51 protein-coding genes are annotated in these 50,877 nt (G+C 37.0%); 37 read left to right on the forward strand and 14 right to left on the reverse strand.

All coding sequences use genetic code 11. The annotated features are described in order from the left end of the window. Positions 1–742: 742 nt before the first annotated feature. Complete coding sequence (locus tag EKM63_RS10040; RefSeq protein ID WP_125706253.1) at positions 743–3,454, reverse strand: glycoside hydrolase family 65 protein; 2,712 nt, start codon at positions 3,452–3,454, stop codon at positions 743–745. Positions 3,455–3,687: 233 nt separating this feature from the next. Between EKM63_RS10040 and EKM63_RS10045 the strand changes: the two genes are divergently transcribed. Then, positions 3,688–5,670, forward strand: a complete 1,983-nt coding sequence (locus EKM63_RS10045) for a glucose PTS transporter subunit IIA (protein WP_125706255.1) — start codon at positions 3,688–3,690, stop codon at positions 5,668–5,670. Between the two features lie 452 nt (positions 5,671–6,122). Here the strand turns inward: EKM63_RS10045 and EKM63_RS10050 are convergent, their stop codons facing one another. Next, the gene (locus EKM63_RS10050; RefSeq protein ID WP_125706257.1) at positions 6,123–6,566 is read right to left on the reverse strand and encodes a flavodoxin; all 444 of its coding nucleotides are present in this window, start codon (positions 6,564–6,566) and stop codon (positions 6,123–6,125) included. Positions 6,567–6,725: 159 nt separating this feature from the next. Here EKM63_RS10050 and EKM63_RS10055 point away from each other — a divergent pair, with 159 nt between their 5' ends. Both EKM63_RS10055 and EKM63_RS10060 read left to right on the forward strand, forming a co-directional pair. Beyond that, entirely contained in the window at positions 6,726–7,433 is a 708-nt protein-coding gene (locus EKM63_RS10055) for a hypothetical protein (RefSeq protein WP_125706259.1), read from the forward strand. A gap of 381 nt (positions 7,434–7,814) precedes the next feature. Continuing rightward, positions 7,815–8,414 carry a DPBB and LysM peptidoglycan-binding domain-containing protein gene (locus EKM63_RS10060; protein WP_125706261.1) on the forward strand — a complete coding sequence of 200 codons (600 nt, stop codon included), beginning with the start codon at positions 7,815–7,817 and terminating at the stop codon, positions 8,412–8,414. 52 nt (positions 8,415–8,466) lie between these two features. Here the strand turns inward: EKM63_RS10060 and EKM63_RS10065 are convergent, their stop codons facing one another. Further along, positions 8,467–9,633, reverse strand: coding sequence for a cation:proton antiporter (locus EKM63_RS10065; RefSeq protein WP_125706262.1), 1,167 nt, complete (start codon positions 9,631–9,633; stop codon positions 8,467–8,469). A gap of 161 nt (positions 9,634–9,794) precedes the next feature. On the opposite strand from EKM63_RS10065, the gene EKM63_RS11370 reads away from it, so the two are divergent. Then, entirely contained in the window at positions 9,795–9,947 is a 153-nt protein-coding gene (locus EKM63_RS11370) for a hypothetical protein (protein WP_153494413.1), read from the forward strand. Between the two features lie 643 nt (positions 9,948–10,590). Here the strand turns inward: EKM63_RS11370 and EKM63_RS10070 are convergent. From EKM63_RS10070 to thrC, 3 genes are read right to left on the reverse strand one after another with little or no spacing between them, the layout of a single operon-like run. Then, on the reverse strand, positions 10,591–11,025 hold the full coding sequence (locus EKM63_RS10070) for an ACT domain-containing protein (protein ID WP_125706264.1): 435 nt from the start codon (positions 11,023–11,025) through the stop codon (positions 10,591–10,593). Position 11,026: 1 nt separating this feature from the next. After that, complete coding sequence (gene thrB, locus EKM63_RS10075) at positions 11,027–11,908, reverse strand: homoserine kinase (protein ID WP_125706266.1); 882 nt, start codon at positions 11,906–11,908, stop codon at positions 11,027–11,029. After that, positions 11,895–13,385, reverse strand: a complete 1,491-nt coding sequence (gene thrC / locus EKM63_RS10080) for a threonine synthase (protein WP_125706268.1) — start codon at positions 13,383–13,385, stop codon at positions 11,895–11,897. Before thrC ends, thrB begins: the two co-directional genes overlap by 14 nt. Positions 13,386–13,485: 100 nt before the next feature. On the opposite strand from thrC, the gene EKM63_RS10085 reads away from it, so the two are divergent. The 16 genes from EKM63_RS10085 (at position 13,486) to EKM63_RS10160 (ending at position 26,082) form a co-directional block, all read left to right on the forward strand. Beyond that, positions 13,486–14,661 carry a homoserine dehydrogenase gene (locus EKM63_RS10085; RefSeq protein WP_125706270.1) on the forward strand — a complete coding sequence of 392 codons (1,176 nt, stop codon included), beginning with the start codon at positions 13,486–13,488 and terminating at the stop codon, positions 14,659–14,661. Continuing rightward, a complete protein-coding gene (locus tag EKM63_RS10090) occupies positions 14,661–15,989 on the forward strand; it encodes an aspartate kinase (protein ID WP_125706272.1) in 1,329 nt (442 codons plus the stop codon). The genes EKM63_RS10085 and EKM63_RS10090 overlap by 1 nt, the downstream gene beginning before the upstream one ends. Positions 15,990–16,116: 127 nt before the next feature. Further along, positions 16,117–16,830, forward strand: coding sequence for an NAD(P)H-dependent oxidoreductase (locus tag EKM63_RS10095; protein WP_225418299.1), 714 nt, complete (start codon positions 16,117–16,119; stop codon positions 16,828–16,830). After that, positions 16,814–17,002, forward strand: a complete 189-nt coding sequence (locus EKM63_RS10100) for a hypothetical protein (RefSeq protein ID WP_125706274.1) — start codon at positions 16,814–16,816, stop codon at positions 17,000–17,002. Before EKM63_RS10095 ends, EKM63_RS10100 begins: the two co-directional genes overlap by 17 nt. A 302-nt stretch (positions 17,003–17,304) precedes the next feature. Then, complete coding sequence (locus EKM63_RS10105) at positions 17,305–17,760, forward strand: hypothetical protein (RefSeq protein WP_125706276.1); 456 nt, start codon at positions 17,305–17,307, stop codon at positions 17,758–17,760. Further along, on the forward strand, positions 17,744–18,037 hold the full coding sequence (locus EKM63_RS10110) for a hypothetical protein (RefSeq protein WP_125706278.1): 294 nt from the start codon (positions 17,744–17,746) through the stop codon (positions 18,035–18,037). The genes EKM63_RS10105 and EKM63_RS10110 overlap by 17 nt, the downstream gene beginning before the upstream one ends. Next, complete coding sequence (locus tag EKM63_RS10115) at positions 18,003–18,341, forward strand: WxL domain-containing protein (protein ID WP_164504954.1); 339 nt, start codon at positions 18,003–18,005, stop codon at positions 18,339–18,341. Before EKM63_RS10110 ends, EKM63_RS10115 begins: the two co-directional genes overlap by 35 nt. A gap of 55 nt (positions 18,342–18,396) precedes the next feature. Continuing rightward, positions 18,397–19,086, forward strand: coding sequence for a WxL domain-containing protein (locus tag EKM63_RS10120; protein WP_125706281.1), 690 nt, complete (start codon positions 18,397–18,399; stop codon positions 19,084–19,086). Positions 19,087–19,140: 54 nt separating this feature from the next. Then, positions 19,141–20,169: a DUF916 and DUF3324 domain-containing protein gene (locus tag EKM63_RS10125; RefSeq protein ID WP_125706283.1), complete on the forward strand. Its 1,029-nt coding sequence runs from the start codon at positions 19,141–19,143 to the stop codon at positions 20,167–20,169. 140 nt (positions 20,170–20,309) lie between these two features. Beyond that, positions 20,310–21,188: a hypothetical protein gene (locus EKM63_RS10130; protein WP_125706285.1), complete on the forward strand. Its 879-nt coding sequence runs from the start codon at positions 20,310–20,312 to the stop codon at positions 21,186–21,188. A 102-nt stretch (positions 21,189–21,290) separates the two neighbouring features. Then, complete coding sequence (locus EKM63_RS10135; RefSeq protein WP_125706287.1) at positions 21,291–21,839, forward strand: O-acetyl-ADP-ribose deacetylase; 549 nt, start codon at positions 21,291–21,293, stop codon at positions 21,837–21,839. A gap of 30 nt (positions 21,840–21,869) precedes the next feature. After that, positions 21,870–22,733 (forward strand): NAD(P)H-binding protein, encoded by an 864-nt coding sequence (locus EKM63_RS10140; protein ID WP_125706289.1) that lies wholly within the window; start codon positions 21,870–21,872, stop codon positions 22,731–22,733. A gap of 28 nt (positions 22,734–22,761) precedes the next feature. Then, positions 22,762–23,718: a zinc-binding alcohol dehydrogenase family protein gene (locus EKM63_RS10145; protein WP_125706291.1), complete on the forward strand. Its 957-nt coding sequence runs from the start codon at positions 22,762–22,764 to the stop codon at positions 23,716–23,718. An 82-nt stretch (positions 23,719–23,800) separates the two neighbouring features. Then, complete coding sequence (locus EKM63_RS10150) at positions 23,801–24,397, forward strand: TMEM175 family protein (RefSeq protein ID WP_125706293.1); 597 nt, start codon at positions 23,801–23,803, stop codon at positions 24,395–24,397. Positions 24,398–24,507: 110 nt separating this feature from the next. Then, on the forward strand, positions 24,508–25,140 hold the full coding sequence (locus tag EKM63_RS10155; RefSeq protein WP_125706348.1) for a hypothetical protein: 633 nt from the start codon (positions 24,508–24,510) through the stop codon (positions 25,138–25,140). A gap of 12 nt (positions 25,141–25,152) precedes the next feature. Next, positions 25,153–26,082, forward strand: a complete 930-nt coding sequence (locus EKM63_RS10160) for an alpha/beta hydrolase (protein WP_125706295.1) — start codon at positions 25,153–25,155, stop codon at positions 26,080–26,082. A gap of 79 nt (positions 26,083–26,161) precedes the next feature. Here the strand turns inward: EKM63_RS10160 and EKM63_RS10165 are convergent, their stop codons facing one another. Then, complete coding sequence (locus tag EKM63_RS10165) at positions 26,162–26,443, reverse strand: hypothetical protein (RefSeq protein WP_125706297.1); 282 nt, start codon at positions 26,441–26,443, stop codon at positions 26,162–26,164. Between the two features lie 235 nt (positions 26,444–26,678). Here EKM63_RS10165 and EKM63_RS10170 point away from each other — a divergent pair, with 235 nt between their 5' ends. The 5 genes from EKM63_RS10170 to EKM63_RS10190 all read left to right on the forward strand — a co-directional run bounded on the left by EKM63_RS10170 (position 26,679) and on the right by EKM63_RS10190 (position 30,664). Then, positions 26,679–27,050, forward strand: coding sequence for an iron chaperone (locus EKM63_RS10170; RefSeq protein WP_125706299.1), 372 nt, complete (start codon positions 26,679–26,681; stop codon positions 27,048–27,050). A gap of 404 nt (positions 27,051–27,454) precedes the next feature. Further along, a complete protein-coding gene (locus tag EKM63_RS10175) occupies positions 27,455–28,078 on the forward strand; it encodes a WxL domain-containing protein (RefSeq protein ID WP_125706301.1) in 624 nt (207 codons plus the stop codon). A gap of 100 nt (positions 28,079–28,178) precedes the next feature. Beyond that, positions 28,179–29,201 (forward strand): DUF916 and DUF3324 domain-containing protein, encoded by a 1,023-nt coding sequence (locus EKM63_RS10180; protein WP_125706303.1) that lies wholly within the window; start codon positions 28,179–28,181, stop codon positions 29,199–29,201. 88 nt (positions 29,202–29,289) lie between these two features. After that, complete coding sequence (locus EKM63_RS10185) at positions 29,290–30,186, forward strand: CAP domain-containing protein (RefSeq protein WP_125706305.1); 897 nt, start codon at positions 29,290–29,292, stop codon at positions 30,184–30,186. 76 nt (positions 30,187–30,262) lie between these two features. Then, on the forward strand, positions 30,263–30,664 hold the full coding sequence (locus EKM63_RS10190; protein ID WP_125706307.1) for a hypothetical protein: 402 nt from the start codon (positions 30,263–30,265) through the stop codon (positions 30,662–30,664). A gap of 23 nt (positions 30,665–30,687) precedes the next feature. Here EKM63_RS10190 and EKM63_RS10195 read toward each other — a convergent pair whose 3' ends face one another. The 3 genes from EKM63_RS10195 to EKM63_RS10205 form a co-directional block, all read right to left on the reverse strand. Beyond that, on the reverse strand, positions 30,688–31,410 hold the full coding sequence (locus EKM63_RS10195; protein WP_125706309.1) for a VIT1/CCC1 transporter family protein: 723 nt from the start codon (positions 31,408–31,410) through the stop codon (positions 30,688–30,690). A 76-nt stretch (positions 31,411–31,486) separates the two neighbouring features. Further along, a complete protein-coding gene (locus tag EKM63_RS10200) occupies positions 31,487–31,708 on the reverse strand; it encodes a hypothetical protein (RefSeq protein ID WP_125706311.1) in 222 nt (73 codons plus the stop codon). Positions 31,709–31,796: 88 nt separating this feature from the next. Then, positions 31,797–32,171: a VOC family protein gene (locus tag EKM63_RS10205; protein ID WP_125706313.1), complete on the reverse strand. Its 375-nt coding sequence runs from the start codon at positions 32,169–32,171 to the stop codon at positions 31,797–31,799. A 168-nt stretch (positions 32,172–32,339) separates the two neighbouring features. Here EKM63_RS10205 and EKM63_RS10210 point away from each other — a divergent pair, with 168 nt between their 5' ends. Together EKM63_RS10210 and EKM63_RS10215 are read left to right on the forward strand one after the other, a co-directional pair. After that, positions 32,340–32,810 carry a PTS sugar transporter subunit IIA gene (locus tag EKM63_RS10210; protein WP_164504955.1) on the forward strand — a complete coding sequence of 157 codons (471 nt, stop codon included), beginning with the start codon at positions 32,340–32,342 and terminating at the stop codon, positions 32,808–32,810. A gap of 52 nt (positions 32,811–32,862) precedes the next feature. Further along, the gene (locus EKM63_RS10215) at positions 32,863–33,813 is read left to right on the forward strand and encodes a LacI family DNA-binding transcriptional regulator (RefSeq protein ID WP_125706317.1); all 951 of its coding nucleotides are present in this window, start codon (positions 32,863–32,865) and stop codon (positions 33,811–33,813) included. Between the two features lie 140 nt (positions 33,814–33,953). On the opposite strand, the gene EKM63_RS11615 is transcribed toward EKM63_RS10215, so the two are convergent. Then, positions 33,954–34,058: a type I toxin-antitoxin system Fst family toxin gene (locus EKM63_RS11615; RefSeq protein ID WP_125706350.1), complete on the reverse strand. Its 105-nt coding sequence runs from the start codon at positions 34,056–34,058 to the stop codon at positions 33,954–33,956. Between the two features lie 240 nt (positions 34,059–34,298). On the opposite strand from EKM63_RS11615, the gene EKM63_RS10225 reads away from it, so the two are divergent. From EKM63_RS10225 to araA, 6 genes are all read left to right on the forward strand, one after another. After that, a complete protein-coding gene (locus EKM63_RS10225; RefSeq protein ID WP_125706319.1) occupies positions 34,299–35,618 on the forward strand; it encodes a DUF4041 domain-containing protein in 1,320 nt (439 codons plus the stop codon). Between the two features lie 219 nt (positions 35,619–35,837). After that, positions 35,838–36,917, forward strand: coding sequence for a GntR family transcriptional regulator (locus EKM63_RS10230; RefSeq protein ID WP_125706321.1), 1,080 nt, complete (start codon positions 35,838–35,840; stop codon positions 36,915–36,917). A 211-nt stretch (positions 36,918–37,128) separates the two neighbouring features. Beyond that, the gene (locus EKM63_RS10235) at positions 37,129–38,547 is read left to right on the forward strand and encodes a sugar porter family MFS transporter (RefSeq protein ID WP_125706323.1); all 1,419 of its coding nucleotides are present in this window, start codon (positions 37,129–37,131) and stop codon (positions 38,545–38,547) included. A gap of 19 nt (positions 38,548–38,566) precedes the next feature. Next, complete coding sequence (locus EKM63_RS10240) at positions 38,567–40,168, forward strand: xylulokinase (RefSeq protein ID WP_125706325.1); 1,602 nt, start codon at positions 38,567–38,569, stop codon at positions 40,166–40,168. 16 nt (positions 40,169–40,184) lie between these two features. Then, positions 40,185–40,919, forward strand: coding sequence for an L-ribulose-5-phosphate 4-epimerase (locus EKM63_RS10245; RefSeq protein WP_125706327.1), 735 nt, complete (start codon positions 40,185–40,187; stop codon positions 40,917–40,919). A gap of 26 nt (positions 40,920–40,945) precedes the next feature. Continuing rightward, positions 40,946–42,370 (forward strand): L-arabinose isomerase, encoded by a 1,425-nt coding sequence (gene araA, locus EKM63_RS10250; protein WP_125706329.1) that lies wholly within the window; start codon positions 40,946–40,948, stop codon positions 42,368–42,370. Positions 42,371–42,741: 371 nt separating this feature from the next. Here araA and EKM63_RS10255 read toward each other — a convergent pair whose 3' ends face one another. Both EKM63_RS10255 and EKM63_RS10260 read right to left on the reverse strand, forming a co-directional pair. Continuing rightward, positions 42,742–44,700, reverse strand: coding sequence for a hypothetical protein (locus EKM63_RS10255; RefSeq protein ID WP_125706331.1), 1,959 nt, complete (start codon positions 44,698–44,700; stop codon positions 42,742–42,744). Positions 44,701–44,905: 205 nt separating this feature from the next. Continuing rightward, positions 44,906–47,047 carry a hypothetical protein gene (locus EKM63_RS10260; protein WP_125706333.1) on the reverse strand — a complete coding sequence of 714 codons (2,142 nt, stop codon included), beginning with the start codon at positions 47,045–47,047 and terminating at the stop codon, positions 44,906–44,908. A 295-nt stretch (positions 47,048–47,342) separates the two neighbouring features. On the opposite strand from EKM63_RS10260, the gene EKM63_RS10265 reads away from it, so the two are divergent. Further along, positions 47,343–47,843 (forward strand): GyrI-like domain-containing protein, encoded by a 501-nt coding sequence (locus tag EKM63_RS10265; RefSeq protein ID WP_125706335.1) that lies wholly within the window; start codon positions 47,343–47,345, stop codon positions 47,841–47,843. After that, positions 47,844–48,644, forward strand: a complete 801-nt coding sequence (locus EKM63_RS10270; protein ID WP_125706337.1) for a hypothetical protein — start codon at positions 47,844–47,846, stop codon at positions 48,642–48,644. A gap of 40 nt (positions 48,645–48,684) precedes the next feature. Here EKM63_RS10270 and EKM63_RS10275 read toward each other — a convergent pair whose 3' ends face one another. Further along, positions 48,685–49,170, reverse strand: a complete 486-nt coding sequence (locus EKM63_RS10275; protein WP_125706339.1) for a GNAT family N-acetyltransferase — start codon at positions 49,168–49,170, stop codon at positions 48,685–48,687. Between the two features lie 90 nt (positions 49,171–49,260). Here EKM63_RS10275 and proC point away from each other — a divergent pair, with 90 nt between their 5' ends. Next, complete coding sequence (proC, locus tag EKM63_RS10280; RefSeq protein ID WP_125706341.1) at positions 49,261–50,064, forward strand: pyrroline-5-carboxylate reductase; 804 nt, start codon at positions 49,261–49,263, stop codon at positions 50,062–50,064. A gap of 3 nt (positions 50,065–50,067) precedes the next feature. Further along, entirely contained in the window at positions 50,068–50,736 is a 669-nt protein-coding gene (locus EKM63_RS10285; RefSeq protein ID WP_125706343.1) for a type 1 glutamine amidotransferase, read from the forward strand. The last annotated feature ends 141 nt before the right edge of the window (positions 50,737–50,877 follow it).

The following is a 50,877-nucleotide window of genomic DNA, read 5'->3' on the forward strand; positions in this document are numbered from 1 at the left end:
ACCTGGAACAAGCCTATACCAGTTGACCAAAGCCAATGACAATTAGAGGTTATCATGTAGTGCCCAGTTATGATTACAAATGTTAGGAATACTTAGGTTATTTTCAAACCTAATATACAGGCCTGGAACGTAGTGGAGCAACTTGGAGCTAATTGCACGAACCGCAATCATCTTCAAGCTTGCTCTTTTTCTAAATGTGCTTTGCACATTAAGAAAAATGTCACTACTGAGGCCAAATCGATTTAATTTCTCCATCTAGATTTAATCAAATCACTCATTCTGTCGGGGAGATTATATATAGAGCTTTGTTAGTTTGTTCGTATTAGACATATAACTTTGAATATATTTTTAGACTGAGAGTATTTGCTCTTGGTCTTTTTTTTGTGTTCCCAAATAAAAAATTCTTCCAGTCCCAACGGACTAAAAGAATCTTTAGAATATACTCAAACTGTATATTTCTGGTAGTCATAATATCCCAGAAAAATTAGTTATCTGGACTAACTTAGATGCAGAAAGAGAAATGATTTGGGCTCAGCACTTAAATTGTTGTTAGTGTGCGAAGCACAGTTACAACAAGGCTAAGTTTCAAGACAGACGTAGTCTGGCTCGAAATTATGCCAAGTGCGTTCCCTTCCTTGGTTGTTCGTTGGCGTAGCCAACATTTCAAAAGGTTGCGCACGCGCCACAGGCGACGTACGTTCCTTAAAGTTAAATCAATTTCATTTCGGAATCGGCAATAAAACTAATAACTAATAGTTTTCTCCTCGTCCCCTGTTAATGGGACTTGCTCGCCTTTAACTACAATCTGTGTGTCATGATCAGTAGCTACGGTAATTGAATCCTTCGAAACTGTGAAATAGTAGCGAATACCTTTAAACGTCAAATTAAACTTGATTGTTTGCCATTGATCAGGGAAGTGTGGGTCAACTGAAATTTCGTCGCCTCTAAAATCGACTCCGGCAAAATCAGAAGTTACAACGTTAACTGTGGCACCCATAACACCTAAGTGGATACCTTCTGCTGTCGTTCCACCTTGGATATCGTAGTAATCACTTGTTAATGCTTGATAGAATAATTTCCATGATAGGTCGTAGTCATTAACTTTCAAGGCTAACATTGAGTAAACAATTCTTGAAAGTGTTGAACCATGGGTGGTTCTTTGTAGATAGTAGTTTACGTTGTCTTTGATAAACTTCGTGCGGTCTTTGATTGGGTATCCCATGTCTTTGAGAATATCCATAAAGGTATCTTCTCTCAAATTATAGAGTGCCATCAATGAATCGGCTTGTTTTGCTAATTGATATTCATCTGGTGAATCGCCTTCTGATTTGAGGATACGATCCATTCTTGAAATATCACCATATTGGCGTCTGTAATAGTCGAAATCAATATCCTTTAGTTTGAAGTAGCCTTCGAATTGTCCCAGAATATCGTCTTTATTGAACTCAAGTTTGAGATTCTTACGAATGCTTTCCATATCATCTAGGTCGTCTTCATTGAAGTCGGCTCGTTTAAGATTTTCGGAAATAACCTCATCGGGTTCCTTTTGCATCAAGTACTCAAGGCGTCCAAACAACCAGCTGGTCATGATGTTGGTATAGGCATTGTTCTTCAGTCCGCCTTCATCTGCACCAGGGTATCCTTCATGGAACTCATCGGGGCCCATAACGTTTGCTATTGTATATCGCTTAGTTTCAGGGTCATATTCTGACATACTGATCCAGAGCTTGGCGATATTCAACAACATTTCAAGTCCATATTCTTTCATGAACTCATCGTCGTTAGTCATGTTGTAGTAATTCCAGATATTATAGGCGATTGCTAGAGAAACATGACGTTGTTTTCTGGAATTGTCAGGATCCCATTGATTTGTAATTGGGTTCAAGTGAGTAAGTTGTGACTGTTCATCACCATACATACCACTTTGCCAAGGGTACATTGCACCTTTGTAGCCGTTAGCTTTAGCGTATTTCTTAGCAGCACCCAAACGATTATATCTGTACATCAATAGATACTTGGCAAGGTTAGGGAAGTGCATTGTGTAATAAGGAAGGATAAATAATTCGTCCCAGAAAATGTGTCCACGATAGGCTTCACCATGAAGTCCACGGGCACCGATCGAAGCATCAAGGTCCTTGTTGACGTGCTGTTGTGCAGAAACAGTAGCGTGAAATTCATTCATCCGCAACAATTTTTGAGCCGTCACATCACCGACAACTTCAATATCTTCATTTCTCCAAATTTTTTGCCAGCATCTCATTGAGTTACTTACGGCATCAGCAAAATTCTTGTGATAGTCATGTCCGTAAACTGCATCTTCCAAGTCGCCATCAGTCTCTAGTGAAGTGTACATGCTGACTGATTTTTCGACTGTGTATGAACGTCCTTCGACGACGTGGAACTCAAGTGATTGGCTGATTCGTTCTTGGAATCTATTGGAGCTCAAAACAGCATCGTCAATGTCTGGGCATTGAATTTTGGATCCGACTGACATATTTACTTTTGAATTCTTCGTATGTGCCATTAGAATTGCTCGGTCGCCGTCAACTAATGTTTTGTCGACAATAATATGTTTTCCATTAAATGAACGATAACGTTCAACGTTCCAGTTTGTAACTGAACCGTCAATCTCGGAATAAATCTTCATTTGACCAGAGAAATTTAGTGGTTGAACGGTATATTGTAGTGAATAGTTGTGATAGTTTTTCATATCGGCAACTTTTTTAGTGGTGACTTTGATTCGTTTTCCATTATGTAGTGAAACTAGCATTGTAATGGTAAGAACACCGGTCCGCATATCAAGTGAACGATAGACATTAGTGATCTCATCGGGAGCAAGTTTAAATACGTCACCATCATCAATACTGAAACTCATATATTGTGCGTTTGGCATATTAACTAAATCTTCATTTACAATATCGTGATTATTTATATTAGTTGTTAATTGGTCGAAAACTCCAGCAACGTAGGTACCAGGGTAGTTGTCGTCGTTGGCTTTTGCCTCAAGATAGGCACCACGTAAGCCAAAGTATCCATTACCAATTGTTTGCATAGATTCTTGTCCGTACTGACGTTTTCCAGAATATGATCCATAGTATTCCAAATGCCAACCAGCATGTTCTTCTTCAAGTGATGCAGCTTGTTTCAAACCAAGTCTAGCAACATCATGCACGCCGACAGTAGGGATGTGTAACAAGTTTTCCATTGTCAATCCCATATCGATCGGTTGATTGACACAACTTACGATGGTATCTCGAAGCTCTACATCGATTGGATTAAGAATAACGACCACGTCAAAGTAGCTTGGTATCTTAGACTTAAAGTTGTCCAAGTTTTCACCAAGTGTTTTGGCTGAGTTAATATTATAAACCTTGTCGATCGTAGACTTATCGTCTGAATCTTCGTACGAATATCTTATGTGTTTATCTGTAACAGTAAGATATAGTGGTTTCATAATTTTCACCTCTCCCTTTAAGTCTAAAGTTTAAACTACTAATTATCAATTTTGTTACTAATGTTTCCAAAAATATTTTTATAAAAATGGTATTTTTTAATAATAAAAATATTAGTCTAATTTTTAAAAGAATTTATTGTTTATTTTGGAGCCAATATAATTTGAATTATTATAAAATTATAAATGTAAGCGATACAATATATTTGAGATGACATAGATTGTGGGGTGTTTTTATGAAGAATGAAGAGACATTGCTTTCACCTGCCAGTGGTAAAGTCATTAACATTACTGACGTCAATGATCCAATGTTTTCCGAAAAAGATATGGGTGACGGGTTTGGCGTTATTCCTGACGATACTGAGATACAAGCACCGATTTCAGGTAAAATAATGCTCGTAGCCCCAACTAAACATGCTATCGGTATTGCAGCAGATGATGGACTGGAAGTTTTGGTTCACTTAGGTGTCGATACTGTTGAGCTGAAAGGTGAACCTTTCGAAGTATTTGTTTCTGAAGGAGACGCTGTTAACGCTGGACAAAAGATTGCGACAATGAACATCGATAAAATCAAAGCAGCCGGTAAGAAGACAGATATTATCGTTGCAATCACTAACACAGCTAAAATGGTCAAAGAGGTTGTTCCAAAGGTCGGAGACATCAAAGTTGGTGAAGAAGCTGCAACAGTTGGCTTATTAGCTGAAGGAGAGACATCAGCTGCGCCTCAAAAAGCTGGAAAAGTCGACTTCGACGCTTTAGCAAAAGATATTGTTAAAAATATCGGTGGTGCGGAAAATGTTGACAGCGTGATCCACTGTATTACACGTGTTCGTTTCTATTTAAAAGATGAGAAGAAAGCGAACGACGACGTTATCAAGAATTTGAACGGAGTCTTAGATGTAGCTAAAGCAGGAGGCCAATATCAAGTTGTTATTGGACCAAAGGTTGAAGAAGTCTTTGATGCTGTCGTTAAAGTCTTAGGACCCGGATTTGGTGGCGAAGGAGATGCACCCGCAGCTCCTAAGCGTAAAGCACCAAAGGGATTTCTACCAAAGACAAAATTCTACTTTAGTTCATTGATCGGTGTTATTACCGCAAGTATGATGCCAGTTATCGGATTACTTGCTGCCGCAGGTATTTTGAAAGGTTTAGTTTCACTTTGTGTGTCATTCAAATGGTTATCAGCAACAAGCGATACTTATATGATCATTAATGCAATGGGTGACTCAGTCTTCTACTTCTTGCCGATCCTGGTAGGATTCACAGCGGCACGACGGCTGGGAGCAAACCAGATCATCGTTGCTGTTGTCGGTGGTGTTTTAGCATATCCTACACTAGTTCAATTAGCTACAAAAACAGCAAGTAGTGCCATGACAATCAACGCAAACTTCTTTGGAATTCCTATCCATGTAGCAAACTACACATATTCGATTTTCCCAATGATTGCCGCCGCATGGCTAGCATCAGAAATCGAACCTTGGTTAAAGAAACATATTTCAGCTTCAGTTAGAATGATCGTAAGTCCATTGATTGAAGTATTCGTAGTTAGTGCAGTTATTTTGATCATCGTTGGACCAGTTATCACATTCTTGAGTTCCATGTTAGCAAGTGGAATCGTAGCTTTGCTCAAATTCAGTCCCGCACTATCAGGATTGATAATCGGTGGCTTCTACCAATGTCTAGTAATCTTCGGATTACACTGGGCAGTTATCCCGGTCGTTGCCAACCAAATCGCTACAACCGGACACAGTGCATTGAACGCCATCGTTTCAGCAACAATGGTCGCACAAGGTGCCGCAGTTATGGCAGTATTCTTCAAAACAAAGAAAAACGTAGCAATCAAACAAATCGCTGGTGCTGCAACACTTTCAGCCTTCGCTGGAATTACAGAACCTGCAATGTATGGTATTAACTTGAAATACGGAAGAGTATTCTGGACAGCCAACATAGGTGGTGCCTTCGGAGGATTACTAACAGGATTGTTCCACGTAGATATGTGGGGATTCGCCGGATCATTGATCGGATTAGCATCATTCATCAATCCAAAAGGAATCGACTCCAGCTTCACAGGATACCTAATAGCAACAGCCGCAGCTTTAATTGTAGGATTCGTAGCAACATACTTCTTCGGATTCAAAGAATCTGACTTAGACGAAAAGATTCACACAGTAGAAAAAGTTAGATTAGGAAGCCGTGAACCAGCAGTTAAAGACGCATAAACTAAATTACGAAAAAACCGTGAAATTAATCACGGTTTTTTTTCGTCTAAAATTATTTTTATTTATAGCTGATATTTCAAATTATCGTCCTGAATAATCTTGGAATGATAAGCGTATGTTCTGCCAACAAACGCAGGTGAAAATACATATCCCCTATAAAATATGTTTCGGTTAAACACAAACCCATAAGAATATGACTATCTAGATGTAGAAAGCCAATTGATTCCGGCTCAGTGTTGAGATTTCAGTTAGCGTGCGAAGCACGCTTCGTGAAAGAGCAAGCTTTAAGATGATTGCGGTTCATGCAATTAGCTTAAAGTTGCTCCAACACGTTCCCTTCCTTGGTTGTTCGTTGGCGTAGCCAATATTTCAAACTGTTGCGCACGCGCCGAAGGCGACGTACGTTCCTCTGATGAATCAATTGGCTTTCGGAATCGGCATCCAACCACAATCTACTTCAGAAAATCATCAATATCAGAAAAACTATTAGCCGTAAATCCATCTCTTAAAACCTCAGAATCACACATTTTTTTCAAATAAGATGTGCTGTCGGCAATAGTACTTGATACACTAGTAACAAAAGGTACTAAATTTTTCCCAGTCAAATCGAATTGATCAAAGAAAGAATGCACAATCATAGGTGGCTGTTGATACCAAGTGGGGAAGCCAAGATAAACAGTGTCGTATTCAGATAGATCCAATGAAGTTGCAATCTCAGGATGTTCATCATCGCTGATCTGCTTTTCGGCTACTTTGACTAAAGTGTCGTAGTCCTCTGGATAATCCATCTTGGTTTTTAATTCAACTAAATCAGCACCAAGTTTTTTTGAAATGTATTCGGCAGCTTTTTTAGTGTTTCCTGAACGAGAAAAATATAAAACGATATTATTTGCCATTTTCAGTACCTCTTTTTAAATTGATATATTCATGATAACTTATCTCTTCTATAATAATAGATAGTATTTTTGAAATAATTGAAAAACAGCTTGCATTAAAGTCGACTGGAAGGCTTATATTAGTATCATAATTTTAAATCAATAAGTGAAGTGAACAAAATGGAAGAAACTACATATTATTCAGCAATGAAAAAAGATGAGTTAGCCATTCCCTGGACTAGTGATGAAGGACAAGTCTTGGATATAATCAAACAAGATGGAAATGCTCTGTTGATGAGCATGACCGGAAAAGAAAATGAATCATCTTCCAAATGGGTCGAGCATGGCATGATCCAGACATATACGCAGGAATCCTTGGATGAATACATCGATACACAGTCAGATAGTAATTTTTATCTGGACAATGCCTTTACATTGATGGATTCGCTAGATAAGAAGAGTAATAATGCCAAAGCACCTTACGTCAGTGCAATTTATCTGGCATCGGCCCTGGCACAAAAAATGAAGCTTCCATATAAGATGACCTGGGTGCTGTATATCGCTGCAGCTTATGGAGTCGGTTTTCTTCCAAAAATATCCGTCAATGAATTCGAGATCCAGAATTGGGACCAGATGGATTACGCCTTTATAGACAAGCTGGCCGAAGAAACACACGATGCACCCGTTTATGATAAAAATAAGGTTACGGTCATATTTAGACCAGATGGTAATCAATTTTATTTCAGAACATCTCAGGCGTTCCAAGATATTATGGAATTGTTGAAATTGAATTCTAGCGGTTTTGAGTTCGGTACCTTACAGATCAAACACTCTTATGAGTTGATTCATATGGCATTTGAACTTTCCAAATTCTATCCCAAAGAATAATTGCATATTAATATAGAAGAAACGTGTCAAAATAAGACTCGTTTCTTATTTTTTTGCAAAAAATTGGTCAAGATTATGATTTTTTGTAAAACTTCTGTAAAAAAAGTCGCTCAAATTTCGTTATTTTAGTATTATTTCCTAATTTCAGGATAAAACAGAAAAAATCCAAAAAAGATTCAATTTTTTTAGAATTTTCGAACACACCATAAAACATACTCGCAGTAGTAATTAATTTTTCAATATTTCAATCATGTTACCAAGGTTACATAAAATTCGTTGATTGTAACTTTCGCGCGGTGGTTATGTAACATAAACCTGTTAGTATACTTCTCGTAGCTTAAAGAGCTAAACAATTCTAAAGAGTAAGGATGTATATATTTCATGAAAAAAGTATTATCAATCGCTTTCGTAAGTGCCATCGCATTAACAGCTTTCGGAGTAAACACAAGTAACTCAGAGGCCGCTACTACAAAAGATAGCAATCACGTATCAGTTGTAGCCGGTGATACTTATAAGAGTATCGCTGCCAAAAATAACGTTTCAATTTCAGACCTAGAACAAGCAAACGGTCGTGAAGTTGGCGGATTCGACATTATCTACCCAGGTGAAACTATCACATTACCTACAAATAATGCCGTACAACAAAATGTACAAACAACATCAACTGCTACCACACAAAGTGCCGCAACTCCAGCATCTACTGGTACAACAACATCAAAAGGAACATTCAAAGTAAGTTTCTATGATCCAGCCGTTTTAGGTTCAGGCATGGGTTATAGCGGTGTTGCCGCAAACCTATCAGTTTTCCCTAAGGGAACACAATTGAAGATTACATTGTCAAATGGACAAGTAATGTACAGAACAGTTAACGATACAGGAACATTCGCATACAGCAACTCACAACAATTAGACGTTGCTATGCCAAGTAGCAGTATCCCTTCATACGGTGTTACATCAGCATCCGTTGAAGTAATGGGATAATAAAATTTGAAAAAAAACACGACAGAAATGTCGTGTTTTTTGTTGTGGTGAATTATGAAGCTCGACCACTATTGATGATTTTATTGAAAATCGTTGGGCCAAGTAGACAAGTTATAATTGCCGCTAAAGTTATGGCTCCAGCTTGCGTTTCACTGATGATCTTCAAACTTTTACCAACTTCCAAAATAGGAAGAACCAAAGTAATAGTTGTCGTTGTTAAAACAGCTGCAGCAAGTGATAATCTGTGACCGAATCTAGGTTTGAAGACAAAGTAGACGATGGCTTTTGATAAGACAAAGGCAATCAAGAATACCGGAATCAAGGCGAGAGCTTTAGGATTAGTGAACAGAGTCCGTAGATTCAAGTTAACACCAGTCACAATGAAGAAAATAGGGATGAAGAATCCATAACCCATCGAACTCAATTTGTCTTGAGTTTCTTCACTAGGTTGCAGCAGTTTCATGACCGCACCAGCCAAGAAGGCGCCCAAGATACTTTCAGCACCGATCTGTTCCGCAAAAGTAACTAGAGCAAAAATCAGGAAGAATGCCAAACGGATATCGAGTTGAGTCGTGGACTTATTAATATTATCGAAGAATTTGTAAACCGGTTTGAATCTTCGAAGCAGTAAAATAGCAATCAAGAAAATTACCGGTAGCCCAAAGGCAGAAATATAATTTTTTTGTTGAATAGCCGAATAAATAGTCAATGCAAGTAGGGGAATGAACTCACCCAAGGCAGCAGTCAATAGAATCGTCTGCCCGTATTCTTTTTCCAATAACCCAGTCTCTTTGAGGAGGGAAATCAGCACACCCATCGCAATAGTACAAAATAAAATAGTAGCTAAAATGAAGTTGTCGAACATTTTAGTTTCGTACATAATTCCGCTAAGAATCAACGACATTAAGAGGATACTGAAGAAACCACCAAAGGCGATACCCAAAGGTGAGCCTTTAGCTTCAGCTTTAGATTTCTTTTTTTCGATCAAGTCAAAATTGATCTCCATACCACCCAAGAAAATGAGCATGATGACACCCAAGTTGGAGAGGTACTTCAAAGTCATATCAGGCTGAACCAAATTAAGACCAGTTTTCCCGATCAAAATTCCCATAATGATTTCCGAAATAGAACCCGGCATTTTGGTGATTTTAAATCGAGCAAGAATCAAAGGAGCAGCTAACGCTGCAAATAATGTGATAAGTAATGAAAACTCTGGCATAAAAATATCCCCTAAGTAATAAAAGTTTCTTTATTCTATAACAACTATTAGTATAAACCAAATCCTTAATACAAAAACCACATCAAGTTCATTCTTTATTCATACTTTTTCGTTAAAGTAATTCAAATAAGATACAGTTCGATTACAAAATGGAGGCAGATATGAATTTTCTGTTCATGGCAGTGGCATTCGTACTTGGCCTAGTATTATTATTTACCGGCAGTCATTTTAAAAATGGGAAGGCATCAAGACTTTGTTACGGAGTCGGCACAATCGGAGTGATACTAGCGATGTATATAGCGTGGCCAAAATAAAAGATACGAAAACTTATTTGTTTTCGTATCTTTTTTAGTTGTCTTTAATATGCCGTCTGCAGAGCTGAGAAATACTCTTCGGCTGCCGTCTCCAGAGCTGTGAAATACTCTTCGGCTGTGTGCGGTACGGTTCGAGCCTAAGGTCGGTCTCGAACCTCGGTTTTAAGCCTTACCATGGTTCGGTAAGGCTTAAAACTCGTCCGGTGGTGTAAGGGCTAAAGCCCTAACGCCACTTTCACTGCCTTCGAATATTTCTCAGCTCTTCCGACTAGTTTTGATCGATAATTGATTATACAGCTGACTCAATATAATTTGTGGATTATAAAATTCGAGTTTCAGATAATCCCAGAATTTAGGGTTCAATTCCCATACTGGTGATAAATTACAGTGAACTGAATACTATTAAAGAATGGTGCACTACATCCGCACCCAGACCCAAAGAATGCATAAGATTGAATAGTGCTGTTTAGATGCAGGAATCAAATCGGTTTCGGCTCAGTAGCTAAATTTCACTTAGTCGAGGGACTCGGCTTAGTGAAAGGGGCAGCTTGAAAACTTTTCGAATTTTGAAAAGGTTCCAAGTGTCCCAGCTACGTTCCAGCCGAAGAAACCGATTTGATTCCGGAATCGGCACCAACCACCTCTACTCAATCGAAATCAGTTGAACATTACTGATTCCTTGATAACCACTTAGTTTATCCAATATATCATCAATAGTCCCGCTCAAATGACTAATATCAAACGATAAAACAACACTCGCAAGATCATGAATAGGAATATTTTGGTTGATAGTCAAAACACTTGCATTGGAATCTGACAACAACAGCAAAACTTTCGAAAGTAAACCTTGTTCATGCTCCAACATCAATGATATCAGTGCTTTCCTTGTTGTCCTATTTTCTTCAGGCAGAAAGACTAAACCTTTATATTTGTAGTAAGTTCCACGACTGATGCCAACAACTTTAACAGCATCGCTGACTTGATGGACTTTACCACTTTCCAAAAGTTGTCGTGCTCTGATGACTTTATCATAGGTCTCTGGCAAAATTGATCCATCAACAATATAATATTTTTCCACTTTAATCTACCTCGCTAGTTGCTCCCTTTTTGTCGACACTTAAATGATGTATTTCCCAATCTGGAAATGCTTTTGTAGCATCTGAAATGATTTTGTCGGCGGCCATTCCGTCGGCTGTGATTGCCATCATCGTTGATCCGCTACCGCTGATATACATTGTACCATTTGAATTTTTGCAGATTTCTTTAGCTTGTTTGTAGTCGGGGATAAGTGTGGCGCGATAGGGTTCGTGCATCTTATCCTTGATGGCACTGTGAATAACTTTCATATCACCAAGCTCCAAGGCTTTTGCTAAAGCACCTAAGTGGCTCATCTGATAAATTGCATCACTATAGCTCATTTCGTTTGGCAAAATCGAGCGTGCTTCTTCTGTGCTGACTTTGTAATTTGGAATCATGGCGATGAAATGTAAGTCAGGACTTACATTGAAATGAACAGTTTGGACGTTTTGATCCTCGTCGACAAATGAAACGCCTAAGTTTCCGTAGATGGCAGGGGAGACATTATCTGGATGTCCTTCCATTTGTGTGGCTAAGTCCAAAATTTCATCATTTGCCAAAGGTCCGTTGAACCAAGTATTGGCACCTTTCAATCCGGCTACGATACAGATGGCAGAGCTGCCTAATCCACGTGCTACGGGAATCGTATTATCAATAGTAATTTTTACATTTGGTACTGGCTCGTTAAGAAAATTACAGCATTTAACGAAGGCTTGATACACTAAATTATCTTCATTTTTGAATTCATCTGGACAACCAACAATTTCTAATTTATCTGAACTAGGTTCGAAAGTAATCGTTGAGTATAAAGAAACGGCCAGACCCATACAGTCAAAGCCGACTCCAATATTTGCACTTGTTGCGGGAACTTTAATTCTTATCATAAAACTCTGCCTCTACTTTCGATTTCACATAAGACTTCATGTCTGATTTGTCGATCACGTCTTCATGCAAAATTGGTAGACTCCAAACTTTCTCAAGATTGTCAGGGATGGCAACGTTAGTTTGTTGAGCCAATTTTTCCATAATTTCGTGGTCATCATCGGGGATGTCATCCATAACGGCATCAGCAACGACTTTGACAAATTTATATGGGCTAGCTGTACTTAACAGCACCATCGGAGTTTTGGCATCGTGTGCCTGATAGTCACGCATAACTTTATAACCGACGGCTGTATGTGGATCCATTAGATAGCCATCTTTATTATATACATCTTTGATTGAATCTTTAACTTCATCGTCTGTACTGAAGCCACAATAGAAATCTTTTTTGATCTCGGCAAGGATTTCATCGGAAACTTGATATTTTCCTTCACTCTCAAGTTGATCCATCAATGTCTTAACGTAATCTGTATCTTCACCACTCTTATAATAGAGGAGACGCTCAAAATTACTTGATATCTGGATGTCCATACTTGGGGCAACTGTCTGGAAGAATGGCATGTTGCGATCGTATATACCACTGTTGAAAAATTTTGTTAAAACGTTGTTCTCATTGCTTGCGACGATAAATTTGTTCACAGGTAGTCCCAATTGCTTGGCGTAGTAGCCTGCTAGCACATCACCGAAGTTACCAGTTGGTACTGTAAAATTAATTTTGTTTCCTATATTAATATGCTTATTTTTTACCAATTGCATATATGAATAGAAGTAGTAGACCACTTGAGGAATTAGACGACCAATGTTGATCGAGTTAGCACTTGAAAGACTGACATTGAGGCCTAGTTCCTTTTTGAGTTGTTCGTCATTAAAAATCTTCTTCACATTACTTTGAGCATCGTCAAAATTACCTTTTATGGCAGTTACTTCTGTATTGCTTCCATTTGTAGTTGTCATTTGAAGCTTTTGAATCTTGCTAACACCATTATGTGGATAGAAGACTGTGATACCCATTTTCTCGAGATTCTTGAATCCTTCCAAAGCAGCTTTTCCTGTGTCGCCACTTGTTGCTGTCAAAATCATTACTTTGTTATTAGCTTCCAAAACGTTCTTCATTAATTGAGGCAACATCTGTAATCCAACGTCCTTGAAGGCACTTGTTGGTCCGTGGAATAATTCCAGTACATGGAAATCATCGACGTCAGCCACTGGTGTTACTTCTTTTGTATCAAAGCTTTCGTCGTAGGCATTGTGGATACTGTTGCTTATTTCTTCATTAGAGAAGTCAGGCAGGAGTTTTTCCAATACGATCTGTGCTATTTCTTCATAGCTTAAATTAATTAATTTATTAACGTCTATATGTAATTTGTTGAGGTCGGGGAATACGAAAAGCCCGCCATCATCAGCGAAGCCTTTCTTTATAGCTTCCTTTGCTGAAATTTGTATTTTTTTATTTCGTGTACTTGTATAGTAATTATTCATCGGTTATAACTCCTTGCTTTTCGAATGTTTATATGATAACCTGTTTTTAAATAAAAAACAAGTGTTTACGAATAATGAACACGTACAGGAGGTTAAGCCTATGAATATCGCAATATTAGGATTTGGAACAGTAGGAAAAGGCGTTTATGAAATAGTAAAGAAGGCCAATGGGCAAACCAGAAACCTCTCTGTAAGTCACATCTTGATCAGAAAGAATAAAGAACGTGTTCTTCCCGAAATGACAGGTAATATAGAAGAAATATTAAATGATAAAAATACTGATGTAGTTGTAGAAGCTATCGGTGGTATCGAACCAGCTCACGAATACATCCTTTCAGCATTAGAACATGGTAAACATGTGATAACAGCTAACAAGGCAGTTATCGCAGTTTACTTGAAAGAATTTACAGATGCTGCAGAACAAAACAATGTTAAGTTTTACTTCGAAGCTTCAGTTGGTGGTGGTATTCCTTGGATCCAAGGTTTGGAAAAAGCACTCAGAATCGACCGTGTTAATTCAATCCAAGGTATCTTCAATGGAACAAGTAATTTCATCCTCGACCAAATGAGCCGTCGTGGTGGTTCATTCGTAGATGTTTTGAAGGAAGCTCAAAAACTTGGATATGCTGAAGCAGACCCAAGTGCTGATATCGATGGTATCGACGTTGCCAACAAGCTTTGTATCAGTTGTGACATTGCTTATAACATCGATATCAAGAATCGCAAAGCACTTCCAATCTTTGGTATCAGAAATATCACAGCCAAAGACGTTGAATACTTTGCAAAGAAGGGCCTATCAGTTAAATTGATCGGTCGCACACATCAAAAAGGTAACAAATTCGACTACGTGGTTGAACCATCATTGTTCGTTAACCATTCACTCGAAGCCAACACACCTGACAATTACAATTTGATTTCTCTAAACGGAGATACAATTGGAAAACTTGATTTCTTCGGACAAGGTGCAGGGATGTTACCAACAGCCAATGCCGTTATCCAAGACATTCTCGATATCCAAGAAGAAAAAGAACACTTAAAACGTGAATTCAACAAGAAGTTAGAGTATTGCCCACAATTAACAAAAGGTGATTACCTAGTACGTTCAAAAGCCGACATTGCAGATTTATTCAAAGATTTCGCACCAACATACGAAGGCAAATATTTAGCAGTACATTCGATTCCAGTAGGTGAAATGCATAAAATTATGAGACAAGTTCTAAAAGTGGACAGCTCAGCATTTATGGTTAGCCTGCCAAATGGGGAGGCAGTTGCATAATGAAAGTAGCAAAATTTGGAGGAAGCTCCGTAGCAGATTCAGATCAGTTTAGAAAAGTAAAAGCGATAGCGAACAGTGACTCAGATAGAAATGTCATCGTCGTGAGTGCCGCTGGTAAAAGTAGTGCTGAGCCAGTCAAAGTTACAGATTTATTGATTCAGTTGGAAGATGCCAAATCAAACGGTACAGACTGCCAACGAATTTTCGATCACATAAGTGATCGCGTTCTCAAGATTCGTGATGAGTTAAATCTTGACGTCAATATTGAAAACGATCTGAAGGAAATTTATTCAAAATTAGATAGCTGTTCACATGATTACTTAGTCTCACGTGGTGAATATTTAACAGGTAAATTGATGGCCGCTTATCTCGGCTATTACTTCGCAGATGCTAAAGACTTCATGATTTTCGATAGGGAAAATTTTGATTATCAAGCATCCGAAAAACGTATCAAAGAAATTATGGCTGCCCATGAATATATCGTCGCACCTGGTTTCTATGGTGCCAATGAAGATGGTTCAATCCACTTGATGCCCCGTGGTGGTAGTGACATCTCCGGCTCGATTTTGGCAAGCCTACTCAACGCCAGCCTTTATGAAAACTGGACAGATGTATCAGGTATCTTGATGGCAGATCCAAGAATCGTCAATCATTCAAAGAAAATCGATGTCCTAACATATGATGAGCTACAAGAATTGTCATACATGGGAATCGGAGTTTTCCAAGAAGAAGCAGTTCGTCCTGTACGTGAAAAACAAATCCCAACAAAAATTCTCAATACAAATCATCCAGAAGATAGCGGAACACTTGTGGTAGATTCCGCTGCTAAAAAGTCAGATAACAATATAATCACAGGTATCGCTGGTAAGAAGAATTACACAGTTATCACAATCAAGAAATATCAATTGAACAAACATATCGAAGTATTGCAAAACGTTCTCTCCGTTCTTCAAAAATTCCATATCTCGATCAATTACGTTCCTTCAGGTATGGATTCATTCAGCTTCCTTTGCAGACAAAGCGAAGTTAGCAACAAACTAGAAGCTATTCTTCTAAAATTAAGAAACAAATGTGGGTTGGATTCAGTTGAAGTTAATCGTGACATCGCCTTAGTTGCTGCTGTTTCACTCCAATTGAGCAAACGTCCTGCTATTGCTGGTAAGATTCTCGATTATCTTGATAACAGTCTCATCAACGTCAGATTGGTTATTCAAGAAGGTAGTGACATCAAAGTTGTCTTCGGTGTCTCAAATGAAGATTACGAAAAAACAATTTCAAAGATCTATCGTGAGGCAATGTTTCGCGATTACAAAAGAATTCCAGCTTAGATTATTGAGAAGGTTGAAATTCATCTCATTTGAAAATTTCTTATACATAGGTAGGGGAGTCAGACCTTGAGTCTGGCTCCTTTTTGCGTGGCATGTTATTCTGAAAATAATATTTATAACTACGAAGGTGATTTCTATCAAAACTTTAATTGTTGTTTCTCATCCAGAAATTAATAACTCACAGACGGAAGAATTTTTACAGCAGGCAGCCAAACCTATGGAAGATGTGACTTGGCATCATGTGGAGTCACTTGAAAAAATTGATGTTGATGCTGAACACAAGTTATTGAAGCAAGCTGACCGAATAATTTTCCAGTTTCCTCTATATTGGTATTCTGCTCCAGCAGGTTTGAAGCATTGGATTGATACAGTAATGGGACGTAATTTCGTCTATGGTGATGAACAATATAATTTGGAAGATAAAGAATTTGGATTAGTTGTTACCACTGGTATGCCCTTGAAGGACTTCCAAGTTGGAGGAACTGAAGGGATGAGCCTTGATCAAATTATGACGCCTTATCGAGCATTTGCTAAAAGGGCTAAAATGATAATTATGCCAATATTTACGGTGGCTCAGTTCTGGTATCAAACAGAACCCCAACAAATGAAACTATTGATAGATTACCAACGATATATTAATCAAAAATACCCAGACTCATTAAACAACCGCCAAGATTGGTTCGAACATGAGCTAACAAAGTTTGTTAGCAGGTTAAGTGACGAAGATGAGAGAAATGCCAATTTGGTCTTAGAAACATTTCGAGAACAAATTGAAGATTTAGATCAATTAAATGATACTTTGAAAATGATTAAGAAGGGTGAGGATGACAACCTTGAATGAACATTGTGAATGGTTATTAAATGAAGTCGATAAATTGCAACAAAAGCAAGCACATTATGAAGACAGAGCATTTTTGTTGTCTTTGAAATCGGTCATAAATGAGCAAAATGAGCGTTCGGAACAGATCCAAAATGAACTAGATGGAAGATTATGGAATCATACAAATTGGTAAATTGTTAACAAAATCGGACAAAAAATAAAATTTGTCCTGTTTTAATATGTCATGTACGATACTTTTTTATCATAAATAACGCATTTTTGATTAAAATTATTCTAATAAATTAAAAATATTTGTTTTAATAAAAATTTTTTTGAAGAAATGAAACCCTTTCCATAGATTTATGTGGTATAAATAATGTATAATTTAGGTGTTAAAAAATAATAATTTGCATATCATTTATTGACCCTTGTAATAAAGTATTATATAGTTTTCACGCCTGAATAATTCGATGTGTAAATTGTAGGAGGGTTGTGATGTGGAAAAAAATTAGTTTTCTAATACTTTTAATTTTTCCAATGCTCTATGCCTTGCAATCGCAACCTGTGATTGTTAAGGCTGATTCGCAGTCAGGTTTTTACGACATTACGTTAACTAACGATAATAATAACGGTGACAACAATGGAGGAGGAGATTCATCCGGATCCGGTTCAGGAAATGGAGATTCTAACTCCGGCAAAGACCAAACTACGAATGGAAATAATGGTGGTCAAACCCAAAATACTACCAAGACACCAGGCTCAGCGACAGTGGCTCCAGCAAGCGGCCAGTCAAAGAGTGGTTTATCTGGCTTGCTGCCACAAACAAATAACTTACAGGAAGGTCTATTACTAGGAATGGGTGTGCTGATATTAGCACTGTTTAGTTGGGTTATCTATTTACTAGTAGCAGACAAGAGAAGAAGGGGACTACACAATGAAAAAATTAATTAAGGTTACTACTCTTTTAGGAGCAGCAGTTTTAGGTCTATCAACAGCAGGAGTTGGCGTTGCTAACGCTGCTACAATTAATGACGATAATGTATCTGGTACATCAAAAGCTGATGTATCATTGACACAAGATGAAAGCAACAGTTCAATTAAGTTAACAAAGGCTCCAGACATTCATTTTGCAGAACAAAAAATTACTGGTTCTGCACAGAAAGCTCTACCTGCAGATTCTATTGATGCAATGCTTGAAGTTGTTAACCCAGGTCTCATTTGTTGTTAACGCAAGCCCATTTACAAGCGCAGATGGTAAACAAACATTGACTGGTGCACAATTATCTCTAGCTAATGGTTCTATCTCATCTGATACTGACGTGACAGACGGTGTGTCACAACACGATTTAACTCCATTAGGTACAGATGATGCTTTAATTTTTGATGCTGCCGCTTCAAAAGGTATTGGTACATGGGATTTAACACATGATAAGTCTAATGCAACATTAGATATTCCTTCAGGTGCAGTGGCTGGAGATTATGCTTCTACACTTACATGGACATTAGTAAATGCACCTTCAGGTCAAGAATAAGATACTAATTAGAAATTTAATCAAAAAAGTAAAATAGAATTAAGGAGAGGACAATATGCGATGTAGTCGTAAGCTGATAAGCGGAATACTGCTGAGTGCTATATTGTCCTTTTCAGCATTCCCGCAAACTATTTTGGCAAACACGCTTGATACTCATGCGAATGTTTCGTTGCGTGCGGTCGATCCTAGTGATCCTAATAAGATTCGTGACCCATACGATCCAGACTTGAATTATCCTGGTGATTCTAATGATCCGGGTAACAATGGTACTGGTTCCGTTGGTCAGCTCACATTAGATTATGTAAGTAATCTGAGGTTTGGTACGCATTCAATAAAACAGGGTGGTATATCCGTCCCTGCAACGAATACTCATGCGATGGTGCAAATAACAGATCTGCGTGGTAACGGTAACGGTTGGACTTTACAGTTGAAACCTGAAGCTTTGGTTGGTGAACAAACTAGTTCTCAAATTACTGATGGCTATTTATATCTAGGTTCTGAAGCAATCAGAAAACCTAGTGATAGTGTCAGTGATCCACCAATCACGCAATCGAAACGACTAATGTTAGGTGAATTCGACAATGTCTTGAAGGCACCTAAGAATACTGGTTTGAGTACTTGGATTTTGGGATTAAATCAAAATACTGATTCTCCAACAACGTTGGTATTAAATAACATTGACGCTGTTCAACCAGATCATTATGTAGGTTCTTTAGATTGGTCCTTGACCAATGCACCAAGTTAAGTAAAATTGTTGTTAAAGAGGATTTTGTAGAGGATTAGGAGACTATATGTAACTATGAAGAAATTTTGGTTAGCAATCACATTTTCGTTGATCGCATTGTTTGGAGTTTTCTTTGGAGGGCAAACAATCGCCAACGCTGAATCGTTGAAGTTTACTGTTTCAGCAGTTCAACCAGACAGTCAAATCGATAAAAAGACGACTTATTTTGACATGTTGGTCAAACCCAACGAAGATCAGAATTTGACCGTTAAAATTACTAACAGTGATAAAAAGGCCCATAAGTATCGTGTGTCTATCAATCGTGCCGGAACTAATAGTAACGGTGTAATTGATTACAGTACACATGGTGTTAAGCCGGACAAATCATTGAAGAATAATGTCGAAAGTCTAGTGCCTGCTCCAACAACAGTTACAGTTCCAGCTCAAACAACACAAGATTACAACTTCACTTTGAAGACACCCGCTAAAGATTTTGGCGGAGTAATACTTGGTGGTGTTAGAGTTCAGCAAGTAAGTCAAGATAGTTCATCCAAGAAAAAAGGTGTTTCGATCCGTAATAAGTTTGCCTACGTAATTGGTTTACAGTTACATTCAAACGAGGATTACGTTGCACCTGACATGAAATTATTGGGTGTGAAAGCTAAACAGATGAATTATCGTAATTACGTTACAGCTAACCTACAGAATACTAAACCAACAATTATGCATGACTTGGTAGTTAATGCCAAAGTTCATACACAAGGTAAAAAAGACAAGGTTTTATCTGTAAAGAAGACGAACATGTCAATGGCTCCTAACAGTAATTTCGATTTCCCAATCGGTACTAATGGGAAGGCTCTTAAAGCGGGTAAGTATACCCTGGTATTAGATGCAAAAGCTGAAAAGGGCAGATATCACTGGCACTTCACGAAAAACTTTGTAATTACTGATAAAACAGCTAACAAGTTAAACAAGTCAGCTGTTGATCAAGAGCAAGGGCCAAATTACTTCATTTGGATCTTGGTAGCAATTATCATTGTTATCATCTTGCTCGGAATCATTATTTACTTAAATCAAAAGAATCAAAAGAAACGTAGAGAATAGAATACGTTAAGAGACCACATTGAGAGATGTGGTCTTTTTTAGTTTCATGATATATCTGAAATAACCTTGACTGAATAATATAAATATATTAATATTTTTATTGAATTAAAGAAATAAATATATTTAGTCGGGGAGAAAATATGAAGAAAAAATATTCACTTTTACTAGTGATTGTGATGATTGTCATGGTACTAGCAGGTTGTTCAAACGGGGGAGCCTTGGGCAACAATCATCAAGATGAAACAGTTGTGCAAAAGGCAGTTCGTACTGATAAAGCTATTACTATGACTGATATTTTGAATAGTAAGAAGCCAGTTATTATGTATCAAGTTTACACAAATAAAGGTAAGATATCGTTTGGTCCTCGATCAGTTGTTACTTCCGTTTTGGTATGCCAGAACGGTAAAGCTACATCTTATTGGACTTCGGCTTATATTAAAGATTTTGATGGATTATCGGAAAAACAAATTCTATCTAAAGTAAAGAAGTTAGATAAATCTAATTTTAAGTTATACAAGAAGGAAGCAATAAGATTATCAATCAAAGGAAAGGCGGATTTTGATCCATCTGACTATGAAGAATCAGATCAAGCTGATGCTGAAAAAGCTCTGAGTATCGTAAATAAAAATATCAATAAGTTGAAACAAGTTGAATACAAAACACCAGTTTCACAAAAGGTACGAATTGATGCAACCAAATCGTATTCACATAAGAAGATTATCGCTGAGGATTTTGACATGACTAGTACAGATGAATTAATTGGAGTGGGCGATCCAGAAGATATAATGAATATCGACAATAAAGATATCAGCAAAAAATCTGATTATGCTTCCACTGAGTCACTCAATTATGGTTTCTACGAAACTGTAACCGGTCTCTCAGGTAACAGATTCAACTACGCAGGATATACAGGTAAGAATCACCAACTGCTAATTAGATATCCAAGAAACAAGTCAGTTACATTCAACATGGATACTCCTAAATCTAAGTATCTAAATGTTAAATCAAACTGGAATTAAACTTTAACGTAAGAGCAGAATAATAATTCTGTTCTTTTTTGTATTGCAAATCATATTAATAAACAATATATTGAAATTAATACGTTTATGGTGGGTGATAGGATGAGTTCTTTAGATTTTAAAGTTTGTGATATTACGATGGTTCACTACGATGCTATCGTCAATGCTGCCAACAGCACGTTGCTTTGCGGTGGAGGAGTCGATGGTGCGATTCATCGTGCCGCTGGTCCTCAATTAGTTGAGGAATGTCGGACTCTTCATGGTTGTAAAACTGGTGAAGCAAAAATTACTCTTGGTTACAATTTGCCCTCGAAACACGTTATCCACACGGTTGGTCCAGTATATCCATCAATGTCACCTGATGAAGCTAAGTTGTTACTGACTGCTTGTTATCGAAATTCTTTAGATGTTGCTAAGAAAAATAATTTACATTCGGTCGCTTTTTCGGCAATCTCAACTGGTGTTTATGGTTATCCAATCGATGACGCCACTGAAGTTGCTATGAATACAGTCGCAAATTGGTTAGAAGACGATTATCAAATAGACGTCTTGATGACTTGTTTTGATAATGTTGTCTTCAGTAGTTACCAACGTTTTCTACAAGAGTATAATGGCAACAATAAATATTTAACGACTTTAAAAAACAAATAATTTATAAATTTCTAAAAGGAGAGTGTCAAAATGAGATATACGATTACAGGTGGCACTGGTCATCTTGGTTCCCAAATTGTTAAAGCTCTAACAGAATACGTACCAGCATCAGAAATTCGTGTTGGTGTTCATACTGTTTCTAAGGCACAACATTTGATTGATGCTGGATTCGATGTCCAGGCATTTGACTTCTTTGATGAAGAAAGTCTCGGCAGCTTGTTACAAGATACTGATGTCTTTATTTATGTGCCAAGCAAGAGTCATACAAGTTATAGCCGTATTGGCGAGCTTGAAAAGGTCCTGATTGCAGCACAAATGACTGAGGTTGGACACATCGTTGCCATGGGATTTGTGGCTGATCAAGTAAATAATCCTTTTGATCTGTCAGCATTTTATGGTTATCTACCAAGACGTTTGGCAGAAACTGGTTTGGATTACACGATAATCCGTAACGCTTTATACGCTGATCCATTGGTTCCTTACATTCCAGAATTGATCGAACGTAAAAATATCATTTATCCAATGGGTAATGAATCATTGTCATTTATTTCATTGGAAGATAGTGCTAAGGCATTCGCCAAAGTTGCTACAACTAAATCACTTCTGGTTCCCGATAAAATTTATACTTTGACTCAATCAAAGAATTATACGATGCCACAGTTAGCTGAAATTTTGACTGAAGTATCTGGTCACGAAATCGGTTATGAACCCATGACACTACAAGAATTTGCTGACACATATAATGAAGATGGCGGAGGGCACATGCTTGCTTCAATGTATGATGCTGGTTCGATGGGATTATTGGATCAAGTGACAGATGATTATCAAAAAATCATGGGTGAACCTGCTACTGGTCTAAAGAAATTTATTACAGAAAAATATTCAGAATTATAATATTCATCAAAAGAGGGAAGGTTTTATTATGAAAGCGGTCGTTGTTAAACATCCGGGTGGTCCGGAAGTCCTGGAATATATTGACGTTGCTACACCTGAAGTCAAACCAGGATGGAGTTTGGTCCAGGTAAAGGGATTTGGTATCAATCATTCCGAAATTTTTACTAGACAAGGTTATTCACCTAATGTTAAATTTCCACGTATTTTAGGTATTGAAGCTGTTGGTGTGATTGCCGAAACAACTGATTCTGACAATTTGCCAAAGGGACAACAGGTTATGTCGTTCATGGGAGAAATGGGCCGTGAATTTGACGGTGGTTATGCTGAATATGTACTGTTACCAAATGAACAAATTTATCCAATCAACTCTAATTTAAGTTGGGAAGATCTAGCTACGATCCCTGAAACTTACTATACTGCTTATGGTGCATTATTAGGATTACAACTAAAAGATGGTGACTCACTACTAGTTCGTGGTGGTACAAGTGGAGTTGGCGTTGCTGCTACTAAATTAGCTAAGGCCATCAACAGCACGGTTCAAGTTAGCGGGACAACTCGCAACCTTGCTAAATCAGATTTGCTTAAAAAGGTTGGCTATGATGAAGTTATCCAAGACGTCGATGGTGATTTGAAAACTAGCTTACAATACGACAAGATTCTCGATTTGATTGGTCCTAAGACCATCAAAGATTCATTAGGGAAGTTGGCCATGAACGGAATTGCCAGTTGTACTGGTGAACTTGGTGGTGAATGGACAGTCGATGATTTTGAGCCAATCGGTGACATTCCTAATAATCGTTATCTGACATCATTTGCTTCTGCAGATGTCAGTGTGTCAAGATTGCATGACCTACTACACTTGATTGCTGACAAACATGTTGACGTCAAGCCTACCAAAGTTTTTACTCTAGAAGATGTTAAAAAAGCACATGAATATCTTGAAGGTAATCATAGTTTTGGAAAAGTAGTAATCTTAGTTAAATAAAAATCTCCTTGAGGAAATAAAATGATTTATCAAATGATAAGTTTGGTATAATTATTTTACTAAATCAAAGGGGATTTTTTTATTGAATAAGTCTAGGGTAGAGGCGTTCACGGATGCCATTTTAGCAATTATACTTACTATCATGATTTTGGAATTCAAGGTTCCTGAATCAGTCAAATTGAGTGCCATCGTTCCACAGATTCCGTACCTGATTTCATATGCTGTCGGATATTTATTCATTGGAACAGCTTGGTACAATCATCATTACATGTTTTCGAAATCTCATTTAGTGACTCAACGAGTTTACTGGGCAAATAATCTTTGGATGTTCACGACCTCATTCATTCCGGTGGCAACTGCCTGGATAAGCCAAGATCTGAATGCCCGCGGTCCACAAATTTTTTACGCAATCGTTTATACAGCTTGGTCATTAGCCTATACGTTGCTCAGTTACTTTATCGCTAAAGATAATGAAGATGCTGGACATGGAAAAGAAGCAGCCGATATTCGAAGGATGAAAATTTATCGATTCATGACTTCTTGGAAAACTGCGATTCCTCATTTTATTGTCTTGATACTTATTTTGATATTTATGCCTGCTCTGCAACTTGCTCTGGTCGTTATCCAAATTATCTTCGTTGGAGCAAGGTTTAATAAAGATAGTGATAAATTATTTTAATTGTAAAAAAGTCCATTTTAATTTGTAAATGGACTTTTTTTGTGTGTAAGATAAACAAGGATAGGAGTGATTGGATCAAGAATTCACTTAAAGTTAGACTGACTGGTTTGATTATCGGTCTGGTCTTAAATGCCTTTGGAAATGGGTTATGCATTGCTGCCAACATGGGTAGTGGTATCTGGACTGCAGCTGCCGTTAATATGAACATGTGGTTTGGTGTTGATACTGGACTGCTGCTATTTATTGTCGGTGTTTTAAATGCCCTGACTAACCAAGTATTGTTGAAACACTGGGATACCCGACGTTTTATCGGACAAGTTTTTTATGTAATGTTTTTCAGTTATTTTGTAGATATATTTACCGACCTATTAACAAGTATCGGAGTCCCACGACTGCCGATTGTTGCTCGCGGGTTCTTATCCTGTTTAGGAGTAGTGATATTCTGTATTGCGATTTCTCTTTATCAACGAGCAAATATCGTCATGCATCCAAACGACGACACGACTAACATTTTGAGATTTGATTATCTCAAAGGAAACGCGACAGCATCACAGCTTATCGACTTTGTTCCACCAATAATAATCATTATTATTACATTTATTTTTACACATAATATTTATTCAATTAATATTGCTACAGTCTTCTCACTGGTATTGAACGGTGTCTTGATTGCCTGGTCTGACAAATTGATTTGGCCACAGTTGAAGCATAACTTCAGTTCTACTGGCAGAAATAACGGATAGGAGGTTGTAATTATGATTGATGATCAAACATTAAATGGGATCGATATCATGATGCCACAAGTTGACGAATATCATGATGTTACCTATACACAAGTTCCTCAAGGTACTGATATTCGTGAGCTTAAGATGTCACTGTTGATTCCTAGAACCAGTCAGTTGAAACCAGCTGTCTTGTATTTTCCAGGTGGTGGATTTACAGCTGCTAATTATCATAAGTTTATTCAACTGAGAATGGCATTGGCAAATAAAGGGATGGTCGTTGCAGCCGCAGAATACCGAGTCATACCTGACCAATTTCCAGCCATCATGCATGATGCCAAACGTGCATTACAATATTTGTACAAAAACGCAGAACTGTTTGGAATCGATACTTCTAAAATTGCCGTATTAGGTGATTCTGCCGGAGGCTACCTTTCTCAATTTATGGGTACAACTTCTGACTCGAAAGATGTCTTGCCACATGGTGTGACCCAAGCTGAAACCAAAGTTGCTGCAGTGGTTTCAATGTATGGTATTTCAGATTTGATGAGGATTGGGGATGGTATCGATGGAACTGAAGCTTTCCACGCTGGTCCAACGTCTCCAGAGGCCATTCTCGTCAACGGTGTATCGTTTGGTACTGATTTGAGTGCAGGTATCCAAGAAAATCCGGAAAAGGCTAGAGAAGCCAGTCCAATCGATTATATTCATCCAGGTTTGCCACCATTCTTATTGATGCACGGAGATAAAGATGTCGTTGTCTCATGTAAGCAGGCGGAGTATATGGCAACTGCTTTACGTGATCGAGGCAACCAAGTCAAACAAGTTTTGGTTCATGGTGCGGGTCACGGAACTCCAGAATGGTTTCAACCGACAATAATTGATTTCATAACTGACTGGTTGTGTGTAGAACTGGATTGGAAAGACAAAGTTAAGTTAAATATTAGTGCTCAAACGTTATAAAATTAATTCAAATATCTTCATTGATATAAAATTCTTGAGAACAAAAAAGCCAATTTACATTATGTAAATTGGCTATTTATTATCTAGATTTAACTAAGTGAGTCCTAAGGTTGTACCAAACATTTGCTTTATCGATGCATTGAAGCAAATCGGTGATACGATCGGAACAAACATTACGATCACTCAGAGCTGTATGTTGAATGTTGTAATACATTTTTGAAAGTAAAGCTCCGCTATCTTGTCCGCTCAAAATCTTAGAACGATAGCTCTCTAATTCTGGTACTAACGATGTTCCTTCGGTGTCCGAAATAACATCGTCGATGTAGTTTAGTAGTTCAAGTTTATTCTTTTTTCTCAACATAATTACCTCCGACAAGATTGTTGGAAACTAATGTGTAGCAGATGCAGAAATCCTTGAAAAATATCATGATGATATTTCAAGTTAAGGATACCTAAGTTTATCCGTCATGGCAATATATTCCGACTATTTATTTAATGATGAAAATGGTTACAGAACACTGGCTTTGTTATACTGTTCTTAATTAAGATAGTAAAACTAAACAACAAAAATTTGGTGTTAAATTAGGAGAATAATCATGTTTGAATTTGAAGAATATTTGAGTTTGATCGACGATCCAGATCATGAAAAACGCATGCGAGAATTGTTAGAATGGGTAGTTCAGACTTTTCCAAATTTGAAGACAAGGGTTGCCTGGAATCAGCCAATGTTTACTGACCATGATACTTTTATCATCGCATTCAGTATTGCCAAAAAGCATATTGCCGTAGCCCCTGAAGGCATCGTGATAGAAAAATTTTCTGAAGAATTAAAACAAGCAAAATATTCAGCCGGTAAGCAGATGTTTCGGATAGGATTTGATCAAGACGTCAATCATGACTTACTAAAAAGAATAATTCAATTCAATATTGACGACAAAAAGGAAACGACTACTTTTTGGAGAAAATAATTTAAATTATCAAATCGCATAAAATCAGTGTTAAAAAGCTGATTTTATGCGATTTTTTTATGTAATCAATTATTATCATTAATCATTTTTTATGGAAATCTTTATTGTGAATATTTGGTGCTAATAGATTGATAAACATCCATAAACATTCTATAAATGGGGTGTGAATAAGAAATAGGCGAAAAATTATTATTCACAGATCTTATCTGCAGAAAGTTGGTAAAGTTTTTGAAAGTGTTTCTTTTGTAGCTATTAGGCACATATCAAGAATTAGTCTATGACCTAAGCCCAAAGACATTTTTATCAGCTTTTTCAGATGCCTCAATAATTTTAAATGGGCACAGAACGAAAGTTTCTCATCGTAAAAGAGGATATTTACCGGTGGGGAAAAAAGAGGAAACATTATGAAAGCATTAATAAGAAGTAGCGCCGCAGTCAGTGCATTTATTTTTGCATTAAGCTCAAGTGGAGTTTTGATAGCACAAGCTGCAACGACTGGTACTACGACGACTCCTACACCAATGACTTCCACGGCAACGAGTGATTTGACGGCTGGTCCACTAACATTAACTGCTGTCCCTTCATTCGATTTTGGAACTGCAACTTTAACTGGTACTACTGGAGACAAGGTTCCAGGAAGTTCAGTAACTGGAGCATTGAAAGTAACAAATCCTGGTCAAATTGGTGGTTGGCAAGTAACAGTGGCTGGAACTCCATTCACTGATACTTCTGGCACAGCACTAACTGGGACAATATTGAGTCTTGATGGACTCGCAACGAATCCTATAACTGCTGATGATTCAACGAATACATCTACGTTACCTACATTCGTAACTCCAGAAACAATTTCGACATCCGCAACTGTAGTTGAAAGTGCAGCACCTTCTACATCAACTTCACATATCGGAATTGGTTCATATACGACATCGTATGATGCAGCTGCATCATCATTAGCAGTACCTTCAAGCACAGTTGCCGGTACTTATACATCGACACTAACTTGGACCATGTCAAATGCACCAGCTTAAACTAACATTTAAATTTTAATAATCTGAGGGATTATATACACTTATAAACTGTATATTTCCCTTTTTGTTACTTTCCGTTCAATAATTGGAGATAATAGCTATGAAAAAATTTTTAACATTGTTGTTTTGTTCGATGTTTGCACTCGCCGGTTTCTTAGGCTTTAATTCGAGTACGGTCAAAGCTGACGCTGTTAAATATACAGTTTCAGCTGAGATACCCAACAATCAAGTAAATAAGAAGTTGACCTATTTTGATTTGAAAGTGGCACCAAATAGTACCCAAGATTTAAAAATCAAAATAATCAATAACGATTCAGTTGAACACACATATGATGTGGCAGTCAATCGAGCCTCGACAAACGTTAATGGATTAGTTGATTATAGTCAACATGGTACAAAGAAGGATCCATCGTTAAAATACGATATTGAATCTATGTTTCCTGCTCCTGAAAGAATTACAATTCCTGCAAATACCACCAAAGAAGTAACTCTGACATTGAAGGTTCCTAACCAGAAATTCTCAGGAGTATTACTTGGTGGTATCAGAGTATTGCAAGAAATTAATAATCAAAAACCTTCGAAGAAAGAATTTTCAGTCAACAATCAATTTGCGTATGTAATTGGGTTAAAACTACAGCAAAGTACTGACGAAGTTAAACCTGACATGAAACTTACAAATGTTAAAGCAGAACAAAATAATGGTCAAAATAATATCACGGCAGACTTGCAAAATGATGAGCCTACTTTGATGGACGATGTCAATGTTGACGCGACCGTAACGCCAGAAAATGGAACAAAATCAGTTTTAAAAGTAGACAAGAAGAATATGTCTATGGCACCAAACAGCAACTTTGCAATGCCAGTAAGTCTCAATAATCAGCCGCTAAAAGCTGGTAAATATACGATGCATATTTCTGCCAATGCTGAAAAGGGCACGGACAAATGGAATATGAAACGTAACTTTACTGTTACACCTAAAGCCGCTGCCAAATTGAATACGACTGCCGTTGGTCAAGCCAGCCAGCCTAACTACAATTTGATAATTGCTTTGATTGTTGCTGCTGCTTTGATCGTAATTGGACTCTTGATTTGGAACTTTAAGAATCAAAGACGTCGCAGATAATACCCCGATTTGTGAACAAACACGATAAAAAATGTTATTATTTGTTTATCATTCAATAAATAATTTGAATCTTTAGGGGGATAAACAAATGAATAATAGAATGAAAGTTGCTTTGACTGCAACTGCCGTCATGTTGCTGGCTTCACCAGTGATCTCTGTCGGTGTGACTTCACCAAGCAATGTTCAAACTGCACAAGCTGCAACTGCTGACCAAGTACCAGCAATTCAAAGTGCTATCTTGAACGAATTAAATAATCTTCGTGCACAGAATGGATTGTCACCTGTCACAGAAGTTTCACCATTGGTCAACTTGGCCGCAAATCGTGCTTCACATCTTTCAGCTATGGGTGCCTTGGATCATCATGCTGGATACAATTACAAAGATGGCGCTCCATACACTGCTGTCGCAGGGGAAAACATCGGTTACTGGTACAATTCTAGTATTACTGATCCCACAGAAATTGCTAAGCAAATTATTACCAATTTGTACGACGACAATGGCATTGCTACCTTTGGTCATCGAAAGAACATGTTGAATCCATATTTCACTCATGTTGGAATCGGTGTGACAATCAATCCTTCAAATGGATATATCTTTTACACACAAGAATTTGGAACAATGTCGAACGAAATTACTGCTAACGTCAACGCTGTAAGAAATTATTCAGCATATACTGGAGCAATTGGCTTGAGTTCTGAATTCCCAACTAAATTTGATCCAAGTATTAGTAGTTCTAGCACCAATTCGAACACATCATCGAACTCAGTTTATCCCGGTGCAACAAAAATTAATGCAATTATTACACCAGTTAGATTAACGACACTTTATACTTCTCCAGCCGGTAAAAAATCTAATCGTAGTATCGCTGGCAATACCAGTTGGTACACTGATCAAGTATTTATCGACGGCCAAGGGAACCACTGGTACCGCGTATCTACAAGCGAGTGGGCTGAAGTAAATGATGGAAATCTACAAAATCTATAATTATTAAGGTAATTCTTCGGAATTGCCTTTTTTTATACGTCAAAGTACAGTTATAATTGTGTTTAGGAGTATAAATATGAGAATAAAAAATTTGATAGGTTTAGGTGTAAGTTACTTACTGTTGATCGTTATCAGCTCGATAAGTAGCTTGTACAATACAAAGGATGGTTGGCAAGTGACCAGTAACTTGGTGATATTGATCGTGCTAGTTTTAGTATTAGCAACGTTGTATTCACCATTCATGATTGCTTCATTGTTTCAGACTAGGACGACCAGTCTGATAATATTAGGATTCAGCTTGTTCATGTTGTTGGCAGTTAATTTGCCAATTTTATTGAAAGCAGTTTTTGAAACGGGTGCAATGACTGTTACACGTGGGTCCTTGTTAGTTATGGTTCCGCTTGATATGGTCGTTTTAATATATGTAATAGTTATAAATTGGATATATGCAGTGCAACAAAAAAAGATGTTGAGATAATAATCTCAGCATCTTTTTGTATTTTATCCGAATGCTCCACCAATCAAATAGGTGACTGCCATTGTGCCAACACCTACTAGTAGGTTACGCAAAACACCTTTTACACGGTCAGAATTACCTAGTGTGGCACTTGTATAACCTGTTAATGTTAGTGCTAAGACAACTGCAGCAATCGTCCCTGGAACTTTATATGGATAGGGGATGAATGTGATCGATAATAGTGGAAGTAGTGAACCCATCATGAATGAGAAGAATGATGAAATGGCAGCGTGCCAAGGATTGAAATAGTGTGAAAGTTCAATATTACATTTTGCTTTCAAAGTTACGTTCAAAGCATCATTTTCCATCAGTTGAGTGGCAACTTTTTTAGCCAGTGGAGGAGTTAATCCTTCATGCTCATAGTGAAGTGCCAAGCCTTTTAATTCATCCTCATAGTCTGATTGGATACGTTCGTTTTGAATTTGAGTCATTGTTCGTTGGGTATCACGTTGCGTACTTACGGAAACATATTCACCACCACCCATAGAAAGGGCACCGGCTAACATTCCTGATAGTCCGGCGATGAACAAAGCTAGTTGTCCTTGGTGAGCCCCCGCAACACCAATTACGATACCAGCAACAGATACGATTCCATCATTTGCGCCTAGTACACCGGCTCTAATAATATTCAACTGTTCTGATAAATGAAACTTTTCGATCAGTTTCCTAGATAAAGATTCCTCATTTGACGAACTAAAAACTTTCATAAATATCCCTCACTAACGTCTTTAAGAACAGTATAGTAGTCTGAAATATTGTTTCAAGAGACGAAAATAACAAATTTTATTTGTTTTTAGAAATTGTTTGTTTACGAACTAACTTCATGCAAGTTCCTACGTAACCGGCAATTAATACCAACATGGCGATCCCTAGTGGGCTGAAAATATGTTGGAGTGTCGTATTTGGCTGATCGTTTAGAAACACAAAACAGACCAGGGCAATAATAATTTCTATAATTGCAATTGTATGCATGTGATTTAAATAAAATTGATTGATTTTCTTCAAGATAATCCCCCTAAAACAAGTGTTACTAATAATTGTATATTAATAAAGCGTAACTAACTTCGAATTTGAAAATTAGTTACGCTTATTTTTAGTCTTTGGTAGTTCCAATGGCAAAATAATGTCCTTCAGGGTCAGAAAAATTGAATACTTTCTGACAACCCTGAACCATGATGTCACCGACATCTTTTGAGTACTTGGAGATTTGTTCGTGAGTTGCTTCAACATCGTCAGTTAAAAACATGATTGATGGTGTTTCGAGAGATACCATAGGTGAAAAATTCTTAATAAAATCAACGTTATATAAGTTGATATTTACTTGATCTAATACTTTTAATTTGAGTTCAAAACTACCATCTTGAAGTTTTGTCTTCTTGATGATTTCTGCGTTTAAAGCATCTTTAAAGAAATCAGCGATGAGTTCTACATCGTCAACATAAAGCATCAATTCGAATTTTTTTAGCATTCCTCTTCTCCTTATTTGAGTATGATTTTATATTATCACTGAAATAATATTTTTAAATAATTTTGAGAAAATTAAAAATATCACTTGACCTAAAACCCGTTTCAGAAAGTACATTGAATGCAGATAAGAGATTTGAGATTTGAAATCTCAATTAAGGAGTGTTCAATTATGAAATTACTTAACGATAATATTTTTAATAATGTAGAGTTACCAAATTATAACGAAATCGATTCATTAAAGGCTTTAGCATTTAAAATTTCTGATAAGACAGATATCAACTATCAATCTTTGGTCAGTGGCTTGATGTCCAGTGAGGTCGAAGGAGATACGGCGGTTGGCGCTGGTTTGGTTATTACCTATGCTTTCTCAAGTAAGATGGATAAACCTGAATTATTTGCTGCAAACTTCAATAAGGAAATCGGTTGGGATTATCCATCTGGTCAAAACATTTCTACTATAATTGCTATTGTTTTGCCAAGGGGATATGAGAATACTGAATTCGTTCAAGAAATCAGAGAGTCCGTACGTTACAAATTTGCGAAAGACTTATTTGAAGGTAACACTGTAGACAGATGGTCTGATCCTAATGAAATTTCAAAATTAGTCAGTTCATTTGTTTCAGAACCTGATATTGCATGATACATTTATACTTGAAAGATAATTCTTATTATAAGTTTGAGGGTAAATCTTTATGACAAATATTCATGATATTGCAAAAATGACTGGTTATTCTGTGTCCACGGTCTCGAGGGTTTTGAATCACAAGAACTATGTTTCTGATGAAGTTAGAGCAAAGGTCCAAGCTGTGATCGATGAAATGGACTATGTACCTAATGATGTGGCACGTGATTTGAGTCGTGGGAAAACATATAGTATCGGAGTTGTTTTGCCATACACAAAACATCCTTATTTCACTCAAATTCTGAACGGTATCATGTCTGAAGCCTTTGAGAGAGATTATCGACTAGTCGTGTTACCTTCAGCTTATGACAAAGATAAAGAAGCTGAGTTTCTGGAACAGCTTCGTCGAAAAGCATTTGATGCGCTGATTTTTACTTCTCATGGTTTACCTTTGGAGAAAATTGCCAAGTATCAGAAGTATGGGCCGATCGTCTGCTGTCAGTATCCTGGGAATGTCGACATATCTGCCGCATATTCTGAGCGAATCGATACCTATGTTAAGGCCTTCGAATGGGTTCGGGATCATAATTTTGAAAGGATAGGTATCCTTCAAAACCGTGATTATCACGTCAGTGCAACTAGTGAGATGACAATCAAAGCGTATCAACAAGTATTTAATAAGATGCCGGAGTCTGACTTGATAGTTACCGACGTGACGACCTATGATGACGGCCACAATGCTGCCAAATACTACGTTAAAAATGAATTGGATCCAGATTATGTATTCTGCAATAGTGATGATATTGCCGTTGGATTCAAAGACTATTACCTGGAAAATAATCTCAAGGTTCCAGAATTCATGGGACAAGAGAACCAGCTATCAAGTAAAATATTGAACTTTTCTACAATTGATCATCAATTTGAAAAGGTTGGTGCCTCATCGTTTGATCTTGCCATAAGTGGGGATAGAAAGCAGATTCCAATAGAGTCTATGCTGATTAATAGAAGTGGACTTGTATAGCGTTGTTTTGGAAACTTGTTATGTTTGTAGTGTATTTATATAGATCCATGTGGTATATTAGTTGATGGAGCAGAGACTAACAACATTCACAAAAAAAACCTCGGTATATGACACCGAGGTTTTTTTGATTCAGTTGAATATTACCCTTTGGTGCTACTTGCACGGTTATTCAACCAGTAACTGAATAGAGCCACGAAACAGCCAGCAAGTATTGAAGCCAGTATGGAGACTAACAATGCATTCACCTCCAATCCGTTGCCAGATTGTGAAAAGGTAACAATTAATTGAATCGGTTAAAGTTGAAGTCAAGTTGATATTACTTGGATTACTTTTTGATATATCAAAATAGAATAAATTAAACAAAATAGTTAATGGATTTACTGTTCGGAAATGGAAATTAATAATTAGAATATTGAATGTAATTTATTGGTGATTTCATGTACAATTGTTAACGCACTTCAAACCAAATTATGACTGGAGCAAATATGTCCTTATTAGATATATTTAAAATTAACGAATACAAATCTAAAATTGAGCAACTTGAAGAAAAAAATCAAAAGCTTGAAGAAAAAGTGGCTTTGAGATTATCGGTTCAACAGATGAAACCGGAAGAACTAAATAAGTTAATAGAAGATAAAGAAAAAATTAAGTCAGATGTTGAAATCAAGATTAATGAATTAAACAATGATGAGGAACAAATCAAAGAGAATATTGGATTATTGAAAACAAAAGAAAGCCAACTTGAGGATGAGATTGTAGACTTGGATGAACAAGTTGAAATTGAATCTTTTGGAATTTATAAACCTAAATATGATTTTGCAAACTCACTTGAATATAAAGAAAGATTAACTGAAGTTAGACAAAATCAGAAACAAATGATTAAAAATGATTCGGCTGGAATCATCATCGATCAAATTACGTTCAATAATTCATATGCTCGAGGAAAAGCTTTACAGAAAAAGAATATTAAACAAATGTTGAGATCATTCAATGTTGAATGTGAGGCAGCAATTAATAAGGTTACTCATTCTAATATTGAAAGGATCAAAATAAGGATTGAAAAAACTTTTGATCAATTAAACAGATTGAATAAGACTAATGGGGTTGAAATTACACAACGGTATTTGAACTCAAAGATGGATGAACTTAGCCTTGCATTTGAATTTGCCGAAAAGAAATTAGAGGAAAAAGAAGCCATTCGTGAACAGAAACAACGTGAGCGAGAGGAAAAAGCATTACAACGGGAGTTAATGGTTCAACGTAAAAAAGTTGAGAAAGACCTTACTCATTTTGAAAATATGCAAAAAGAGCTGGAACTAAAGATACAGTCTGAGAAAGATAAAGAAACTATTGAGAAGCTAAAGAAAGATTTAGAAGAACTGAAAGAAAATATTACTAACGCAAATTCTGAGAAAGAACGTCTTGATTATCGTGAACAAAATGCTACAGCAGGTTACGTCTACATAATTTCAAACATTGGTTCTTTTGGGGAAAATGTTGTCAAAATTGGAGTCACCAGAAGATTAGAACCAATGGAGAGAATTGCAGAGCTTGGGAGTGCATCAGTTCCATTTAAGTTTGATGTTCATGCTTTGATTTTTAGCTATGACGCTTACAAACTTGAATCAGAATTACATGAGAAATTTTCAGATGCAAGGATCAATAAAATTAATAAGAGAAAAGAATACTTCAAAATCTCAATTGAGAAGATTGAAGATGTCTTGAAAGAGTATTCTGATTTAACGATTGATTTTCAAAAAGTTCCAGCAGCGATAGAATATCGTGAGAGTTTACAAATTAAATAAACGAAATAAGTATTGGATGTTTTCTTATAAGAAGTCACAACTTAGACTACAGGTTCGTGACTTTTTTGTTTGTTTTCATTTTGAATTAAACGTCATGTATGAGGAAAAAACAAAGCCATATTTAATATTTGTCCGTACAAATTTCAATAATTTGTATGTTTACCGAACAAAAAATGCTAAAATGACCATATAAATTGATTTGTTCGGAGGGTGGTTTTTATGGAGACTAAATATGAAATGGTAAAACAAGATCTTAAAGAAAAGATTTTGTCTGGATTTTATACCTTCAATGATAAACTACCAACCGAATCTACTATGATGAAAACCTATAAGGTCAGCCGGTATACTATTAGACGAGCTATTAGTGACTTGGAAACTGAGCATTATATCTTCACCATTCAAGGTGGAGGGATGTTTGTTGACGATTGGCAAAAGCAACAAGAGCCACAAGTGTTTGAGCAAAAGCAAATTGGTGTTATTACTACACACATTGCTGATTATATTTTTCCCAACATCATTACTGGTATTGATCGATATGTTTCAGGAGAAGGATATTCAGTCTTAATTAGTAACACCCAAAATGATCCCGAAAAGGAACGTGCCAGTATCAAGAAAATGCTTGATAACAACCTTTCAGGACTGATTATTGAGCCTACTCAAAGTGCACTTGGTGATCCAAACAAAGACTTATTCGAACAAATCAAAGCTTCTGGGTTACCAACTATCTTCATTAACTCCCACTATGCTGATTTAGATTTCCCATATATCGAAATGAATGATGTTGCTGCGGGGAAAGTTGTCACTGATGCATTATTTAATTTAGGTCACGAACAAATTCTTGGTATCTTCAAGATTGATGATGGGCAGGGAGTTCACCGGATGAATGGCTACGTGAAGTCATATCAGGAACATAGTAAGTTCTCGTATTTAAGTGAAATTGTTATGTATCAAACATCTGACAACATGCATTCTGTATTTACTAAGATTGAACGAATCTTGCGCAGGGAAGACCATCCAACTGCGATTGTTTGTTACAATGACCAGCTTGCTATCAAGATAATTGATTTGATCAGGTCACTCAATATGCAGGTACCTGAAGATATATCGGTAATAGCTTTTGATAATTATCAATTGTCACAATATTTATCACCAAAACTCAGTACTGTAGAGCATCCAAAGGAAAAAATGGGACGCGATGCGGCTAAGATGTTGTTTGATATTATGAACGGTAATGAACAACCTAAATCAATAAGATACGATCCACAATTAATTTTGCGTGAATCAACATCTAACAAATAAATAGTAAATTAAACACCTGAAAAAATTTTTTTTCAGGTGTTTTTTTGTTATGAAAACGTTATCGTTATTAGCGTTCTATAAAATATTGATACGTATAAATGGAAACAATGTGAAAAATATATCTTGATTTGTACGTACAAATGTCTTATGATGATTTTGAGCTTATGAAAGTGCTTTCAAATAATCATGCTTTATGAAAAAGGAGATACTGATGGATAAGGTTAAGAAAATCCCAAGTGGTTTTATTTATTTCTTTGGATCATTTGGTGGAATTTTATTTGGATATGATATCGGTGTTATGACAGGGGCATTGCCTTTCTTACAACACGATTGGGCATTACAAAATCAAGCCGGCATAGTTGGTTGGATAACTTCAGCTGTTATGTTCGGTGCAATCTTCGGTGGTGCACTGGCAGGTAGTATGTCAGATAAGTTAGGACGTAGAAAGATGATTTTGATTTCATCATTAGTTTTCGCATTAGGATCAATTCTTTCTGCTTTCGCTCCAAACGATGGTCAATATTACTTGATCGTTGTAAGAATGTTCTTAGGACTAGCAGTTGGTGCTGCATCAGCTTTGGTTCCAGCCTATATGTCAGAAATGTCACCAGCTAGATTAAGAGGACGTTTATCAGGAATCAACCAAACAATGATCGTTTCAGGTATGTTGCTTTCATATATCGTTGATTACTTGCTTAAAGGATTACCAGAACAACTTGCATGGCGTTTAATGTTAGGACTTGCCGCAGTTCCAGCAATCATCTTGTTCTTAGGAGTTTTGAAGCTTCCAGAATCACCAAGATTCCTAGTTTTGAATAACAAGTTAGATGAAGCAAGACAAGTTTTATCATTCATCCGTCCTGCTGATGAAGTTGAAACAGAATTGAAGACAATTCAAGACACTGCTAATGATGAAAACAAAGCAGAAAAGAATACTTCATTAAAGACTTTACTCAGTGGTAAATATCGTTACTTAGTTGTTGCCGGTGTCGGTGTTGCAGCTTTCCAACAATTCCAAGGTGCAAATGCAATTTTCTACTATATTCCTTTGATCGTTGAAAAAGCTACAGGTAACGCAGCCAGTTCAGCACTTATGTGGCCAATCATTCAAGGTATTCTATTAGTTCTTGGTTCACTATTGTTCCTAGTTATTGCCGATAAATTCAATCGTAGAACGCTTTTGACTCTCGGTGGAACAGTTATGGGATTATCATTTATCCTTCCTGCAATCTTGAACATGTTGATGCCAAACATGAATCCTATCATGATTGTTGTCTTCCTTAGTATCTATGTTGCATTTTACTCATTCACTTGGGCACCACTTACATGGGTCATCGTTGGTGAGATTTTCCCACTAGCAATTCGTGGACGTGCTTCAGGTGTTGCATCTTCATTCAACTGGATCGGTTCTTTCTTAGTTGGATTATTATTCCCAATTATGACAGCAACAATGCCACAAGAAGCAGTTTTCGCAATCTTCGGTGTTATCTGTATTCTCGGAGTTCTCTTCATTAGAACATGTGTCCCAGAAACAAAGGGTCACACACTAGAAGAAATCGAAGAACAAGGTACTCATCATAAAAATAAAAAAGATACTGTTTCAGCTGAAAAAACAGCTACTCAGGATTAATTGAAACGGAGAGATTTCAATGAATTTAGTAGAAATATCTAAAGCAATTGAAGAAGGAAAAATATCTCTAGGTATCGAATTAGGATCAACAAATATTAAAGCAGTCTTGGTTACAGAAGATTTTAAGACTATCGCTTCAGGTAGTTTTAATTGGGAAAACCAATACGTTGACAATATTTGGACATATCCGATCGACCAGGTTTGGCAGGGTGTTCAAACTAGTTACTCACAAATGGCCGCTGAAGTTCAAAGTAAGTACCATCAGACTTTGAAGAAAATCGATTCTATAGGAATCAGTGCCATGATGCATGGTTATCTTGCTTTCGATAATAAAGACAATTTACTAGTTCCATTCAGAACATGGCGTAACAACATCACAGCTGATGCTGCTGATGCTTTGACTAAAGAATTCAATTTCAACATTCCACAACGTTGGTGTGTGGCTCATCTTTATCAAGCTGTTTTGAATGATGAAGATCACGTAAAAGATATCGACTTCATTACAACATTGGCTGGATATGTTACTTGGAAATTATCAGGTGCCAAGGTATTAGGAATTGGTGATGCCTCAGGTGCATTCCCAATTGATGAAAATACTGGTACTTATAATGAGGAAATGTTAGAAAAGTTTTCTAAATTAGACAAAGTTCAAAAATATGACTGGAATATCAAAGATATCCTTCCAACAGTCGAAAAAGCCGGCGTTCAAGCTGGTAAGTTAACTGCTGAAGGTGCCAAGTTGCTTGATACAAATGGCAATCTTGAAGCTGGTTCTATAATTGCTCCTCCTGAAGGGGATGCTGGTACAGGAATGGTCGGAACAAACAGTGTCCGCAAACGTACAGGTAACATTTCCGTCGGTACATCAGCTTTCTCAATGGTAGTTTTGGAAAAAGCTATGAAGAATGTTCATCGTGATATTGATATCGTTATGACACCAGACGGCTCACCAGTCGCCATGGTCCACGTTAATAACTGTTCATCAGATATCAATGCATGGGCCGGATTGTTCAGTGAATTCGCGGCTAGATTAGGTGTCAATCTAACACCTGACAAGTTGTACGAAGCATTGTTCCTCGAAGTTACAAAAGCTGATCCAGATGCTGGTGGCTTAGTTAACTACAGTTATCAATCTGGTGAAAATATCACTGATATCAAAGCTGGACGTCCATTATTCGTCCGTACACCAAATAGTAATTTCAATCTTCCTAACTTCATTCAAACTCAATTGTATGCCGCTTTTGCTCCACTAAAGATTGGTATGAACATCTTGAGTGATGAAGAAAATATCAAGACTGATGTCATGATCGCTCAAGGTGGATTGTTCAGAACTCAAGTTGTCGCACAACAAGTTTTGGCAAACGCTTTGAACATTCCGATAACAGTTATGGGTAACGCCGGTGAAGGTGGTCCTTGGGGTATGGCAGTTCTTGCTATGTACGCCAAAGATAATGGTGGTCAAAACTTAGATGACTACCTAGATCACAAAGTTTTCAGCAATCCAGAGAGTATGACTTTGAGTCCTGAACCAGAAGGTGTCAAAGGATATGAAGAATTTACTGAGAAATATGTAGCTGGTCTACCAGTTGAAGCACAAGCTGGAGATTCAATAAAAGACTAAAGAGGGTAAAGAATCAATGTTAGAAAAACTAAAACAAGAAGTATACGACGCTAATATGCGTTTGCCTGAGTTAGATTTGGTTACATTCACTTGGGGAAATGTGTCAGGAATTGATCGTGATAAAGGACTATTCGTTATCAAACCATCCGGTGTTGAATATGGAAATTTGAAGCCCGAGGATATGGTAGTTGTTGACCTTGATGGAAAAGTAGTTGAGGGTAACATGAACCCATCAAGCGATACACCAACTCATACAGTTTTGTACAATGAATTTCCAGACATCGGTGGGATCGTCCATACACATTCACCATGGGCAGTTTCATTTGCTTCAGCTAATATGGATGTTCCTGCAGCAAGTACAACTCACGCAGATACATTTTACGGAGACGTGCCAGTTTCAGATCCATTGACTAAGCAAGAGATTGAAGATGCTTACGAAGAAAATACTGGAAAAGTTATCGTGAAGACATTCAATGAACGTCACATCGACTACAACGCAGTTCCAGCAGTGTTGGTAAGTCAACACGGACCATTTTCTTGGGGAGCCACACCTGATAAAGCAGTTTATAATGCAAAAGTTCTAGAGGTTTCTGCCGAAATCAGTTATCACGCTTTGCAATTGACACGTGACAATATCCGAGTACCACAGTACTTGCTAGACAAACATTATTACCGCAAGCATGGTAAGAATGCTTACTACGGTCAAAATAATGCCAAATCAAAAGATCACGCAGCACATGCTGAAAACTAATAAAAAAAATTGAGGGAGATTTTATCATGAAAAAAATGCAAGATTACGAATTTTGGTTCATTACAGGAAGTCAATTTTTATATGGTCCAGAAACATTAAAACATGTTGAAGAAGATGCAAAAGAAATCGTTGAAAAATTGAACGAATCAGGTAACCTACCTTACCCAGTTAAGTTCAAGTTAGTTGCTACAACAGCAGAAAACATCACTAAAGTAATGAAAGAAGTTAACTACAACGATAAAGTTGCCGGTGTTATCACATGGATGCATACATTCTCACCAGCTAAAAACTGGATCCGTGGTACAAAATTACTTCAAAAACCATTGCTACATCTAGCAACACAAAAACTAAATTACATTCCTTATGACACAATTGACTTTGACTATATGAACTTGAACCAATCAGCTCATGGTGACCGTGAATATGCCTTCATCAATGCCCGTCTACGTATGAATAACAAAATCATCTCAGGTTACTGGGGTGACGAAGATATTCAAAAACAAATTGCTAAATGGATGGATGTTGCTGTTGGTTATAACGAATCATTCGGTATCAAAGTTGTTTCATTCGCTGGTAAAATGCGTAATGTTGCCGTTACAGATGGTGATAAAATCGAAGCACAAATCAAATTTGGTTGGACAGTTGATTACTGGAGTATCGGTGAATTAGCTGATGAAGTAGATGCAGTTTCTGAATCAGACATTGATGCTAAATATGCTGAACTTCAAAAAGAATATGATTTCGTTCCCGGCGATAATGGCGACGAAAAATTTGAACACAATACTAAGTATCAAATCCGTGAATATTTCGGAATCAAGAAGTTCATGGATGACCGTGGATACACAGCATTCACAACAAACTTTGAAGACCTACGTGGTCTCGAACAATTACCTGGATTAGCCGTTCAATTGTTGATGGCAGAAGGTTATGGATTTGCCGGTGAAGGTGACTGGAAGACAGCTGCTCTCGACCGTTTGATCAAGATCATCGCTCACAACAAGCAAACAGGATTCATGGAAGATTACACATTGGATCTACGTAAAGGTCACGAAGCAATCCTTGGTTCACATATGCTAGAAGTTGATCCTTCAATCGCTTCTGACAAACCACGTGTTGAAGTACATCCACTAGACATTGGTGGAAAAGACGATCCCGCAAGACTTGTATTTACAGGTTCAACAGGCGATGCAGTCGACGTTACTATCGCTGACTATGGTGATGAGTTCAAGATGATGTCATACGACGTTACTGGAAACAAGCCAGAAAAAGAAACACCATTCCTACCAGTTGCTAAACAACTTTGGACTCCAAAACAAGGTTGGAAGAAGGGTGCTGAAGGTTGGCTGACACTTGGTGGTGGTCACCATACTGTATTGTCATTCGCTGTTGATTCTGAACAACTTACTGATTTGAGTAAGATGTTTGGTTTGACTTATGTTGATATTCAGTAGTCTTTGGTATTGAAAAATCTCAAGTTTCAGCTTTTGCTGAGGCTTGAGATTTTTTTGTATTCCTTGATTGGTTGTCCAAAATGAGCTGAATTATTTATACGTTCAAAGACTGCCGCACTTCGGTTAGGTTCGGTGACGGTTGGAACGCCATGAGCTGGATTCTGGGCCAAAGTGCGGTCCCAAATCGCAGCTTTTATCTAGCAACGGCCTTTGCCGTCGCAAGATAAACTCCACGGCTGAACCGTCGGCGAACCTGCCCTTCGTGCTGGAATTGTGGAAGTTCAAAATCAGGCCAAAAGATCAGATATTTTAACGATTTTTATTTGGTGGGGGAAGTGTTTTACAGAAGTTATATTTTTGTTCTCAATAATTTACTTTTGTTTGGGGACATCAGAGACTGTCCATAAGAGGGAAGTTGTGTAGTTTCCATCATCGAATTGGTTATGTTGTATGTATATTTTTAGTCCCTCAAACTCTTTCCAGTTGATTGATTGGAGAGGTTGTCCTTCTTCTGTTTGTTTTAGGACTACATTTTTCCTTAAGTCCACCTCATTTCCTGATTTTGTTATAAATCGGAAAGTTATTGGTGCTTCTGTGTTGGGCATCCCAACTTTATGAAATGGTCCTTCTGACTGTACTGATAGTTCAACGGGTTTGTATTCACTTCTGGTATCTTCAATTTTAACCATTTCAAGGTCGTCTGCCTTTTTGACAATATGGATTTCACGATTATTGAGTTTGGGATGTTTACCAAATTCGATTTTTGAAGGGGTCATATCAATTTTACCGTCATCTGGATCTGGTGTTTCTTCAGGTACTTCTGGCATTTGGAAAGTAGCGGTATTTTTTGGAAACCTAACAATGAATTCATTTCCAGCTATATCCGTAGCAACAAAAGAGGGGTTATATTCGAATGATTCTTGCGTAATTTTATTTGATACTTTTGTGTGTATTTTTATCTCAACGCCTGATCTATGTTTGATTCCAAAATCAGGTATTACTAGTGTTTTTTTGCCATCTATTTCTTTGACTTCATACTTTTGAAGTTTGTTCTGTATCTCCACACTAACGACATCTTCATTTTTACTTATGGGTGCATATAGTGTTCCCAGTCGCCATGAAATATTTGAGTCCTCGGATTGGTCAGTGATTATTAGTGCATGTATCAAACCAAATCCAGGAGTTAAATCAGCAATTTGTTTTTCACGCGAAAAGAATATGCTACTGGCCTGACTTCCAATAAATTGGTACACTTCGAAAACAGGTCGGATGTCTTTCACCGTTAACTTAATTGAATTAGTTACAATGGTATTTATTTTGCTTTTGTGCTTAAGCTTTGCACGTATTTCTGTACCATTATCATCTTTTGATACCGGAATCGTGAGTTCTTTACTTCCATTAATAGCTATTGGGACCTCTTTTGTTCCAACTAACTTATACCAATCAATTTGATATTCATTGGTATTAATATTTCCATTTAATTTGAACTTTGCATCTTTACCGGCGTAGACAGTGCTGGGACCAGTCAAAACATGTCCGACTGTGATTGGGGCTTCTCCGCTTACTTCTGTATTATCTGAATTTTTTATTGTGGCCTTAATCGTTGCGACTCCAGTTTCATTAGTTCCAGATAAGGTTATTTCACCTGTTTCCTGGTTGACATTAACTAGATTATTATCTTTAGTAGAAAAGGTGATTTTACCAGTGGAATCTATTGGATCTGGACTTGCAGTTGCCAATGCACTTTCTTTGTTAAATTTGTCGTCGATGGATAAGTAGTCCGTGTCGAGTGAGACATCTAGTTTTTTGGCATCAATTGGTTTTTCTGAAAAGTGGACCGCTGCCATATTAGAGTAATAGTCATAAAATGAGCTATTTGCGCGTAATTGTACGTACTTGGTAGTTGGGCTGGTTGAGGACAAATCAATGTAGCTTTGTTCTTCCTTGATTTTTCCATTCCATGAATTGGAACTCCCAGGCTCATATAAAAACCAATTATATTTTACAGAACCAAATAATGTCTGCACTCTCACAAACTTAGTGTTTATCCTTACATTAGTTCCGACTTGTGCGTAGTAATTTTCTTTAGGTTGAACCTTGAATCCGGGACGATAAATTAATCCAAGAGCGATTCCAGCAGGATCTGAAGGTGTATGTTGTGGAGAAACACTATTAGAAGCAGTCTCGCCATCAGAATATTTGGTTAAGTCTGATTCCTCAATTGTTGCATCTTTGATATCGCCATTTACTAATGACTCCGTAATCAGTAGTGATCCGAAGAGTAGGGACACTACCAAAGCGGTAACGACAATTAGTGAATTCTGCTTCATATCATCATCCTTTCTAAATCTTGTATTAGAAATACGAGATAATTGGTATACGTAGATAATTCTTTCCAGTATTTTACACGCTGAAGTTAAGAGATGATACTGCCAAATTAGTATATTTTGGTATAGGTGATGTTAATAAAAATGATTTATATAATTAATATTTTCAAATCAAAAAAGACTTCAGAAAATTCTGAAGTCTTTTACTTTAGGGAGCGTTATTGAAATCCCATATTAAGTGAGTCTTGTAGTTTCCCGGATTATAATTTAAATCTTCAATGAATAATCTAAGCCCTTTGAATTTTGACCACGGGATAGATTCAATTGTTTCATTGTAGTCACTATTGATCACAGTGTAATTCTCGTTCAGATTTATTCCTGATTCTTCCCATTCTTCTGATTCTTTGACATCTTTTAGCTTAAGAAGTTTTAAAAACATATGTGCAAAGATTTTCTTGTTAGAATACGTTTCACGGTAGAAGTTACCTTCTGTACGCACGGTTATCCTGCGTGGATCTTTAATACGCCTATCATCCTTGATTTCAACAAAGTAGGGCGGAGTATCTTTATTGACTATAGGGCTTAACAAAACCTGACTTAATTTGAGATGTTCTCCAAAAGGTATTTTTTTAACAGGTTTAAAAGTGATTTTATCTTCACTAAAATCAGCATATGTAGTGTTGATTTTAGTTTCATAGTTTTTCGTTTTTTTTGTATTTATACTGTATTTAGGTTTATAAACAAATTCTTTCTCGGATTTATTTATTATTTCCGTTGAAATAGTGAAAGTCCCACCATTTAATGGAGGAACTATTAGCCCACTTACTTTAACAGCGGGGCGGTTATTAATTTTTGTTTTTATTATTTTGTCATAATTAAAATTTATTACTCCAGTTTCGTCGATTTTTTCGTTTTGACTTAAAAATACAATTAGTTCTCCGCGTTGACCTGCGAAAGACTTGGAATCTCCAGTTGAAGAATCAGCAAAAGTTATGTCATGTCTTAACTTATCCCCTACCTTAACTCTTGCAAGTTTTTCACCACGTTCTTTAGTATTTGAATTTTCGATGTAATAAGATGAACGGATATTTGGACTGGATGAAACTACATTTAATCTAATGTGGTTAGTTTCCACTATCTTCTGAGGAATTGGTTTTCCATCGGAACCAAGAATTGGATTTCCCTGTTCATCTACAGGTGGTTTATAGTTTCGCTCAGAAATTTTAGCAAAAATTTCTATGTTGTCGTCATTATCTATTTCCGTAGAAGGAATCGAGTATTTATTTGTTGAATTGTTTGGTATGCTCGAAGTTCTACCTGATGATTCAATTCTATACCAATCAATTTTAAAATCTTTTTCATTGAAATTTCCATTTATTTGATAATTTGCAGGAGTATGTTGGTAGACCTGCGTATCTCCCGTAAGTAAGTGGGTAACATGAATAACTTTTGTTGCAGTTATTTTATTTTTGTAGTGTTTGTCCGCATTATCAGGCTTTTCGTTTGTTAATGTCGCGGTTACCTCGATATCGCCCTCTTGTCCGTTTTTATTTGGAAAGAGTTCTCCAGTATGTGGGTCAATTGTTGCTAATGATTTTTGAGAATTTTTAACAGAATACAATATTTCTCCTGTTGCATTTATTGGATCAGGGGTTGCTTCCAAAAAAATCGATTGATAATTAAGTTCTTTATCAACGTATATGTAGTCTGAATCCGATGTAAGTTTCAATCCTTTTGCTTCAACTGGTTTTGGAAGAAAATTAACTTTCGTCATTCTGGAATAAAGTAGGGGATTGAAAATCGATGGCCACACTTGAGCAGTTGCCTGATAGTATCTGGTTTCTTCATGATCTGCTTCAAATGTTATTTCTTTACTGTGCTCATGTTTCAATTGTTCCCAGTAATCATTACCTTTGTATTGATACCAGTGATACTCAGTATCGATAAAACTAGCCGAGTTTTTAGCGATTTTGGTTCTCAACACGTATGGTTTGCCAGCAACTAACCAATATTCATATTTAGGCTGAAGTGAGTATCCTGCCTTAAAATACCAACCCATAACCCTAAATGCTGGAGATGATTCATCGTGCATAGGTTTCACTCGCTCTTCTCGTAGTAAGCTCCTTGGTTCAGGAGATAATGGTGATTGATCTTTTACATCTTTATTGTCGTTGATTTCAATTTCAGATTTACTTAAAAAAGAATCTATTATTGCTTCCTTTTGGGTATCTTCTGGTAAATTTGTATCCTCGGTAACTTCGCCAATGGCGGCTGTTGTTCGTTCGGAAAACAATCCGAATAGAAATAGTATTGAAGTTGTTAGTACTACTAAAATAAATATAAGTCGCATGATTTCCTCCCAAATTGTGAATCGATTTTAGTAATAAAAAACCACCATGTTCAGTTGTAATGATCCTCAAATAAAGAGATTCTCTCTCAGAATAATTGGATAATTATAGCTGGTATGGTGGTAGTTTTTTATTATGCTGTTTTGCACATATGGTAAATAATACAGAATTTGTACTATATTAAATACTGCAAAATCGGTATAAAAATATATTAACTTCTTCATATGTTCGTATTTTCACAAAAAATTGTTATAATGAGATTACTCTTTTTAGTAACGTATACTTTGGAGGTCTACTATGGAAAGTCAAAAGAGATCGTTCAACTTATTGGGAATCAAAAGAACTTTACCTGGTGGTAGAGCCGAAATTTCTGATTTTTGGCAACAATTCAGCCAGGATGGTACTTTGGAAAAATTGGTCACTATTTCTAGATTAGATGATCCGCATTTCTATGGTATAAGCATCATGGGTGAAGATAGTTTCCAGTATATAATTGGTGTTGATACTTTGACTGAATCCCAGGGATTTACACATTTTGAAATTCCTGAGGCAAATTGGTATAAATTTTCAGGTGGTGGGAAACTTCCTGATAATATTCAAAATATGCAAGAACAAATTTGGCAAGAGCATGGTGAGGAGATTGCGAGAAATAATCCTAACCATTCAATCCAAGTTAATATTGAAGAATACTTTAATATGACTCCGGATATGTCAGATTCCAATTTTATTATTTGGCTGCCTAAGTCGAAAATAAAATTGGATGGCATTCTTGATCCATCGACAGAAAGGGATAGTTAATTGGAATTTTGGAATGATTATTTACGGTGGATTGTGGGAACTGTTTTAGTATTCACCGCAGTACCATATTTCACAGCATTGATTGCATCGTGGTTAGGTCACGTTTCCAAAGGGATGTTAGTCAATAATCTAGGACCGAATAGTCAACTTGTAGTCGGTGGACTAGGGGTGGCTATTCACGAATCTGGGCACGCATTGTTTGCTATCATTTTTGGTCATAAGGTTACCAAGATACAGCTACTCAATTTTCATTATGCACAGAATGGGACTTTAGGGTCCGTCGAACATTCCTGGCGTGAGAATAATATTTATCAGCGACTTGGGAACTTTTTTATTGGATTAGCTCCTTATTATATGTGTTCAATTGCTCTGTATTTATTACAGAAATTTCTTCTAGGGACGACTTTTGATTTTTCAGGAGTCTTACAATCGACAGATATTGCACAATTTACTTCACTGTCGAAACTTGCGACTAGTGTATTCGATAATTTCATGACAATTTTCGCTAATGCAAGTTGGGGAATGATTATTTTTTACTTAGTGTTATTAATTATGATTTCTAGCACCGGATACGATTTGAGTGATGAGGATTTTAATACTGTGAAAAAAGGTCTGCTTCCATGGGGGACTGTGCTGTTGCTATTGTCAACGTTGGCAGTCATGTTTGGTTGGCAGATTCAACTGCTAAATTGGATGTCAGTAATGATCGTATTTTCTGTATTATTCCTAGTTCAGGCATTGATTTATATTTTAGTCTCACTAGTTGTTATCAGGATTCTAAGTTTAGTTATTCATGTATAAATAAAGCCAATTCTCTTTAATTGAGAATTGGCTTTTAATTTTAGTGGATTATTTTTTCCATATTATACCAAGTTTCATTGCCATGGGTTGATTCTGCCAGTCCAATATTTTGGTAGCCATTTTTTTCGTAGAACTTAATTCTATCTTCGAGGCAGGTCAACGATACACTGATGCAGTTCATTGACTGAGCATTTTTTTCGAAAGCAGATAGCAATGTACTTCCAATTCCTTGTCCGCGAAAGTTAGGATCGATTGCAATCGAGAAAATTAATTGGTGTCCGTTATTCTTAACAGGGGATGTCGCTTTTTCAAACATCCAATCCTCAATAAATCGTTCGTCAGTGATTGGTCCAACAACAAAGCCAATGATTTTATCAGCTTCTTTAGCCACCAAAAAGCTGTCCTTCAAGACTTGAATTCGTTCCAGATAGCCTGTTCGTGATCCAGCTTCTGCTTCATTAAATCCTTCGTGTTCGATTCTCATTATTTGATCAATATCTTGTGAACTCACTTTTTCGATTTGCATAAGTGTTCCTCCATAACAAGAATTATAATGATAAATCTATGAAAACGGTATATCATTATTATTAATATATTAGTATTGGAGGAATATGATATGAAAATTGGTTTTATTGGTGCAGGTAAAATGGCAACTGCTTTGGTAAACGGAATTGTTAGCTCAAAACTGGTTCCATCAAATGATGTTTTTGTGACTGATATAAACGCCGACGCCACCGCAAAGTTGAAGCAAGAATTGAACGTCAGTGTGGCTGACTCAGCTGAAAATATGCTTTCTAAAGTAGACATTGTTATTACAGCCGTCGGGCCCAAAGTGGCACCACAAATTTTAAGTGGTATCAAAGACGAATTGTTTAAAGATAAAACCGTGGTCTCGATTGCTGCCGGATTGCAACTAGACACTTTGGCTGCCGCATTGCCGGCTAAAACACCAATCGTTCGTATCATGCCTAATATTAATGCAGTTGTTGGTGAAGCGGCCATTGCTTTGTGTACCAATGATTATGTTGAAGATAGTGTAAAAGCAGATGTTAAGAAAATTTTTGAATCAGTTGGTACAGTCTACGAATTGCCAGAAAGTCAGTTCAGTATTTTCACAGCGATATCCGGAAGTTCCCCAGCTTATGCTTATTTATTCATCGACAGTATTGCCAGAGGTGCAGTCAAGAACGGGATGAATAAGGATCTGGCTACTAAAATAGCCGCTGAAGCCGTACTAGGAAGTGCCAAAATGATCAAAGAGACTGGGGAAGAACCATGGACTTTGATCAACAATGTATCGTCACCAGGTGGTACGACCGTTGCAGGATTAGTAGAACTAGAAGACAATGCGTTTATTTCGACAGTGATAAAAGGAATAGATGCCACAATCAATAAAGATAAAGAATTATCAGGTAAATAATATATGAGAATAAATGTATTACAGCATACGCCAAATGAAGGGCCAGGCTCGATTCAACTTTTGTCACAACAGCACGGACACGAAATGTACATTTACCATCCATACCAATTTGGTGGAGTATTACCAACAGCTGAAGAAACAGACATGTTGGTTATCCTAGGTGGACCAATGAGTCCCAATGACGACTTGGATTGGGTCAAACAAGAACGTAAGTTGATTGCAGAAATGTTGAAGCAAAATAAGCCAATGTTCGGAGCCTGTTACGGTGCACAACAAATTTCTAAAACACTAGGTTATCCAGTAAGTAAAGCACCAGCTAAGGAAGTAGGTTGGGCACCGATATATTTAAAGAGTGAAGCCGTCTCGGGTATTCCAAAGAAGTTGACAGCATTACATTGGCATGAAGAAATGTTCGAAGTACCGGACGAAGCAGAGCTGTTATTCTCAAGTGACTTAGTTAAAAATCAAGGATTCGTCTTGAACCATAAGATAGTAGGACTTCAATTTCATTTTGAGCCAATGCCAGATAATGTTAGGGAAATGGTCGTGAATGACTTTCCATATATTGAAGGTTCGAAGTTGAATCAGACTGCTCAAGATATTCTTGATTATCCAGTTCCAGGCGAGAATCAAGAAGTTATGTTTCGGATTTTGGATTATATTACTGAATAAAAAACGGGGTCACAAAAGTGACCTTGAAGTGCACCCTCTTAATTGGAGACAATTAGGAGGGTGCTTTTCTATGGCCAAATATACGATTGACCAAAAATTAGAGGCAATTTCAATGTATGAATCTGGACAAGGTAGTACTAC

The sequence above is a fragment of the Companilactobacillus mishanensis genome (genome assembly GCF_003946505.1).
GTDB lineage: Bacteria > Bacillota > Bacilli > Lactobacillales > Lactobacillaceae > Companilactobacillus > Companilactobacillus mishanensis.

Bases quoted from the DNA above. Each gene is read 5' to 3' on its own strand.
- EKM63_RS10110 (WP_125706278.1), top strand. From the start codon at position 17,744: ATGAAAAAATTAATTAAGGTTACTACTCTTTTAGGAGCAGCAGTTTTA.
- EKM63_RS10090 (WP_125706272.1), top strand. From the start codon at position 14,661: ATGAAAGTAGCAAAATTTGGAGGAAGCTCCGTAGCAGATTCAGATCAG.
- EKM63_RS10265 (WP_125706335.1), top strand. From the start codon at position 47,343: ATGGAAAGTCAAAAGAGATCGTTCAACTTATTGGGAATCAAAAGAACT.
- EKM63_RS10210 (WP_164504955.1), top strand. From the start codon at position 32,340: ATGAAATTACTTAACGATAATATTTTTAATAATGTAGAGTTACCAAAT.
- EKM63_RS10120 (WP_125706281.1), top strand. From the start codon at position 18,397: ATGCGATGTAGTCGTAAGCTGATAAGCGGAATACTGCTGAGTGCTATA.
- EKM63_RS10160 (WP_125706295.1), top strand. From the start codon at position 25,153: ATGATTGATGATCAAACATTAAATGGGATCGATATCATGATGCCACAA.
- araA (WP_125706329.1), top strand. From the start codon at position 40,946: ATGAAAAAAATGCAAGATTACGAATTTTGGTTCATTACAGGAAGTCAA.
- EKM63_RS10145 (WP_125706291.1), top strand. From the start codon at position 22,762: ATGAAAGCGGTCGTTGTTAAACATCCGGGTGGTCCGGAAGTCCTGGAA.
- proC (WP_125706341.1), top strand. From the start codon at position 49,261: ATGAAAATTGGTTTTATTGGTGCAGGTAAAATGGCAACTGCTTTGGTA.
- EKM63_RS10175 (WP_125706301.1), top strand. From the start codon at position 27,455: ATGAAAGCATTAATAAGAAGTAGCGCCGCAGTCAGTGCATTTATTTTT.
- EKM63_RS10215 (WP_125706317.1), top strand. From the start codon at position 32,863: ATGACAAATATTCATGATATTGCAAAAATGACTGGTTATTCTGTGTCC.
- EKM63_RS10240 (WP_125706325.1), top strand. From the start codon at position 38,567: ATGAATTTAGTAGAAATATCTAAAGCAATTGAAGAAGGAAAAATATCT.
- EKM63_RS10130 (WP_125706285.1), top strand. From the start codon at position 20,310: ATGAAGAAAAAATATTCACTTTTACTAGTGATTGTGATGATTGTCATG.
- EKM63_RS10060 (WP_125706261.1), top strand. From the start codon at position 7,815: ATGAAAAAAGTATTATCAATCGCTTTCGTAAGTGCCATCGCATTAACA.
- EKM63_RS10230 (WP_125706321.1), top strand. From the start codon at position 35,838: ATGGAGACTAAATATGAAATGGTAAAACAAGATCTTAAAGAAAAGATT.
- thrC (WP_125706268.1), bottom strand. From the start codon at position 13,385: ATGAATAATTACTATACAAGTACACGAAATAAAAAAATACAAATTTCA.
- EKM63_RS10190 (WP_125706307.1), top strand. From the start codon at position 30,263: ATGAGAATAAAAAATTTGATAGGTTTAGGTGTAAGTTACTTACTGTTG.
- EKM63_RS10065 (WP_125706262.1), bottom strand. From the start codon at position 9,633: ATGCCAGAGTTTTCATTACTTATCACATTATTTGCAGCGTTAGCTGCT.
- EKM63_RS10195 (WP_125706309.1), bottom strand. From the start codon at position 31,410: ATGAAAGTTTTTAGTTCGTCAAATGAGGAATCTTTATCTAGGAAACTG.
- EKM63_RS10040 (WP_125706253.1), bottom strand. From the start codon at position 3,454: ATGAAACCACTATATCTTACTGTTACAGATAAACACATAAGATATTCG.
- EKM63_RS10285 (WP_125706343.1), top strand. From the start codon at position 50,068: ATGAGAATAAATGTATTACAGCATACGCCAAATGAAGGGCCAGGCTCG.
- EKM63_RS10105 (WP_125706276.1), top strand. From the start codon at position 17,305: ATGTGGAAAAAAATTAGTTTTCTAATACTTTTAATTTTTCCAATGCTC.
- EKM63_RS10205 (WP_125706313.1), bottom strand. From the start codon at position 32,171: ATGCTAAAAAAATTCGAATTGATGCTTTATGTTGACGATGTAGAACTC.
- EKM63_RS10245 (WP_125706327.1), top strand. From the start codon at position 40,185: ATGTTAGAAAAACTAAAACAAGAAGTATACGACGCTAATATGCGTTTG.
- EKM63_RS10235 (WP_125706323.1), top strand. From the start codon at position 37,129: ATGGATAAGGTTAAGAAAATCCCAAGTGGTTTTATTTATTTCTTTGGA.
- EKM63_RS10135 (WP_125706287.1), top strand. From the start codon at position 21,291: ATGAGTTCTTTAGATTTTAAAGTTTGTGATATTACGATGGTTCACTAC.
- EKM63_RS10170 (WP_125706299.1), top strand. From the start codon at position 26,679: ATGTTTGAATTTGAAGAATATTTGAGTTTGATCGACGATCCAGATCAT.
- EKM63_RS10055 (WP_125706259.1), top strand. From the start codon at position 6,726: ATGGAAGAAACTACATATTATTCAGCAATGAAAAAAGATGAGTTAGCC.
- EKM63_RS11370 (WP_153494413.1), top strand. From the start codon at position 9,795: ATGAATTTTCTGTTCATGGCAGTGGCATTCGTACTTGGCCTAGTATTA.
- EKM63_RS10185 (WP_125706305.1), top strand. From the start codon at position 29,290: ATGAATAATAGAATGAAAGTTGCTTTGACTGCAACTGCCGTCATGTTG.
- EKM63_RS10225 (WP_125706319.1), top strand. From the start codon at position 34,299: ATGTCCTTATTAGATATATTTAAAATTAACGAATACAAATCTAAAATT.
- EKM63_RS10260 (WP_125706333.1), bottom strand. From the start codon at position 47,047: ATGCGACTTATATTTATTTTAGTAGTACTAACAACTTCAATACTATTT.
- EKM63_RS10140 (WP_125706289.1), top strand. From the start codon at position 21,870: ATGAGATATACGATTACAGGTGGCACTGGTCATCTTGGTTCCCAAATT.
- thrB (WP_125706266.1), bottom strand. From the start codon at position 11,908: ATGATAAGAATTAAAGTTCCCGCAACAAGTGCAAATATTGGAGTCGGC.
- EKM63_RS10100 (WP_125706274.1), top strand. From the start codon at position 16,814: ATGACAACCTTGAATGAACATTGTGAATGGTTATTAAATGAAGTCGAT.
- EKM63_RS10045 (WP_125706255.1), top strand. From the start codon at position 3,688: ATGAAGAATGAAGAGACATTGCTTTCACCTGCCAGTGGTAAAGTCATT.
- EKM63_RS10255 (WP_125706331.1), bottom strand. From the start codon at position 44,700: ATGAAGCAGAATTCACTAATTGTCGTTACCGCTTTGGTAGTGTCCCTA.
- EKM63_RS10125 (WP_125706283.1), top strand. From the start codon at position 19,141: ATGAAGAAATTTTGGTTAGCAATCACATTTTCGTTGATCGCATTGTTT.
- EKM63_RS10165 (WP_125706297.1), bottom strand. From the start codon at position 26,443: ATGTTGAGAAAAAAGAATAAACTTGAACTACTAAACTACATCGACGAT.
- EKM63_RS10275 (WP_125706339.1), bottom strand. From the start codon at position 49,170: ATGCAAATCGAAAAAGTGAGTTCACAAGATATTGATCAAATAATGAGA.
- EKM63_RS10085 (WP_125706270.1), top strand. From the start codon at position 13,486: ATGAATATCGCAATATTAGGATTTGGAACAGTAGGAAAAGGCGTTTAT.
- EKM63_RS10180 (WP_125706303.1), top strand. From the start codon at position 28,179: ATGAAAAAATTTTTAACATTGTTGTTTTGTTCGATGTTTGCACTCGCC.
- EKM63_RS10050 (WP_125706257.1), bottom strand. From the start codon at position 6,566: ATGGCAAATAATATCGTTTTATATTTTTCTCGTTCAGGAAACACTAAA.